Source organism: Pedobacter fastidiosus (assembly GCF_014306625.1).
Classification (GTDB): Bacteria; Bacteroidota; Bacteroidia; order Sphingobacteriales; family Sphingobacteriaceae; genus Pedobacter; species Pedobacter fastidiosus.
Window position 1 is genome coordinate 2,705 of the sequence record NZ_JACRYL010000015.1, and the last position, 57,671, is coordinate 60,375.

Consider the following 57,671-nt stretch of genomic DNA (forward strand, 5'->3'; position numbering starts at 1 on the left):
CAGGGTGAGGTTTTAAAACGAACGCTAAGAAATAAAGCAAAATGCAATATTTCTTAGCTTTTTTTTGTAAAAAATTTCGTTAACTACCAATTCTCTCGATTTATTTTTATGTGAAAATTTTGTATATTTAATTTATGAAAAGTCAGGAAAGTAAATTATTGGAAAGAATTACATTCATCCCCGGACTAATGGGCGGAAAACCCACGATTAGAGGTAATAGATTTACTGTAATCGATATTTTAGAACTATTGTCGTCAGGAATGACACATGAACAAATTTTAGAGGAACATCCCATCCTCGAAGCTGATGATATAACGGCAGCGTTAGTCTTTAGCACAAAACAACTCAGGGATGAATACATTTACGAATGATTGGGAATTTTGGCTAGATGAGAATATTTCTCCAATAATAGCAAAATGGCTGATGGATGAAATCAACATTAAATGTATTTCATTTCACTTTCTAAAATTGAACAAAACAGCTGATTTAGAGATCTACAATCTTGCTCGAAGTAAAGAAAAAGTAATAATCATATCAAAGGATTTAGACTTTCGTGAACTCGTTTCTTGGAAAGGAACACCTCCTAAATTAATTTTCCTTGAATTTGGAAACTGTTCAAATCAACTTCTTTACGAGAAATTAAAAACCAAAATTTATGATGCCATCCAGCAACTTATCTATGGAGATTTGGATATATTTGAAATAAAAAAAGATTAATATGCAATTCGGTAAAGTAGACGACCCATCAATTATAGATTTCACATTTCCTGCAGATGCTCCAGAAACCTTAGCCATATTAAAGGCCAATAAACCTAAGCAAAATTTTAAAGCTTTTGTAGGCTGTGCCAAATGGAATAAGGCAGATTTAAAAGGCTTTTATCCGAAAGGGACGAAAGACGAGTTGACTTACTATTCTACTCAATTTAACTCTATAGAATTGAACGCCACCTTTTATGGAATGCCATCAAAAGAGCAAGTAATCACCTGGACAAATAAAGCACCTGCTGATTTTAAGTTCTTCCCTAAATTAACCAATACCATCAGCCATTTTAAAAGATTAATCAACGTTAAAGAGCCTGTAGAAACTTTTTGCGATGCTGTGAGTAATTTCGAAGATAAACTGGGAATGGCTTTTCTTCAGCTACACGATAACTTTAAACCGAAAGATTTCGAGAGACTAAAAACCGTTTTAAATGAATTTCCAAAAGTAATTCCTTTAGGCGTTGAAGTTAGAAATGAAGAGTGGTTTTCAAACCCTGCTGTGGCAAATGAGTTTGCCCAACTATTTGAAAAAAATGGAATTGCAAATATTATAGTAGATACTGCGGGCCGAAGAGATATGTTGCATATGCGTTTAACTACTCCTACGGCATTTGTTAGATTTGTTGGTGCCAATGTAGATGACATTGACAAAAAACGCTTGGATGATTGGATTGAAAAAATAGTGGAATGGAAAGACCAAGGACTTGAAAACCTATACTTTTTTGTTCACCAAAATGTTGAACTTTCATCACCATTGTTTTCGGCATATTTTACAGAAAAGTTAAACAAGGCTATTGGAACTGATTTAAAGATTCCTGTTATGGCTAATGGTAATACCCCACCAACCTTATTTTAATATTATATATTCTTTGGCTAGTCGGGATTTGCAACCCCGACTAAAGACCTAAGATTTAAAATCCCTATTAAACAACTCTTTTGTAAATCGTTTCAGTAGCTTTTGTTTCCTCTCCCTCCGGCGAAATATTGTAAGCACTAAAAACAATTTCATTAGCATTTACAATTTCTAGCGTGGTTCTCCAGCCCCAAAGTTTATCTCCATATTCTGGACTTCCATAAGTACCAAGAATTGAAAATCCCTTTTCTGTTGCTTCGCCACTAGAAAGCATAATTTGAGTCCCCATGTGAAAGCTATCCATCCAACTTGCTGAGAATTTTTGATACGGAATATCGAAGCCTATAATCATCTTACCTTCAAAGGGCTTCTCCTCTAAACTTCCTTGATAATCAAAAGAAATAAAACGACTACCTAAAATAGAAGAAATTACAGCCTTAGATGGCGATTCATCTGATAAAACATCTGCTTCAAACCAAGTTTTTGTATTGCCTTCCCATTCTCCAACTAATCCTTGAAGTAGTTTATGCGATCCTTCTTCTAATGATTGTTCAAATTTGCTTTTTGCCATATTTCAAATTTATAAAAATTGTTGTATCGATGTATAGTTATAATATAAGTTGAGATGAGATGAAAATTGATTATTGCTGTTTGATTATTTAGAAAATCACTATATTGTTATATGCTAAAAAGTCTAGATTTAAGTCAGGTAATGGTTATCGATATCGAGACTGTCCCCCAATACTCATCCTTCCAGAACGTCCCTCCTAACCTTCAAGAACTTTGGGAACTTAAAACTCATTTTCAGAGATCACCAGAACAAACTGCAGAAGAATTTTATGAAAAGGCTGGGATTTTAGCTGAGTTTGGAAAGATTATCTGTATCAGCTTAGGGATTTTTAGTTATCAAGATAAAGCCTATTCGCTCAGAATCAAATCTATTTATGGAGATGATGAAAAAGAAATCTTAGAGCAGTTTTCTTCCCTCCTAGAAAAACAAGTACCCACTTTAATGTTCTGTGCGCATAACGGAAAGGAATTTGATTATCCATATCTATGCCGACGACTCTTGGTTAATGGCATAGAAATTCCTGTTCAGTTACAAATTTCGGGCAAAAAACCTTGGGAAGTTAATCACCTAGACACCATGGAACTTTGGAAATTTGGCGATTACAAACATTATACCTCATTAAATTTACTGGCTACAATTTTAAATATCCCTACACCTAAAGATGATATAGATGGAAGTCAGGTTAGGCAGGTTTATTACGAAGAACAAAATTTAGATAGAATTGTAACCTATTGCCAAAAAGATGTAATAACTACAGCGCAAGTGCTATTAAAATTCAAAGGCATGGACATAATTTCAGCAGAAAACATTACAATTGTAGTCTGATGTTAAACGTAGAAGACTTAAGTATTGATTTCTATAATCAAGATGAAAAAACTTGGTTTAAAGCTGTAAAAAAAATTAGCTTTAATGTTAAAAAAGGTACTGTTCTTGGCATTGTTGGTGAATCTGGTTCAGGCAAATCGGTTACCTCGTTTTCCATTATGCGCTTACATGATGAGCGTTCTGCCAAAATTACTGGCGACATCGATTTCGAAGATATTAGCTTGCTCAACTTAAGTTCAAACGAGATCAGACAATTTAGGGGAAATCAGATTTCGATGATTTTTCAGGAACCCATGACTTCCTTAAACCCAGTTTTTACTTGTGGTTATCAAGTTGCCGAAGCCATAATTTTGCACCAAAAAGTAAGCAAGGCTGAAGCAAAAAAGCAAACCATTGCACTTTTTAACGAAGTACAGTTACCTCGACCAGAAAAGATATTTGAAAGTTATCCGCATCAAATTTCTGGCGGACAAAAGCAAAGAGTAATGATTGCAATGGCTTTGAGCTGTAATCCGAAACTCTTAATTGCTGATGAACCCACAACAGCATTGGATGTAACCGTTCAGAAAACCATTCTTCAGTTATTGCTTAAACTCAAGGAAGAAAGAAATATGGCGATGATTTTTATTTCACACGATTTAGGTGTAGTAAATGAAATAGCCGATGAAGTAGCTGTAATGTACAAAGGCGAAATTGTAGAACAAGGATCTGCAAAATCAATTTTCGAGAATCCTCAACATCCTTATACAAAAGGATTGTTGGCTTGTCGACCTTCTCCAGCACTTCAATTAAAAAAACTGCCAGTTGTAGCCGATTTTCTTACTGGAAAAATTGATGATGCTTCTGCTCATCTTCAAGCTTCTAATCAATTAACAGAAGCGGAAATTGCGCTTAGAAGAAAACAATTATACGAACAAAAACCATTGTTGCAGATTAAAAACCTCTGTAAATGGTATCCAATAAACAATGGCTTTTTCGGTAAAACAACTGAATATGTTAAGGCGGTTGATCAGTTAAATTTTGAAGTTTTTCCCGGTGAAACTTTAGGATTGGTTGGAGAATCTGGCTGTGGAAAAACCACTTTGGGCAGAACAATTTTGCGTTTAATTGAACCCACCTCAGGAAGCATTATTTTTAACGGACAAGACATTACAAATATCGGTAAGGCCGAGCTGAGAAAACTAAGAAAAGATATTCAAATTATCTTTCAAGATCCTTATGCTTCTCTAAATCCAAAGTTAAGCATCGGTCAATCCATTTTAGAACCATTGCAAGTTCACAATCTTTTTTTTAATAACGAAGCGGGTAGAAAACAACGGGTTTTAGAATTACTTGAAAAAGTGGGCTTAAAGGAAGAGCATTTTAACCGTTATCCGCATGAGTTTAGTGGAGGTCAGCGTCAGCGTGTAGTAATTGCAAGAGCACTGGCATTAGAGCCAAAATTTATTATTTGCGATGAATCAGTTTCGGCACTGGATGTTTCTGTTCAAGCTCAAGTACTCAATTTAATTAAAGATCTTCAGCGAGAATTTGGATTAACCTATATTTTTATCTCGCATGATTTAGCCGTAGTTAAGCACATCTCCGATCGGATTTTGGTTATGAATAAGGGCAAAATTGAAGAAGAGGGTTTTTCAGAGCAAATTTTTTATGCGCCTAAAGCAGACTATACGAAAAAACTAATCGAAGCTATCCCAGGAACTTAAGCTAATTTAACAATCTATTATTAGCGCAATCTAAATGAACGGTCGTCATTCCCATGAAGATGGAAATCTTAATGCAAAATTTTATAACGCATTAAGATTTCCGCCTATGAAGAAAAGACGAAAGGAATAGCAGAAAACAAACTTATTCGCCTTTAAATTCTCTTCCATTTTCGTCATTCATCATCCATTTTCCATCTTACATTAACCATCCTTTGCATCTTTTCTGTATCTTCGATAAATTCATTTTAGCATATGGCAAAGAAAAAATCTGCAAATATAAAATTGGTTCTAAATCAATTGGTTAGTGATGTTTTTGAGAAAAACGATAATCAAGCACTTAATTATAAGCAAGTTTCTGCCAAGTTAAATCTAAATGATCAAGAATCAAGAGACACCATTCTCGAAGTTTTAAAAGACGGAAAAAGTGCTGGGGTTTATTTGGAACCAGAAAAAGGCAAATTCAAACTTAAAGATCTTCAAACATTTATTGTAGGTAGAGTTGATATGACCGCTGATGGTTCAGCCTATATTATTCCTGATGATGAATTTGAAAAAGACATTCGCGTTGCTCCTCGCAAGCTTAAAAATGCGCTTCATGGCGACAGCGTTAAAGTATATGTTTTTGCAAAAAAGAATGGCAGTAAAAGAGATGGTGAAGTTATCGAAATTATCAAGCGTGCTAAATCTGATTTCACGGGCGTAATTAAAATATCCGATCGTTTTGCCTTTGTTATTGCAGACGATAAAAAAATGATGCACGATATATTTGTGCCATTGGCCGATATTCTTGGCTCAAGAAATGGTCAGCGGGTTTTGGTTTCCTTAACAGATTGGCCAGAAGGTGCAAAAAATCCAATTGGTGTTGTTAAGCATGTTTTGGGCGATCAAGGCGAAAATAATACTGAAATGAATGCCATCTTGGCTCAGTATGGTTTTCCACTTTCCTTTCCACCTCAGGTAGAAAAAGAAGCGAATGCCATTCCAGAAGAAATTCCAGCAGAAGAGATTGCCAAACGTAAAGATTTCAGAAAAGTATTAACTTTTACAATCGATCCGGCTGACGCGAAAGATTTTGATGATGCCATTTCTTATCAAAAATTACCTAACGGAAATCACGAAATAGGTGTTCACATTGCCGATGTTTCTCATTATGTAATCCAAGGAACAGATTTAGATAAAGAAGCTTACAGCAGAGCTACATCAGTTTATTTGGTAGATAGGGTAATTCCAATGCTTCCAGAAAGATTGAGTAATGGTGTTTGTTCGCTCCGTCCACATGAAGATAAACTTTGCTTTGCAGCTGTTTTCGAATTGGATGAACAGGCAAATATCATTAATGAATGGTATGGCAGAACTGTAATTCATTCGGATAGAAGATTTAGCTATGAAGAAGCTCAAGAAGTAATCGAAAGTAAAGAGGGAGATTACGCAAAGGAAATCGAAAAACTGAACGAACTTGCGTACATTTTGCGAGATCGTAAATTTAAAAATGGTGCAATAAGTTTTGAAAGCACCGAAGTGAAATTTAAGTTAGATGAATCCGGAAAGCCCATTGGTGTTTACGTTAAAGAGCGTAAAGATGCCCATAAACTTATTGAAGATTATATGCTTTTGGCCAACAGAAAAGTGGCAGAATATATTGCTAAAAAGGTGAAGGGCGAAAAGAAACTTACATTTGTTTATCGCGTTCACGATTCTCCAAACATGGAAACCCTAAACACTTTCGCAACTTTTGCTTCTAGATTTGGGTACAAAATCAACACAAAATCTGATAAGGAAATTGCAAAGTCGCTTAACCATTTAATGGCTGATGTAGAAGGAAAAAAAGAACAGAATATTTTAACTTCATTAGCCATTCGTTCTATGGCCAAGGCAATTTACACGACTAAAAAAACCAGTCACTACGGATTAGCTTTCGAATATTACACACACTTTACCTCTCCAATTCGTCGTTATCCTGATGTGATGGCGCATCGTTTGCTCCAAACTTACCTTGATGGTGGAAAATCTGCTGATGCAGAATTTTACGAAGTTGCTTCGGTACATTCTTCAGCAATGGAAAAAAGAGCCGCTGAAGCAGAAAGAGCATCCATTAAATACAAACAGGCAGAATATCTCGAAAACAATATTGGTTCGGTTTACAAGGGTATCATTTCTGGTGTTACAGAATGGGGAATGTATGTGGAAATAGAAGAAAATAAGTGTGAGGGAATGATTCGATTGCGAGACATTTCCGATGATTTTTATGTACTCGATGAGAAAAACTACTGTATTGTTGGACAAAGAAAAAAGAAAAAATATCAACTAGGTGATGAAGTTATGATTCGAGTGAAGAAAGTTGATCTTTCCAAACGTCAGATAGATTTCACCTTAATTCCCGATTAAATATTAAAACCATTTTGTGCTGAAAGGCACAGCGTTACCGCAAACATTTTACATGCAAACAATAGAACAGCTCCAAAAACTTTTAGAAACTGCAATAAAAAATCTTAAGTTCCCAGATCAGCCAAAACAGCTTTACGATCCGATAACGTATATTATTAACCTTGGCGGAAAACGCATCCGTCCGTTATTGGTATTAATGGCCACCGAACTTTTCGGAAAAGATGCCAACGATTCCATTCATGCTGCAATGGCTGTAGAGGTTTTTCACAACTTTACCTTGGTGCATGATGACATTATGGACAATGCACCTTTACGCAGAGGCCAAGCCACAGTACACGAAAAATGGAGCACCAATACCGCCATTCTAAGTGGAGATGTAATGATGGTTGAAGCAAACAAAAACTTGGCAAAAGTTAATCCAATCTTTTTAAAGGATGTTTTGGATACATTCAATGCCACCGCACAAGGCGTTTGCGAAGGCCAACAATTGGATATGGAATTTGAAGAACGAAGCGATGTAAGTATTGAAGAATACATTAACATGATTCGTTTAAAAACTGCCGTATTATTGGGCGGCGCTTTAAAACTTGGTGCAATCATCGCTGGTGCTTCAGAAAAAGATGCCGATTTAATTTACCAATTCGGAGAAAACATTGGAATTGCTTTTCAACTTCAAGATGATATTTTAGATGTTTATGCTGACCCTGAAAAATTCGGAAAACAGGTTGGTGGCGACATTATTGCAAATAAAAAAACGTTCCTTTTACTAAAAGCATTTGAATTGGCCGATGGCGAAACCAAAAACGCACTTGAAACTTGGACAGGCTACAAAGAATTCGATAGCAAAGAAAAAGTAGAAACCGTTAGAGGTGTATATGACACCTTGGATATTCAAAATATCGCCAAAGAAAGCATGAATAATTACTTGAATAAAGCTTTAGAAGAATTTGATCAAATCAATGTTAGTAAGGAGGCTAAATCAAACCTTTTAGCGCTAACCACGCAGTTAATGGCTAGAGAATATTAAAAAAGCAGGCTCTAAATTAGAACCTGCTCAGATTTATATTGTTTTTTTGGGTTAAGCTTTTGCCAGTTTAAATTTAATCCAGAAATCTGATGATTTACTTTCACTTACACCGCTTTCTGGTGGCCGTTGTCCACCACGGCCACCTCCCATTCCTCCAGCCATTTTTCCGCCGCCCATTCCGCCACCGTGGCCGCCTCCCATACCACCTCTTCCACCAGGTTTACCACCGCCTTCTAGGCTACCTGCTCTTTTAAGATTAGATTTACCAGGGGAATTGATTTTAATGTTGTATACAAGCGGTTTTTTCATTTCAGCATCAACTTGGAGTTGTGAAAGTGGAATACTAATTTCGTATATTAAATCTCTATTCGGTTTAATGGTCATGCCAGCTTGAATGCCATAACTGTTTTCAAGAGGTAAATCACCGTCCGAAATATTTTTAAACCCAGAAACTCGGATGGTTTTATTCATTCCAGCAAAATCGTGTGGTATGTCTCCATTCTTTTCTAAAGGCATTTTGCTTAATTCATCTTTGGGCAGTTCTCCATCTTTTGGCACTGGTGGCCTTTCCATTAATGGAAAAACAAGGTTAATTCCCGTTTTCTTTTTGCCTTCCGTATTTATGTTCAGCGTAATTCCACCTCTTAAAACACTAAAAGTAGTTTGAGGATCAAGCGATTCGATAATAACATATAAATTCTTATCATCGTTAGCAAGCGCAAATGCAAGCTTCGTATCGGTATTGTATTCGTTAAGGGGCTCATTCCATTCCTTAGAGATTCCATCTGCTTTAAATGGCTTGGTCATTCGCATATTATCTTCTACTTCTTGGGCTTTTAAAGTAGATAATCCAACAAAAGAGGTAACAAAGGCAAGGCAAAGTACTTTAATATTCATCGCAGTTATTGTTTGTTTAACTGCGCTAATGTATTGCGATGCTTTGTTAAAAAGTGTTATTTAACAGATTTTAACGCTGTAAAAAATGTGGTACAAAAAAAAAGCTTTCTGAAATAAATCAGAAAGCTTTTCTATAATTTGAATACTAATTATTCTGCTGGTGCAGCTTCTTCAGTAGTTTCTTCTTTTTTAGTCGCTTTTTTCGCTGGAGCTTTTTTAGCTGGAGCTTCTTCAGCAACAACTTCTTTAGCTACAGCTTCTTTTTTAACTGCTGGTGCTTTTTTTACTGGTTCTGCAACAACTTCAGTTTCAACGTAAGGAAGAATTGAAACGTACGATTTGTTATCAGCTTTTTTTCTAAAAACTACAGTACCATCAACCAAAGCAAATAAAGTATGATCTTTACCAATACCAACACCTTTATCTGGGTGATGTTTCGTACCGCGTTGACGTACCAAAATGTTCCCTGCGATAGCTAACTGACCACCGAAAACTTTAATACCTAAACGCTTACTATGCGATTCACGTCCGTTTTTCGAACTACCGGCTCCTTTTTTGTGTGCCATGATTTTATATTTTTTTCAATCTCTAAATAGAGAATGATTGGGTTAACAATTAATTATAGAGTGATGTCAGAAATCTGAATCTTAGTGAAAAACTGGCGGTGACCGTTTTTCTTTTTGTAACCTTTTCTACGTTTTTTGTGGAAAATAATTACTTTATCACCTTTTAAATGAGATATGATAGTAGCTGAAACTTTAGCACCTTTAACTGCAGGAGCTCCTACAGTGATTGCACCACCATTATCAACCAACAATACATTATCAAATTCAATACTAGCGCCTTCATCTCCTTGCAATCTGTGTACAAAAAGGTGCTGGTCTTTAGCAACTTTGAATTGCTGTCCTGCTATATTTACTATTGCGTACATTGTTTAAATATTAGTTTTATAATTTTTATTTAACGAGGTGCAAATATAGAACAAATACTATTAACACACAAACACATATTGAAAATATTTTTAGGTTAAATTCCATCATCCTTTTTACACTTCTCCGAAGATTTCTTCAACAACAGAAAGACTTTAATAAAAGCTTGATAATTAGCATTTTATTAAAGTCTTTGAAATTTTAATAATTCGCTGAAAGTATTCAGCGTTTAAAATAAACGTAGATTATTTTCCGCTTCTTTTTTCAGCTTGATTGATGGTTTCTTCAATTACCTTTCTCATTTGAACAGCAGCATCCAATAATTTCGGGTTTCCATCAAAATCGCCATAGAGTATCACATGTTTTGATTTTTCCTTATAATTAAAAGTCATATCGTAACGCGGAACCGACATAGATTTTGCGCTCTTTTTACCAATGGTATCCGGAAAATTCCAAAGACCAATTTCGTTGGCTTTGCCGTGCATGTAAAAGATATCATCGCTTTTTAAGAAAACCTTTTTCTTAACAGTCGAATCCTTAGAATTTACGTATTGATAATCGCCATTGGCAGAATTATAATGATTTTCCAAGGTATCTTTTACGCCCCAGCTAAACTGCATAGAAACAAAATCCGCTTTGCGGAAAGGTGCGTTTTGGATAATCGGCCTGTAATAAATGTAACAGTAAATAATCATCGGAAGGATGATGGAAAGCGCTAAAAATATTTTTTTTCCTTTGTTCGACACGGAAATTAATTATTGAATGAGTAAATTATTAATTGATTGTTTTAAAGACTACAAAGCTTAAAAATTTTATTGAAGTTCTAAACATCCTAAAATCATATATTTCGAGATGTTAGTTAAATCTTAAAATCCTACTATCTTATAAATCTTAGCCTTCTTTAAGTTCGCCCTCCCACTTACTAACCACTGCAGTTGCAATACTATTACCAACCACATTTGTTGCAGAACGGCCCATATCCAAAAGTGGATCAATCCCGATTAATAAAGCCAAACCGGCTTCTGGAATATTAAAACTAGCAATTGTACCTGCAATAACTACTAATGATGCTCTTGGAACGCCAGCAATCCCCTTACTGGTCAACATTAAAATTAGCAACATAGAAATTTGCTGTTCGAAACCTAGGTGAATGCCGTAAGCTTGGGCAATAAATAATGAAGCAAATGTCATGTACATCATCGATCCATCCAAATTGAAGGAATAACCCAATGGAAGCACAAAACTTACAATTTTATCTTTACAACCGAAACGTTCTAAAAGCATCATCGTTTTAGGATACGCGGCTTCGCTACTCGCTGTACTAAAAGCCAAAATAGCAGGCTCCTTCATATCGTTTACCAAGCGGAAGACGCGTTTCTTTAGGATCAAAAATCCTAAGAAAATTAACATGGCCCAAAGAATGGCTAAGCCAAAGTAAAACTCTCCGATAAAAATTGCGTAGGTATTGAGCACATTTAAACCCTGCTTGGCCACAATAGCCGTCATAGCTCCGAAAACAGCAAGTGGTGCAAAGTTCATTACATAACCCGTCATTTTTAAGATTACGTGAGCAATCGCATCAAACGCTTTAATTACCACCTGACCTAAATCTCCGATGGCAGCTGTTGCTACACCAAAGAAAAGAGAGAAAACAACAATCTGCAGAATCTCATTTGTAGCCATAGATTCGGCTATACTTTTAGGAAAAACATGGGCAATAAAATCCTTAACACTCATTGATGCCTTTTGGATTCCTGTGTTCACTAATTGGTCTGGAAGGGTTAATTTCATGTGTTTTCCTGGTTCGAATAAATTAACCAAGATTAAACCTAAAACCAATGACATTAAAGACATGGCTAAAAACCAACCCAAAGTTTTACCACCAATCCGGCCAACAGCCTTAATATCACCAACTTTTGCAACACCTACAACAAGGGTTGTAAATACCAATGGCGCTACAATCATTTTAATCAGGCGAAGAAAAATATCACTTAAAAGTGTAAAGTATTCGAGCTTTTTTTCGCGGATTTCTTCGTTTTCTCTTTTAATTTTAGAGTTGGCCTTTTTGTCGGCTTTTAACTGCGTAAATGCTGTAGTTGTTGTATCGGTAGATTTTGCAATGCTAACTTCGATACTTTTAACTTTCGCATCGGCAGTGAGGATATTTTGATTGTAAACATCAATCGAATTAACGTTTAAAATATAGCCCAGTGCAATCCCTGCAATCAGCGCAATAAAAATAAATAGCGTGAGTTTGTTTTTCTTCATAAATAATAAAAGTTTGTGGCCCCGTTAATTTGGTAAAACTAACGATATTTAGTCCTTGGAACAAATTTTGATTTTCCACCGAGTAAAATTTAAAGGGATTCCGAAAATCTTAAATCTGAGTGAAGCGGTAATTACCTAGAAGAATAAACATATATCGCCGTGGAGAAAACTCAAAGTTTTACCTGCGAATTGAAGACGTGTTGCAAAAACCTCCCCCAGCCCCCTCCAGAGGGGATACTAAGTGGAGATAGCGATGAGGAAAAAACTCAAAGTATATATACATCTTAGATATGGCACCTGTATCCCCCGCTGGCGGGGGAATTAAAGGGGGGGGTGTTATTCTATCAAAACTCAAAGGTTTGTGTTTGCTAATTGAAGATGTGTAACAAAAACCTCCCCCTGCCCCCTCCAGAGGGGATACTAAGTGGAGATAGCGATGAGGAAAAAACTCAAAGTATATATACATCTTAGATATGGCACCTGTATCCCCCGCTGGCGGGGGAATTAAAGGGGGTGGGGTTATTCTATCAAAACTCAAAGGTTTGTGTGTGCTAATTGAAGATGTGTAACAAAAACCTCCCCCTGCCCCCTCCAGAGGGGGATACAAAGGGCAGATAGCGATGAGAAAAAAACTCAATGTATAATACATTTTGCAGGTAGGGCACCTGTATCCCCCGCTGGCGGGGAATTAAAGGGGGTGGTAGTTATTTTATCAAAACTCAAAGATTTGTGTGTGCTAATTGAAGATGTGTAACAAAAACCTCCCCCTGCCCCCTCCAGAGGGGGATACAAAGAGCAGATAGCGATGAGGAAAAAACTCAAAGTAATATACATCTTAGATATGGCACCTGTATCCCCTTGCCCCCTCCAGAGGGGGGATACAAAGAGCAGAGAGCGATGTGGAGAAAAGCCATGTATATATACATTTTGCAGGTATGGTGCCTGTATCCCCCGCTGGCGGGGGAATTAAAGGGGGTGGGGTGTAATTATTAATTAAATCCAACGCTATGTATCCCAAGAAACAAATTTTGATTTCCTACCCTGTTAAATTTATTCTATTTTTGAAATCTGCTGTAACAAACCATCCTCAGTAAAATCTAAAAAGCAACCTCAACAATTTAAATGGAACAAAAAGACAAGTTATTTAAGGAAATCTTCGATTCGAATTCCAAGAAAATATTCCATTTGTGTTATGGCTATACTGGCGATACCGATGCAGCTAACGATCTTTTACAAGAAACATTTTTAAAAGTTTGGCAGAATCTTGATAAATTCAGAAACAAATCTTTAATCTCTACTTGGATTTATAGAATTGCCGTAAATACCTGTTTAACATACTTGAGATCAGAAAAGCGACAAGCTAAGGATGAACTTACAGACAATATAATAGAAAATAAAATTGAAGAGTTTTCAGAAAAAAATGAACAGGTTGCACTTTTATACACTTGTATATCTAAACTGGAAGAAAACGACCGTTTGATTATTACCATGGTACTTGATGAATTGCCTTATCATGAAATAGCAGATATCTCTGGCATTAGCGAGGGAAATTTAAGGGTAAAAATTCATCGCATTAAACAAAAATTAACAGAACTATATAACCAGTATGCAAGCGTTTGATCAAATACAGGAGTTGTGGCAAAAGCACGAGGTAGAAGTTAAGTTTTCTGCTGATGAAATGTTGCAACAGGCTAAGAAAGAGGTTAATGGAATAAAGCTTAAATCGGCTTTAAACATTGTGGGTATGCTGGTATGTTTTATTGCCATTGCAGGCGGTTGGTTATTTTACGAGTACGAATCTTGGACCACTCATGCTGGTTTTGTGATTTTTCTTGTAGCCATTTTATCTACTACAGTAATTTTATACCGCGATTATAAATTAATTTCCAAAAACGATTTTACAGTCCATCCCAAAGAATTTTTAGAAGGTTTAAAAACTTATCAGGTAAACCGTTATCGTCTTTACAATCAAATGTATTGGTTCTATACCACAGCACTTTCCTTGGGCTTTATTCTTACATTCATCGAATTATTACCTAGACTTGGCGTTGTTCAAAAAGTAGTTGCAGTAGGCGTAACTTTCGTTTGGCTAATATTCTGTTCTACAATTTTTAGAAAAGCTGCTTTGAAAGGCGAAAAGGAAAGAATTTCATTATTGATTGAGAAGTTTGAGCGCATAACTGGACAGATTTCTACACCAGAATAATTTTAGGCACGGTTTTTTCGCTACAGAAATTACTGATGAAAAAACTGATTGTTCCCATACTTTTTTTGCTGGCTTTGCCATGTACTGCTTTTAAGCAAGAGTTTACTGAACCTGTACAATTAAATTGGGAAACTTATTTTAAGGGCAAAGCCGATTTGCGTTCTCCTTTTTTCGCCCTTACCGCAATGACTTGGAAATACAGTTATGAATCTACCACCTATCGCAATCGCGTTGTAATCAATTTAAAAAACGAGATTAGTATTGATAAAGATCGATCTTGGGTAAAATTAGATAGAATAAGGGATCCGGAAACCAGTGCCAATCTTCTTCATCATGAACAGGGACACGTAAATATTCAATATATTTTACTGCTTGAAGCGGATAGAGTTTTAAAAAATAGAAATTACTCCATTAAAAACTACAAAGCTCAAATTTCTGATCTTGCCAACCAAATCAGTAGTTTTTTTGATACCATGCAGAAAAATTATGATGAAGAAACCGAGCATGGTAGCAATCATAAAATGCAAGGCAGATGGGATGTAATTATTCAGGACAAAATGAATGAATCCAAAGCGGCGCTTGCAGATCTAAAAAAATAATTTAGGGATAAATATTATTCCACCAACTCCCAAAGCCAAAAATGCACAGACTAAAACTGCAGCGGCTGCCAAATCTTTAACAATTTTAATTTTTGGATGATAATCAGGAGAAACAACATCTGCAAGGTTCTCAATGGAAGTATTAATAATTTCTGCTACAAATACCGCGGAGATAACGGAAAGCAAAGCAATCCATTCTAAACTGGAAAGTTTTAAATATATGGAAAGACCAATTGCAACTACCGCAGCAAAAAAATGGATTCTTCCGTTATGGTCCTTTAGAAAGAAAATCTTTAACCCATTGAAAGCATATTTAAAGCTTTTAATTCGATCTACAATTGAAAATCTAGGGTTTTCCTCCTTCATTGTTATTGTTCAGGTTTTATTTCGCTAGTAGAAAAACTGTTTCCGCTTAGTTTATATTGATATGTTTTGACGATTTTCTTAGTACTATCTGCCAGATCAATTACAGGAAACGAACGGAAAAGATCTCCATTTTTGATAAAGAATTTATCATTCCCAGCATAACCCTTTTTTTGGTTTGAGCTTAAAGATGGAAAGCCAATTTTATTAAAATCGCCACCAGAATATTCAAAAACATTAAGATCAGAAACATTTTTTTTACTCAAAAGCTGTACGTAAAGCTCTGGGTTTCCATCATTATCCAAATCCATATTCCAAACATCGGTCATAATCCCCTTACGTTCAACGGAGGTAGACTTAAAGTTATTATGTACAGAGTCTGACATTAAAATCTGATAACCTCCAATAGAATCAACCCCTTTGCCCCAGCTTAATACTTCAAAATTCAATCCTGGCTTAACTTCAATATCTTTATAAAACCGAAAAGGATTTTTCTCTGCTTTAACGGTTTCTGTTTTTACTTCTTTAGGTTTCTCTTCTGTACAGGCAAAACAAAACAGCACCCCTGTTATTAACAAAAGATGCTGTAATGTATATTTCTTAGTTTTCATTTCTGCGAGACATTTTTGTTTGTCCCAAATTAAGGATTTACACCTTCAAAACAAAAGATTTTTATTTCTTTGCTTCAGCTTTAACATCGGGTGACCCATTATTAAGCAGCGTTTCAATTACCACACTTCTTCTTCCACTTGGAACCACGACAATTGTTTTCAAAATTCTTTTTTCTCCCTGCGGAACAATTACCTTAAATGGCTTGGTATATAAAAATGCATTTTCTGAAGGACGGGATTCATCTAACGAGTAGTAAATTTTTCCGCCAGCAACAGGAACTTTTAAATCTATAGTAAATTCACCACCAGTAAGTGGTTTATCGCTTTGTCCAATTGGAGTTGGAACCCAAAAGTTAATTCCGGTTTTATCCATTTTTGCCAAATGTACAGGCAAACGTTCTTCGGTAAAATTTTTCAAATCTTTACGTCCAACTGGGCTCCAGGCGATTTCAGAAAGCGCCAATAAACGAGGGAAGGCATGGTTTTCAGCTTTTTCTGGAGTTTTGATATATTCCGTCCACAAATTTGCCTGAACACCAATAACATGCTTTTTCTGCTCATCTGATAAAACTTTCGGAATGGGATCGTAAGCATATACTTTTTGATATGGATCCAAACCACCAATAGTTATGGGTTCATCTGGTGAAGTAGATTGTTTTTGATCAATATACATGCCCATAGATCCAGGCGTCATAATTACATCGTGATTTTGCTGAGCAGCCGCAATTCCACCCTCTTCACCTCTCCAACTCATAACGGTTGCGTTTGGCGCAAGTCCGCCTTCCAAAATTTCATCCCAACCAATAATCGAACGACCTTTTGCATTTAAGTGCTTTTCTATCGTTTGGATGAAATAACTCTGTAACTCATGTTCATCTTTTAAGCCCTTTTCTTTCATTAAATTCTGACAAAAAGTAGATTCTTTCCAATAGGTTTTTGGAGCTTCATCGCCTCCAATATGAATATATTTTGATGGAAAAATCGTGATTACTTCATCCAGAATATTTTCTAAGAAGGTAAATGTATTTTCTGATGGAACAAAAATATCATCAAATACGCCCCAAGTTTGTTGTACTTGTTTTCCTTTTCTGCTTCCTGCCCACGGGGTTTTATCGCTCACAAAAGTATCACGATCTGGAAAACAGCTTAATTCTGGATAAGATGCAATTGCTGCAGAAGCATGTCCAGGCAACTCAATTTCTGGAATAACGGTAATGTATCGATCTGCCGCGTATTTAACAATTTCCTTTGCTTCATCCTGAGTGTAAAAACCTTTAACTTCAGTTAAATAATTACCCTTACCAGGATAATTACCAATAATAGTACCATTTCTAGTAGAGCCAACTATAGTAAGTTTTGGGTACTTTTTAATCTCCAATCTCCAACCCTGATCATCTGTTAAATGCCAATGGAAAGTATTAATTTTATAGTAAGCCAGCTGATCGATATATTTTTTTATAAACGAAATCGGAAAAAAATGTCGACAAACATCAAGCATGGTTCCACGATATTTAAAACGTGGATAATCATTAATTTCTACAGCTGAAATCGTAATTTTATCATTCAATTTTTCTGGCAACATTTGCATTGCCGATTGAACAGCGTAAAATAAGCCAGCTCCTCTCCCGGTAAGTAAAATTTGGTTAGCTGTAACTTTAATGGTGTAACCCTCTTCTGGCAATTGATCTGCTCCAACAGATGTTAAAATAATTGCTTTCTGATTTGCTGATAAATCTTTCACTTCCCGTAACGAAAAGCCTGCTTTTGTTACAATAAACGCATTTAATAAGTCGCTCATTTTTGCACCCTCAGCACCTGTAGATTTTAAGACTACGGTTTTATCGAGCACAAAATTCCCGCTGGTTTTGGTTATAGAAACCGGTGCAGGAATAATGCCTAGATTTACATCGCTCTGCGCATAAGCGGATGTACTGATTAGGGCACAAATAAAAATCGAAAGAATTTTGTTCATGATTTAAATTTAGTTTTAGGATAATTATTTGATTATTTAACACAAGATAGAGATTAGAACAGCTTCCTTTATCTCACTTTTTCGTTACAATACAGATCAAACGTTTGACTTAATTGTTTTTGTAGCGAGATAATTTTGCTTGCTCTTCAGCTTTGACAAAGCAAATAGTGATGGAAAAAAGAGTTATCAAAACTTGAAAACAAAAAAAGAGAAACCATTTCTGATTTCTCTCTCTACATTTATAATTGAAATTAATTTTTATGCTTCTATCGGGTGTTCTTTTGCTGCTAAATATCTTTCAGCATCTAGAGCAGACATACATCCAGAACCTGCAGCTGTAACTGCTTGTCTGTAATACATATCTTGAACATCGCCACAGGCAAAAACGCCTTCAACGTTGGTTAAGGTAGAACCTGGTTTGGTTAACAGATAACCTGTTTCATCCATATCCAGCTGACCTTTAAAAATATCTGTATTTGGTTTATGGCCAATTGCTACGAAGAAACCTTCCACCTCAATATCAGATTCTACATTGGTTTTGTTGTTTAAAACTTTAACCGCTGTAACATTTTTACCGTTCCCTAAAATTTCAAGAGTTTCGGTATTGTAATGCACAATGATGTTTGGAGTAGCCAACACACGGCTAACCATCGTTTTTGAAGCTCTAAATTCATCTCTACGAACCAACAAATGTACAGTTTTACAAAGTTTAGCCAAATAAGTAGCTTCTTCTGCCGCGGTATCTCCTGCACCAACAATGGCTACATCTTGTCCTTTAAAGAAAAAACCATCGCAAACCGCACATGCCGAAACGCCAAAACCATTGTACTGCTGTTCGCTAGGTAAACCTAACCATTTAGCAGTAGCACCTGTTGCAATAATTACCGTATCAGCAGTAATCGTTTTAATTTCATCCACTACAATTTTATGTGGTGTTGAAGAAAAATCTACTGAGCTAATGTATCCAAAACGGATATCGGTACCGAAACGCTCTGCTTGTTTACGGAAATCCTCCATCATTTCTGGGCCCATAATTCCTTGCGGATAACCTGGAAAATTCTCTACATCAGTAGTTTGCGTAAGCTGTCCGCCGGCTTGCATACCCGTGTACATAATTGGTTTTAAATCAGCTCTGGCTGCATAAATTGCAGCAGTATAACCCGCAGGACCAGAACCTATAATTAAACACTGAACGTGTTCGTTTTCTTGTGACATTATATTGTGTGTTTGAAATTCATTAATGGGAATACAAATTTAAGTCTTTAAACAATTATCAGCAAGTATGCATTGTCAACATAGTTTACTTATTAACAAATCAAAAGATGATTAACAGCATAAATAGTTATTTGTAAAAACTTTCTGTAATGTAGAAAATAGTATCGATGAAATAAATAATTCCATCGTTTGAGAGAACGTTTTCATCATGTAAGTCTTCGAAAATAATTCCTAATTCTTGATTGATATAATCGTGATTTCTAATATTATCAAAACCATTAAACGATAGAAATTTCTTTACAGTTGTTAAGTCTGTAATTTCATTTGCTATTATAAACTCTTGCTTTACCACTGCAAAAAGCTGCATGTTTACAAATTTAAATCCTAAAAAACTGTAAGATGTAGATTGAAAAAAATAATTATGAATTAACAGACTATTGAAATAATCAAGCCAATATTCATAAAAAACGGAATCATTTAATTTAATAACATTAAAGTCATCATATCGATAAACTCGCTGCTCAGCACCTGCACTAATAAATTCTTCCTCTAATATTTCTCCTTGATAAAAAAGATTTTCTTGCTCGGCAAAAGCAAGTAAACTTATTTCTTCTTTATTTTTGAAATACTTTTGTTTTTCAATTCTGAAGCCTGTTTCCTCATTTCTTCTAAGGAAATTTTGTGTTTTTTTGAGTTTGCTTGCTTGGCCAATTGATCCATCGCTGATAATGATATCTCGTAATTCATCTTTGATATTCTTCATTAAAAAATTATGCTTAAAGATACAAATTAATTTACGATGAAAAAATCGTGAATCATATCATATTACCTTCCCTTGTTTTCTTTTATCAATCGAACTACATTGCCACCAAGTATTTTCTTGATGTCCGTTTCCGAATAACCATTTTTTAACAACTCTTCTGTAATTTTGGGATAATCTGCAACACTATTCATTCCCAATGGAAAAGATTCGGCGCCATCAAAATCTGCGCCTAATCCAACATGATTTATTCCTGCCAATTTTACGATATAATTGATGTGTTTAACCAGCAAAGAAATAGGCGGTCTTATTGCATCGGCATCTGCCTGATGATGGGCAATTAAAGTATCAATTGCCGATCCCCTATCCAGTTTTTCAGTTAAAGATTTTAACTCAGTATCATATTTGGAGAAGAAAGCTTTTTGTTTTGAACTATAAGTAGAATCAAGGAAACCGCTGTAAAAATTAACACATATAACTCCTCGGTTTTTTGCTACCGCTTTAATTTGATTATCCTTTAAATTCCTTGGAACTGGATTTAACCCATAAGCACAGCTGTGAGAAACAATTATGGGTTTGGTTGTTGTAGCAATTGCATCGTAAAATGTTTTTTCGCCTACGTGAGAAAGATCAACCAAAACGCCCAGCTTATTTAAGCGCTTAACAACTTGTTTTCCAAAATCGTTCAAACCTGCATTTTCGGGTTTTACTTTGCCTGAAGTTTCTTCGGCAGCAGAACTTGCCCAAGGTGTACTGTTGTTCCAAGTGAGCATTAAATAAGCCATGCCTCTTTTTGCCAAGCTATCAATATAATCTAATCGGTTTTCGATCATATGCCCACCTTCAACACCAATCATTGCCGCCAATTTATGCTGTTCCACAGCATTTTCCAAGTCCGCTCCATTTTGCACCAACGCAATTCGTGTGGGATCTCGTTTGATCAAACTATAAAGTGAATCAATTTCTCTATTGGCTAAGGCATATCCTCCAGTTTCATCGCACCAGATGGAAAAAAATTGAACATCCAAACCGCCTTGCTTTGCCCTAACCAAATCGAAATTGCCTTTTGGCTGTAACTTACCTATATCAATTCCAGATTTAATTTGATTGAAAAGAATGTCGCCATGCGTATCAATTACAATGGCATTCTGGTGAATACTTTTTGCAGTTTGGGCAGATGATGAAAAATTGAATATTAAAATCGAAAATAAAATAACGGGAAATCTCATAACCTAAAGATAGCATTAAAATTATTTTTGTATTGATGCGAAGAGACTGTCAAAATCGTAAATAAATTGTATTATTAACACCGAAGTTGTGAATTAAAAATCCATTGAACTACAGGACGAGATTACAAATCTCGACCAACGATTTAATTTGATCCACGATTTAATTTTTAGGTCTGAATCATCCCTACATTAAACTTTTTGGCAATAGGCGATTGATTCGCTGCTTCAATTCCCATAGAAATTACTTTTCGGGTTTCCAATGGATCAATAATTCCATCTACCCAAAGTCGTGATGCTGCGTAATATGGTGTAGTTTGACTATCGTATCTATCTGTAATTTCTTTTAGTAGTTCTGCTTCTTTTTCGGGCGTAATTACCTCTCCTTTTGCTTTTAGCGAGGCTTCTTGAATTTGCAACAATGTTTTAGCCGCTTGCGAGCCACCCATAACCGCAATTTTTGCAGATGGCCAAGCGTAAATTAATCTTGGATCGTAAGCCTTTCCACACATGGCGTAATTTCCTGCGCCATAAGAATTTCCAATTACAATGGTAAATTTAGGCACCACAGAGTTTGCAACAGCATTAACCATTTTAGCGCCGTCTTTAATAATCCCGCCATGTTCCGATCGGCTTCCAACCATAAATCCCGTAACATCTTGAAGAAAAACCAATGGGATCTTCTTTTGGTTACAGTTCATAATAAAACGAGCAGCTTTATCGGCGCTATCAGAATAAATTACCCCGCCAAACTGCATCTCTCCTTTTTTTGATTTAACCACTTTACGTTGGTTCGCAACTATGCCAACAGCCCAACCATCAATTCTGCCTAAACCACAGATTATACTTTGACCGTATCCTTTTTTATATTCTTCAAATTCCGAATGATCTACCAAACGGTTAATTATATCCATCATTTCGTAGGGTTTCTCTCTATTTTCTGGAAATAGACCGTACAATTCCTCTTCCTTTTCTTTTGGTTTTGCAGGTTTAATGCGATCAAAACCTGCGTTTTGTGGCGAACCCAACATGCTCATGATGTTTCGAATGCTGTCCAAACAAGCTTCATCGTTTGGATGCTTATAATCGGTAACGCCAGAAATTTCGCAGTGAGTTGTTGCACCGCCTAAAGTTTCATTATCTACTTCTTCGCCAATAGCCGATTTCACCAGATAAGAGCCTGCCAAAAATACCGAGCCTGTTCCTTCTACAATCATCGCTTCATCGCTCATAATCGGCAGATATGCCCCTCCAGCAACACATGCCCCCATAATTGCAGAAATTTGCACAATTCCTTCTGAAGACATTAAAGCATTATTCCGAAACATTCTTCCGAAGTGTTCTTTATCTGGAAAAATCTCATCCTGCATGGGTAAATAAACTCCAGCGCTATCTACCAGATAAATTACGGGCAAACGGTTTTCCATGGCAATTTCCTGCGCTCGAAGATTCTTTTTCGCAGTCATTGGAAACCAGGCTCCAGCTTTCACTGTAGCATCGTTGGCAACAATCATACATTGTCTCCCACTCACATATCCTATTCCACATACCACTCCTGCCGATGGGCAACCACCTTGCTCAGCATACATTCCATCAGCCGTGAAAGCACCCACTTCTAAAAATTCAGAATCTTTATCAATAAGATACGCAACGCGTTCTCTGGCTAGAAGCTTACCTTTTGCCTTTTGTTTAGCCGCGTTTTTCTCGCCACCACCTAAATATATTTTCTTCAGCTTAGTTCTTAGTTCATAAACTAGCTGTTTATTAATGTCTTCGTTTTTGTTGAATTCGATATTCATGGTGGCAATTTAAATTTATTTTTAGAAAAAATGTTGCGACCAAATTGGTTTCTGGTCTAACTTGGATTTAAACCGCAAAGAACGCATAGGAAATATCGCAAAGAAATAAAAGAAAGTTTAACCACCGAGCACACAGAGAAAAAAATCACAGAGAGAACTGAGAAAATATTTACCCAACTCTGTATTTCTTAGTGTGCTCTGTGGTTATATGAACACCTAGAGCCACCCAGCTTTGCGTTCTTTGCGAAATAACTTAGCGCCCTTTGCTATTAATCCATTTAAAATAATAATTTTGAATAAACCAAGAAAATGGAGCTCACCATAAATATTCCTGCATTATTATTTCCGGCCATCAGTTTAATTATGTTGGCTTATACCAACAGATTTTTGGCATTGGCTACCTTAGTGCGGAGTTTAAAAGCGAAATATGAAGATGGAGAGAAAAATGCGGGATTGCATAAGCAAATTAAAAATTTAAGATATCGCTTAAAGCTGATCAAAAATATGCAAGCATTCGGTGTACTTAGCTTTGCGAGTTGTTTGTTTTGTATGTTTTTTATCTACTTGGAATGGAATACCGTTGCTGAAATTCTTTTTGCTTTAAGTTTATCATTTTTCATGATTTCACTCATCATTTCGTTAATAGAAATTCAAATCAGCACCAAAGCGCTCGAGCTTGAATTAAGCACTTTAGAGGATTTGGAAGATCCATCACTTAGTGGCTACATCAAAAAGAAATTTAAAAAGGAATAAACATGAAATCTACCGCAAAAACACCTGATGAGTATCTAAATGATTTGCCAGATGAGCGCAAACCAATTATGAATAAACTTCGAGCTACTGTTTTGGATAACTTACCATTTGGCTTTGAAGAATGTATTGCTTATGGAATGTTGGGCTACGTTGTTCCACATTCTATTTATCCTCCCGGCTACCATTGCGACCCCAAGTTACCATTGATGTTTATGAGTATCGCCTCTCAGAAAAATGCGATTTCTTTTCACCATTTAGGAATCTACAGTGATCCAAAACTTTTAGATTGGTTTACTACAGAATATCCTAAACATTGCAAAACTAAATTGGACATGGGTAAGGGCTGTATCCGTTTTAAAAAACTAGATGATATCCCTTTTGATTTAATTGCTGAACTAGTGAGAAAAATTAACCCACAACAATGGATTGCTCAATATGAAAGTGTATTTAAAAAATAACTGGATTTTTGCTAGGAAATAAAGTGATATAAAAACACCACCTCACCAACGAAGGCAGGTTTCTTTTGATTTTCTATTTCCATTTCTATAGCCATGTGCACTTTGGTTACGCCACGAAGATTAATAATGGAAGCCAATTTCGCTTTTAATCTTACATTACTATTTACGGTTACGGCTTGTGCAAATCTCAAACTTTCAATTCCGTAGTTTATCTCCATTTTAAGGTTTTGGATATCAACAATTTCTTTCCATAGATAAGGAATTAAGGAAAGTGTTAAATAACCGTGGGCAATTGTTGCACCAAACGGACCTTCGTTCTTCGCTCGCTCTTCATCAACATGAATCCACTGGTGATCTAAGGTAGCATCAGCAAACTTATTGATCTGCTCTTGAGTAATGGTATGCCAAGATGAAACGCCTAATTCCTTGCCAAGATGTTGTTCAAATTCTGCGTGACTGGTAATAATTTGCATTTTTATAAATTATTTTTATTGCTAAATTGTTGTATTGTTCAATATGTTTACAAAACTGTTAATGGCTAATTAGCTCAAATTTCTATCTCTAAACCAAACTTCATCTGGCACTGCCGAGAAACTGTCCATTTTTTCGATGAGTACTTCTGCATCGGCTTCATTAAAAACAAGGTCTCTATTGGCAGGTTTTAAGAAACGACTTTGCACCATCATTTCCATTTGCGCAAATAAAGGGTCGTAAAAACCATTTACGTTTAAAACACCGATTGGTTTATTGTGCAAACCTAATTGCAACCAGGTAAGCACTTCAAAAAACTCTTCCAATGTTCCGAAACCACCGGGCAAAATAATAAAACCGTCACTCAAATCAGCCATTTTTTGTTTCCGTTGATGCATGTTTTCGGTAACAATCATTTCGGTTACCCCTTTATGGCCAACTTCCTTATCCATTAAAAACTGAGGAATTACACCAGTTACCAAGCCGTTTAATGTAAGAACATCATCGGCAAGAACGCCCATAACGCCTACACTTCCACCACCGTAAACCAATCTTATTTCCTGTTTAACCAGTGTTTCGGCTAATTGTTTGATCGCACTGCGCAATTGTAAATCGCCGTTAAAGTTTGAGCCACAATACACACAAACCGACTTAAGCTTATTCATTTAGACAAAAATTTATCGAAGTTAAGATTTTATCCTTTCCCAACAATTTAAAATTCTGCACAAAACTGTTACAGTTTGCTTTTTTATGGTTTCCAAAACAATAACAGTAGTTTATTTTAATATTTGTTTTTCAATCAGTGCATGTCCTCAACTCAAAGATTGGCTTTGAGTAATTAAACCTCGTAGGTTTCCAAAACCTGCGAGGTTTGAAAATCCGCTTAACGAACTGCCTGCTAACTTTAAACCTGCTTGAAGCGGTATCCCCCGATTTTTTCTATCGAGGATTTAGCGAAAAACAGGACTGCAATTCCCTAAGAATTAAAGAACCGCTCATTTCCAAATCAAAAAAGTGGTTTCATTTTAATGAGGGTGCATCTTTTATCTATACAAATCCTCGCTCTGGAACTGGCTTTGGGTTAAACCTCTTAGGTTTCGAAAACCTGCGAGGTTGGTATGGAATAAAACAAAAAGCGCCAAATAAATTCGACGCCTTTTAACCAAATATAAGAGAGAAAAAAGATTATAATTTAAAAAAAGAATCTTAAAGTTGCGCCATAAGTTCTTGGATCGCCAAGCACGCCTGCGTATAAGCCTGAGTTACCCGCTGCTGCCTGCAATTGTTCGTAATAGTTTTTATTGCCAATGTTTCTGCTCCAAATAAATGCTGAGAATTTTTCAGATCTAAACCCTAATCGAGCATTAAATAGCGAGTAACCTGCAACATTTAACACACTTGATGGCGTTGCGTTTGAAGAATAATCAGAACGGTAACTTGCATCGCCGGCAATAAAATATCTACCTGGTTTTGTGGCCAAGTTACCCGGTGTGCTAAATTCTGCACCACCCGATACATTCCATTTAGAAATTCCTGGCAATCTTCCTCCTGATGCGTCTTTAAATGCAACTTGGGTAGCAACATTGTTTACAAGTTCGGTATGCCCTGTTTCTTCTAAAGGAAGTGGCGCATTTGTAAAGGTTACATACTTACCATCTAGATAAGCTAATGCGGCATTTAAAGTTAAAAACCTCTCTAATTGGTAAGTTCCATCAATCTCAAGACCTTTTACCTTAACTTTTTCTGCATTGGCCAAATAACCTCTATTAACACCTAACTGTGGCGATTGAACATTCGTTTGATAATCCTTAATATCGGTATTGAAAGCTGTTATGTTTAAGATTCCGCCTTTAAATGGTTTTGTCTTCAAGCCTAATTCATAGTGCTCTACATATTCCGGTTTTACTACAGCTAAGGATAAATCTGCAGCGCCTGTAGAAGTTGTTGGTAAACCACCAACATTTACACCAACTGGCTTATAGGCCGTTGAAAAAGTAGCATAAGCATTAATCTTAGGCGTTGGACGATAAGAAACCGTAATATTTCCTGATAAATTGTTGTTATCTACACTTGTTGTAAATTGTTGGTTGGCATAAACGGCAGCTTTAAGCGCAAGCAATGCCGCGTCTGAAGTTTGCAAACCACCATATGTGTTTCTGTTATAATCTACGTCCTTTTTATCATAAGTAAATCTTAAACCCGGTAAAACGTGCAGGTGCTCTATAACTTCCCAGTCAACTTGTCCAAATACAGCTGCACTTAAAGATTTTATAGTCGAGTTGGTTTTAATTCCGTAACCATCTAATAAACCTGGTGTTGCATATCCAGCTTGAGCACCTGTAGCACTTGTTTGTACAAATCTCCATTGATCTTTACCTACCTCTTCTGTTTGATCTAATCCTTGGAGATTCTGACCAAGAACAAACACACCAACAACACCGCTTAATTTTTCGGTTATGTTACCTGCATATCTAATTTCTTGCGAATACTGATCGTGACGAGAGTTTCCCTGAGATTTGGTAAGTGCAGATAATTCAGAAAAATCTCTATCATTTGTAGGATCCCAATTCCAAAATCTCCAAGCGGTTGTAGAAGTAAGCGTTCCGTTCCCGATTTTATAATCAACGTTTAAGGAGATGCCACCGATAGATTGGTTGTGTCTCCATGGCGTGTTTGTGTTGATCTCTCTAGAAAAGGGATCAATTTTTGGTTGTTGATAGCCTAGATCAGAAACAATTTTCGCATACTGACGGTAAGCGCTTCTTTCTGTAGTGGTTACACCTGCAATTACCAACGGATAACCTGCCGGATGCTGAACGCTAACATCTCCACTTAGTAAGATTTTTAATCTATCGGAAGGTGTATAGTACAATTGACCTTTGAAACCCAAGTTGTTCTGTCCGCTATATTTGCGTTCTTCTCTGGTGTTCCAAATGGTACCATCGCGTTGAGTTCCCGATAAGGAAATTTTTGCCGCCAAATTTTTTGCCAATCCTCCGGAAACGGATGCTTTCGCTTGAAGAAAATTATAATTCCCGACACTCATTTCTACTTTTGCTGTTGGAGTTTGGGTAGGTTTGGTCGTTGTAATATTAAACGCACCAGCTGTAGTGTTTTTACCGAAAAGTGTTCCCTGCGGACCTCGGATAACTTCTATTTGTTCTATATCAAGAAAATCTGTAGAGGTAGCTGCCGGACGAGCATGATAAACCCCATCTACATAAAAACCTACTCCGGGATCAATCCCATCGTTGGTTAAGCCGAATGTAGATCCTAAACCTCTTATGTTAAGTGTTGTGTTTCTGGCATTTGAAGCATACAATTGTACCGATGGGACTAATTCTTTTAAACGGTTAACGTTAAATGCTCCAGCATTTTCTGCTGCCTGCCCACCGATAACGGTGATTGGAATCGGCACATCTTGCAGTACTTCCGAGCGTCTTCTTGAAGTTACCACGATTTCATCAAGCTGTGTGTCCTCTACCAAAACCAGCTCTATCGGCGTATCCTGAAGTTTCAAAATCTGGAAATCTTGAGGTTTATATCCAACATAACTAATTCGGATATAAAATGGCGGTTGTTGTTTAGCATCAATAGCAAAAGCACCTTTTGCATCTGTAACGGTTGCAATGTTAGTTCCCCTTACCGTAATGGTTGCACCGGGGATGGTAATGTTATTAGCACCTTTCACTATACCAGTTACTGTATTTTGAGCGAATACGGAACCTGCTGAAAGAATAAGTGAAAAGAAAATGAGTAAACTTTGTTTCATAATTATTTTAATGTATTTGGGTTTAGATTTTTTGTTGATTATTGTGCTGTTTGAAATTGTTCTTGTTTAGTATCTATACATCTACTAGAACAATTTAATAAGCCTTCGATACTCTGCTTCATTTTAATTATATTAAATCTATAGATTTAGTCGACAAATATATTAAAAAAAAGTATTTGCCAAATTTTATTTTGTATAATTTATTTTTTTGGGGATTGTTTAGTGATTTTTTGATACGGCATATTAATGCTTGCTTAAGCTCATGGTCATGCTGAATTAATTTCAGAATCTAGTAGATGTAAAGACAATAAATAAATTCAGAGTGACAGCAACATAAAAAAGCGAGATTATCATTTCCGAGGCCCTGCTCCTATTTTTTGCATCAAGATTGCTTCGTTCCTCCCAATGACGAGTCTCCTAAGTTTATCTTTTATAATTTGTTGCTTTTTAGTATTGTAATATTTATCCTATCGGGGGGTGTCCCCACCGACCGAAAACTAGATTAATTATTTTCTCGCCAAATTGACGACATAAAAAAGCAGGACTATCGTTTCAGATGCCCTACTCCTAATCTTTTGCATTAAGATTGCTTCGTTCCTCGCAATGACGAGTTTCCGAAGTTTACCTAGTATAATTTGGTGCTTCTTTGGTAATTGTAATATCGTGTGGGTGACTTTCACGCATACCGGCTGCAGTAATTTGAACAAATTGTGCTTCTTGTAAAGCTTCAATGTTTGCAGCTCCACAATAACCCATACTTGCACGTAAACCACCAATATATTGGTACATTACCTCAGCCAAAGTACCTTTAAATGGCACACGACCAACAATTCCTTCTGGAACTAATTTTTTAATATCATCTTCTACATCTTGGAAATAACGGTCTTTAGAACCTTGCTCCATAGCTTCGATAGAACCCATTCCGCGGTACGATTTAAATTTACGTCCTTCGTAAATAATGGTTTCACCTGGTGATTCTTCAACACCTGCAAACAATGAACCAGCCATTACCGTGCTTGCGCCCGATGCAATTGCTTTTGCAATATCGCCTGTATGTTTAATTCCACCATCTGCAATAACCGGAACACCAGTTCCTTTTAAAGCTTTGGCACATTCATAAACGGCATATAATTGAGGTACACCAACACCAGCAATAATTCTGGTGGTACAAATAGAGCCTGGACCAATACCAACTTTAACCGCATCTGCACCTGCATCGGCCAAAAATTTAGCAGCAGCGCCTGTTGCAATGTTACCAACAATCACCTGTAAATCAGGATATTTTGCTTTAACTTCTTTTAACTTCTCTACAACACCTCTCGAGTGACCATGAGCCGTATCGATTGTAATTACATCAACCCCAGCATGTACAAGAGCATCAACACGTTGAATGGTATCGGCAGTTACACCAACCGCAGCACCAACACGTAAACGGCCACGTTCATCTTTGCAGGCAGCAGGATAGTTTTTAACTTTTTGGATATCTTTAAAAGTAATTAAACCACTTAAATAACCATCAGCGCTAACCACTGGAAGTTTTTCAATTTTATAGTTTTGTAAAATTTCTTCTGCTTGAATCAGCGTTGTCCCTTCAGGAGCGATAATCAAATTTTCTTTGGTCATTACCTCTGCAATTGGTCTGCTCATATTCTTTTGGAAGCGTAAATCGCGATTGGTAATAATTCCAACTAGTTTGTTGTCGCTACTTACTACGGGGATACCACCAATTTTGTGTTCTTTCATTATTTTGAAAGCATCGGCAACAACCGCATTTTCTAGCAAGGTAACAGGATCTTGGATCATGCCACTTTCAGAACGCTTAACTTTACGAACTTCTTCGGCTTGTCTTTCAATCGTCATGTTTTTGTGTAACATCCCAATACCACCATTTTGCGCAATGGCAATGGCAAGTTCAGCCTCTGTTACAGTATCCATCGCAGCAGAAATTAATGGAACGTTGAGTTTTATTTTTTTTGTTAAAAATGAGGATGTATTTACTTCACGAGGTAAAATTTCAGAATATGCAGGCACTAAAAGTACGTCGTCGTAAGTTAAACCTGTGGCAATAAATTTTGTGGAATCGAGTTGCATAGCAAATAAATTAGGATTTATTATTTGCCGGACAAAGATAAGAAAACTTAGTTAACTTTTAAAATAGATTGTGATCTTGATGTAAGAATAAATAGGCTAGGAATTAAAAAATATTATAATTTGTTCTATTTCTTTCCTTTTTGTTTCTATTATTGTATTAACCAAGAAACAATTTAAATGTGTAGAACCGCTCTCAAATTTCTGGTTCTGATGCTGTGCATCGGAACAGGGTATTCATTTGCCCAAACCAAACAAACTGTTAAAAGAGAATTTAAGTTTGGTAAAGTTTTACCAGCAGAATTCGAAACCAAAGCAACAGGTGTCGATTCGTCTGCCTCTGCAATAAAGCTTTTCGATGTAGGCGAATGCTATTTCGAAATAAGCCCTGTTACAAAAGATTTTGTTTATGTTTTCGAAAGACATATCCGCTATAAAATCTTAAATAAAAACGGTTATGATCTTGCAAACTATACCATCAACCTTTACAAAGGTAGTGGCTCTGAAAAAGAAGATTTAAATTACATGGACGCATCAACTTATAATCTTGTTGATGGAAAAATAGTAATTAGCAAGCTTAACAAAGACGCAAAGTTTAGTGAAGCTTTTAACAAAAATTATACGGTTAAAAAGTTTGCACTACCTAATGTTAAAGAAGGATCTATAATCGAGTTTAAGTATAAAATAAAATCTGATTTCATTTTCAATTTACGAGGATGGAGATTCCAATCAGACATACCAACATTATGGTCGGAATATAATGTCAGAATTCCAGAGTACTTAAAATACAAAAACAATTTTAGTGGTTATTATCAAGTTGAACATCCGCTCCATGAAACGGTTAGTGCTACTTACGTTTCCGGACTAAATTCAAATGCAATATATGATAAGTATACTGCCGCAAATGTACCTGCACTTAAGGATGAGCCATTTGTTACAACGATGGATGATTACATACCAAAAATTGAATTCGAACTTAAAGCAACTCAGTTCCCAAACGATGTGTATAGAGATTTTAATAGTTCTTGGCCAAAAATCATTACTAGTTTAGCTGAACGTGAAGATTTCGGACTTTTCATTAACAGAAACGGTTACGCAAAATCGGTTTTACCAGGAATTTTAAAAGGAGAAAAAGATACCTTGGCCTGCTTAAAGCTTATTTACGATTATGTTAAGAGCAACATAAAATGGAATAAAGAGCATGAAAAATATGCCACAGGAACCAATCCTAAAACTGTATTTGAAAAGAAAACGGGAACAACTGCAGATATTAACTTATCATTACTTAGTTTATTAAAAGAGGCCAAAATCGAAGCCTATCCAGTTTTGATTAGTACAAGATCAAATGGAGAACATCCGGGATACCCAATTATATCAGCATTTAACAATGTTATTTTAGTAGCGAAGGTTGGGAAAGATTTTCATTTTTTGGATGCGACAGATAAAGATTTACCGTTGGATTTAATTAGTGATGAAAATTTAAGTCATCAAGGTTTTTACGTTGATTTGAAAAATGCTACGGGAAATTGGATTTCTACCGAAACTCTAATTCCAAGCGAAAAAATATTTTCTTACAACTTAGCGCTTAACAAGGAAAACAAACTAATTGGGAAAATTAATCAGTATTCTAGAGGTTACTCGGCACTTGCTTTAAGAGACAATTATAGAAATACAAATAACGAAACGGAGTTTATAAAAAAATTCAAAAAAGACAAAACCGGGTTAGAGCTTACTAATTACAAAATTGATAATTTGGATAATCTGGATGAACTTTTAACAGAATCTATGGATGTGGTAATTGAGGACAACGTAGAAGAAGCTGGCAATTTGGTGTATTTTACTCCACTCCTTTTTGAACGTACGAAAGAAAATCTTTTCAAACTCGAAGAGCGCAAATTTCCTGTTGATTTTGCCTTCCCATTTAAAGAAAGTTACCGCATTACGTTAAGCTTTCCAGAAGAGTACGAAATTGATAAATTACCTAAAGGCGGAATATACAAACTTCCTGATGATAAGGGAACATTCTCTATCAATTACATTTCAGAAGGAAAAGCATTGATGGTTAAAAGTTCGATCAGCATAAATAAATCATTATATACCTCAGAGGAATATTTTGATTTAAAGGAACTTTTCAAGGCAATTGTTGAGAAACAGGCAGAACAGGTAGTATTTAAAAAGAAAGTATAATGAAATACATTTTAACCATACTTGTAACTGTTTTTGCTTATTGTAGCATTTCTGCGCAAGGCATTTACGATGTTGCTAAAATACCCGAGGCACTTACAAAAGATGCAGTGGCCGTAATCAGAAACGAAGAGCAATTTTTCGACATAAAAGGTTTAGGATCTGCTCAATACGATTATAAAATTGCAATTACAATTTTGAGCAAAGCTGGAGAAGATTGGGGGGACATGGAAGAAGTTTACGATAAATTTTCGACCATTAACAATATAAAAGCAACCCTGTATGATGCAACTGGAAAAAAAGTGAAAGATTATAAATCATCTGATATTAAAGATCAAAGTTTATCAGATGGCTTTTCATTGCTTCAGGATAATCGAGTAAAACTTTTAAAATTCACAAGCAATACCTATCCATATACAGTAGAATATAGCTTTAGTCAAGATTTTAAAGGACTTTTATATTTTCCATCTTGGCGAGACTTAAAAGGTTTTGGAATCTCGACGGAAAAATCATCGTATGCAATCCAAAAATACAAGGGTTATAGCATGCGCTATCTCACCAGTAAAAATCTAAAAACTGATTCGGTAATTATCGGAAATAAGATTCAATACAAATGGAAAAGTGCTGATATCCCTGCAATTGTAAGCGAACCTCTAAATGCTGGAATAGATAATATTTCTGCTTGGATTAAGGTAGCTCCAAATCAATTTGAATATGATGGCACAACAGGTAATTTTGATAATTGGAAAGATTTCGGATTATGGATGTACAATTTAAACGTTGATGGCAATAGACTTCCTGATGCAACTAAGCTGATGGTCCAAAACCTAATTAAAGATGCTAAAACGCCTAAACAGAAAATGCAGATACTTTACAGTCATCTTCAGCAGAATACTAGATATGTTAGTGTACAATTAGGAATTGGCGGTTTTAGGCCTATTCTTGCAGAAAAGGTAGCTCAAGTAAACTATGGAGATTGCAAAGCATTATCCAATTACATGAAAGCATTACTGAATGAAGCTGGAATCCCATCTAACCTAATTGTTATCGGAAATGGAATGCAAAGCATGAATGCAAATTACTCAAGCATGGGGCAAGCCAACCATATGATTTTATGTGTTCCCTTAGAAAAAGATACTACATTTTTAGAGTGTACTAGTCAATATAAACCGATGGGATTTATAGGCTACGATAATGCGGATAGAAATGTTTTATTGGTAACTGATGGCGGTGGAAAAATTATTCACACCCCTATTTATGGAGTTAAAGACAATTATCAGATTAGAAAAACCAACATCAAGTTTAATGATGAAGGAACTGCGGAAATTGGAATAAAATCGGCTTATGGCAATGCTCAATTTGAAAATGTGTTTGGGATTACCTTGCAAGAACCTTCTGAACAGAGAAAGATTATTATTAGAAATAGTGATATTCCAGGAGTTGAACTTTTAACTTATAAATATGAACAAAAGGACAAAACACTTCCAGTTATCAATGAAGAAATCAACTTTAAAACCACACAACTTTTAACGAAAGGTGGCGATAAGGCTTTTCTTACCTTAAACCAAACCAACCGCAAAGAAAGCGTGCCTTTGAAGGTCGAAAATAGAAAAACATACTTCGCCGTTCCATTTAGTTATAACGATGAAGATGAAATAATTTACACTTTACCAAAAGGATATAGTGTAGAATTTATCCCAAAAGACATTAACATTACTTCCGAATTTGGAACTTATACCGCGAAATTTGCCACCAAAGATAATACCATTACTTATGTGCGTACCCAAACCATGAGCAACAAAAAGTATCCACCAGAAAAGTACAACGAGTACGTAGAGTTTAATAAAAAAATCTATCAAGCAGATAAACAAAAAGCTGTTCTTGCAAAAGCTTTATAATAAAAACCTTTATATATGATTACAGAAAACCAATATTTCGATGGCAATGTAAAATCCCTAGGTTATGAAACAATCGAAGGAAAATCTACAGTTGGCGTAATAAATCCTGGAGAATATGAATTTGGCACAGCAAACAAAGAGATTATGCATGTTGTAGAAGGGGAACTTATCGTACTGCTAAAAGGCGAAACAGATTGGCAAATTATAAAAGCAGGAAGTTCTTTCGAAGTACCTTCAAGCTCATCATTCAAGGTAAAAGCTGATGTGCAAACGGCTTATTTATGCCAATATAGATAAAAAAATCCCGCAGGTTATGAGAAACATTACCTGCGGGATTATAACTTTTAAAGTTTTTATTTCTTACCAATTACAACTTCTGTAAAATCATCAGTTGATAAATATTTATTTGCCAAGGCTTTTATCTCTTCAGAAGTGATGGTTTTAACTGTATGAATGTATTTTTCATAATAATCATAACCTAAACCTGAAAAATGGATGTTTTTGAATTTATCTGCATGCGAGAAAACATTTTCAAGACTACCAAGCATAGAGCCAAGCATGTAATTTCTTACCAAGCCCAGTTCTTCCTCGCTAACCAATTCATTTTTCAAAAGCTCAATTTCTTTATAAATTTCGCTTAGTGCACTTGTGCAAACATCTGCTCCAACTTCTGTAGCGATAAAGAAATAGCCAGCATCTTGCAACGCAGAAATTCCAGATCCAATTCCATAAGTATAACCTTTTTCTTCTCTAATGTTGGTCATTAACCTCGAGCCAAAGTAACCACCCAGTACGCAGTTTAAAATTTGGAGTCCTGCAAAATCTTCATGTTTACGGTTTATTGCAATCTTGCCCAATCTAATGGCAGACTGTAATGCATCGGGTTTTTCTTTATAGATGAATTGTTGTGGAGTAGCCGAAAAGTTAAAATGATTTTTAACCGCGTTGCTTTTCTCCCAATCTTTTCCAAATTGGTTGTTCAGCAGGCTTAAGCTTTCTTCATCAAACTTGCCAGAAACCATAATTGTACAATTATTCGGAGCATATGCTGCTTTAAAATAATCAACCAAATCGTCGCGTTTTATGGCGTCATAATGCTCTGCCTTAATATCTACACCATATGCCGTATTACCGAAAAGGGCCTTAGCAAATTCTTTACGCGAAAGAATGTCATTCTTCTTTAGGCTTACCTGTAATTTTTGCTTCTGATTTTGAATGTAAATATCCAGTTCCTTTTGTGGAAACTGACTCTCAGAAAGTACATCCTTTACAATTGGTAAAACTGAGGCAAGATGCTTGTTTAAAGTATAAAGCGTTACAGAAGATTGATCTTGAACATATTCAGTTTGAAAAAATGCTCCATAGAAATCAATTTGTTCAGCTATTTCCTTTGATGAAAGTTTTTTAGTTCCATTATTCAGCATTGTGCTCACTGCAATTGCTTGTAATGGCTTTTCTACATCGTAATTAACATTATTAAATATAAACTCGATCCGAACCAAATCCTGCTCACCAGAATAAACGGTGTAAACCGGAATATCATTATCTAGTTTATTTTCTGTAGGATGAATAAAATTTATTGTAGATACCTGCTTAAAATCAGGCGCTTGTTGTCTGTTAAGCATTTTCGTCAGTTAGATAATATAATGTTGATGATGACTTGTGATCAAAAGTGTTGTTAGAAATTCTTTTGATGTCTTCTGCAGTTACTTTCAAAAATTCTTCCGTTTCTTGGTTGAGCAAATCAGCATTACCCAATAATTCGTAGTAAGCCAAATTCATTGCTTTATCCAATAAGCTCATTTCTGAAAACACCAAAACAGATTCTACTTTGTTTTTAACTTTAGTTAATTCTGTTGGAGAAACCAGCTCGGTTTTTAATTTATCAAGCTCTGCCAAAATTGCTTTTTCGGCTACTTCCATAGAAACGCCTTCAATCAATTTACCTTCTACAATAAAAAGTCCTGGATCTAAACTACTGGAAATGTAAGCGTTAATATCGCTAAAAAGCTGTTGCTCTTTTAATAAGCTGTTATACAAACGCGAAGATTGCCCACGAGATAAAATATCAGAAAGGAGATCAAAGGCATAATAATCACCATCTAATCTTCCTGGCATTTTAAAAGCAATATAAATTGCATTTAGCGGAACATTTGCCTTAATGGTTTCTGTTCTAGCTTCTGTTTGTGGATCTTCCTGAACTAAATTTCTATTGTATTTATCGCCAGCAGGAATTGGTTCGAACCATTTTTCGGCAAGTTTTTTAACATCCTCTGTTTTAACATTTCCGCCAACCACCAAAATTGCATTTTGTGGGGTGTAATGTTTTTTAAAAAATGCTTTTACGTCTTCTATTTTTGCGTTTTCGATGTGAGATAGCTCTTTACCTATTGTAGCCCAACGATACGAATGTTTTTTATAAGCCAACGGACGAAGCTTTAACCATACATCGCCATAAGGCTGATTTAGATAGCGTTGTTTAAATTCTTCGCTCACTACATTTCGTTGAGTTTCTAAACTCTTATCAGAAAAAGCAAGACTTAACATCCTATCACTTTCTAGCCAAAAGGCTGTTTCTATGTTTTCTGAGGGTAATGTGATGTAGTAATTGGTGATGTCATTACTTGTAAAAGCATTATTCTCTCCACCAACACGCTGTAAAGGTTCATCATAATTGGGAATATTAACCGATCCACCGAACATTAAATGTTCAAATAAGTGTGCAAATCCAGTTTGTTCAGGGTTCTCATCGCGAGCACCAACATCATATAAAATATTTAAAACAGCCATCGGCGTTGTAGCATCTTCATGCACCAAAACTTTCAAACCATTAGCAAGCGTAAAACGATTAAAATCTACCATATTAATTTTTAGAGTTGTAAAGATATTAAAAATGATTTCACAGATTAGAATGATTTCAATGATTCTGACCTTTTAGTAATTCTAAGCATTTTTTTGACAAACCTTAAACCATACACCTTCAACCTTCACGCTCTTTTCATTATCTTTGTACTATGAATACAGCCGATTTACTGCAACGGGCATTACATTTCGAATTTTTGAGTCAAGAAGAAGGTGTTTACTTATATCATAATGCGGATACTGCATCGTTGATGTTTGTGGCGAACGAATTGCGAAAAATTCAAGTTCCGAGCGGTAAGGTAACTTGGCAAATAGATCGGAATGTAAACACGACGAATGTTTGTATTGCGAACTGTAAATTCTGTAATTTCTTCCGTAGACCTGGTCACGATGAAAGTTATATTACTGATATTGAAACTTATAAAGTTAAAATTGAAGAAACTTTTCGTTTAGGTGGCGATCAATTATTATTACAGGGTGGGCATCATCCAGATCTTGGCCTTGCCTTTTATGCTGATCTTTTTAGAAAATTAAAGGAATTATATCCAGATTTAAAACTTCACGCTTTAGGTCCGCCAGAAATTGCACACGTTGCAAAACTGGAAGGCATTAGCCATACAGAAGTTTTAAGAGCCTTAAAAGAAGCCGGAATGGATTCTTTACCTGGTGCTGGAGCCGAAATTTTAAATGATCGAGTTAGGCGTTTAATTAGCAAGGGTAAATGTGGCGGACAAGAATGGCTTGATGTAATGAGAGCTTGTCATCAATTGGATATTACAACTTCGGCAACGATGATGTTCGGCCATGTTGAAACCATTGAAGAACGTTTTGAGCATTTGGTTTGGATTAGACAGGTACAGAGTGAAAAACCTGCAGATGCAAATGGATTCCTAGCATTTATTCCTTGGCCTTTTCAAGATGATGGAACTTTGTTAAAAAGACTCCGCGGAATTAGCAACAATGTAACCGCTGATGAATATATTAGAATGATTGCCTTGAGCAGAATTATGTTACCGAACGTAAAGAATATTCAAGCAAGTTGGTTAACCGTTGGTAAAGCAACTGCCCAACTGTGTTTACATGCAGGTGCAAATGATTTTGGATCGATTATGATTGAAGAAAATGTAGTTTCTGCAGCTGGTGCACCACACCGTTTTACGGCAAATGGCATCCAACAATCTATAAAAGCTGCGGGTTTTGAACCTCAACTCCGCGGACAAAAATATAACTATCGTGATTTACCAGAGCATTTGGAAGAACAGGTAATTACGTATTAACCAACTTCACTCCTATTTAACTTCATCCCATTTAATTACTACCCATTGGGTATCTAACTTTATTGGGCATGAAAAAATATATAAAGCGGATCTTAATCTGCTTTTCATTAGGGATAATCTTCATTTCTGTTTGTTTTTATTGGGGATATAAAATACCTCAACAGGATAAACACAAAGATTGGCCTGAATTTCCAAATCATACAAATAAGGAATTGGTAATTAAAAAAGATGGAAAATCTATCTCTAAATTTACAACCATTCCAAATTCAGATTTATTACTTATAAGTTATAAAAACCCTGACTCAACATATTTTACTTATGCTATGATGAGCAGAACGGGAAATATTGTTCAAGATTTTGGCTATTCAAACAATGGAATACTTATCGATCTAATTCACAATCGTTTGTTGGTTTCTCATTTTATTAATAACGATACTACAACTTACGAGGCTTATGATGCCAAAACTTTCAAACCATTGCCAGTAAAATATTTTAAAACAGGGATTGCACAAAGTTTTGATGATTATTTAATGCAGGAACGAGGCGCTGAAAAACCAGATTACAAAGGTGGAACACAAAAGTATATCGAGTATAAATCTGGCGAAAATGAAAAACTATTTAAAGAAAAATATAGAAGGAAAAATATAAAATTCGCTAAATTTTTAAACAATTTGACCGAGCTATACCGGTTTGATGAGCATGGTGATGGTTATAAAAACGCCTCATACATAAAATGTGCTAAAGATGGCTCGATTTATAACTTCACATACGATGACCAAGAAAGCATTGAGATTCTTAGTAAAGGGTTTTTCGATGATAAATATAGGAATGGCGACAATTTACGCTTTAAAAATGAGCATCTATCATCTGCAGATAGCAGTATGAATGTAGGCAATGAGTTTAATTCACACTTTAGATTAGATTTAACTGGCACACCAACAGGAAGTAGTGGAGTAAATAGCATGGATCCAGAATTCAACCAGATTTACATTAATTATTACCAGTTACGTTTAAAAAGTATGAGCACTGTTTTCAAAACTGATGAAAGAAAAAAAATAATATTTTATGTTGGCTATTACGAAGAATTAAATAATCCAAAAAGCGATAATGACACCTTGAGTTTCTTATCATACGGAGATTTGTATTTATTATATCGCAAAAAGAAATTGAACTAACATTCAAACTTGGTTAAACCCTTGAGGCTTTATTTTTTTGTAATATTTCTACTTTTTTAAATGCTTTGATCTCGAAAATCCTTAAACCCATAAAATCCTGCTCAAAAAAAAGGGAAACAAAACCTAAGTTCTGCTTCCCTACCTTAAACTAAACATTACCTAATTAATAATGTAAATGCTTTATACTATGTTAATTTTTTGCCTGTTTTGATAAATAAGTTAGCAATAGTTTTCACAGCTGCTCCAGTTAAGAATTCATCAAAACATTCTGCCGCTTGAGATTGTGAAACAGTAGTTCCATTAATTCCAGTAATTTGAATACCGGCTTGTGTAGTATTTTGCTCACCTGCATAAACTGCATCAACTGCTGCAATACCGGTATCATTTCCGTTTGCTGAATACGCAATCCATGGTTTTAAACCACTTGCACCAGTTACATTAGCAGCAACCATTTGGCGTAAGTGTGAAGCATGACGAGCCTCTACTGAGTGAATTTGAAGTGCTGTAGTTAATACTGCATTACCTTTCAAAATTGGCGCCTGACCTTTATAAGCTCTAACACCAGTATCTTCGAAAGCTAAAGCAACTTTTAAGAATGTTTGATAGTTGGAATCCACATCTGCAAAGCCACCACTTGCTGTAAAATCGAAATCAGCATAAACGTAACCATCTGCTCCTGTAATACCTAAAGCACCTTTTAACAAATCTACGTGTGCACGTTCGTGGTTACGAATTGTGGTAATTGCAGCTCTCGGTGCTCCATCAGGGATATAGGTAGTATTAGCTAATGTTAGGGCATGGTTGTAATAGTTCCACTCTAAATATTCTAATGCTAAAGCAAATCCTAAAACATCATTAACAGTACTTGGATTGGTTTGACCATAAGCTTTTTGGAACATTGATCCCATTGCTAATGGCAATGCTGCCAAAGAAATTTTCTTACCAATGTTGTAAAAATCTTTCATTGCATTACGTCGTGGACTTAATCTTTCATAGATCTCACCATCAACTTTTTCTATTTCTTCTAATATATTTACGATATTCATGATTGTAGATTTTAAAGGTTAATTACGTTAATTTTTGTTTTTACATATTTTCCAGCGATGGCTAAAACTTTATCTGGAGTAAGTGCACCGTCGAGTCCGCTAGCATTAACTGCACCAAGTGGCGCTAAACTTGCTAAATCTGCAAATGTTCCGTTAGATATAATATCGCGGATATAAGCTGCGTGACGAGCTTCTACAGATACAATTTTACCTGCTAAAACTAAATAATCAGTGCTTTTGATTCTCACACCTGCGCCATTGTAAGCGGCAACACCTAAATCTTCGAAAGCCATTGCAGCTCCTAAAACACTGGTAGCACTTGTAAAATCAATTGAAGAGAAATCAACCTCTAAACTTCCAATTGCAGCGGTTCCTAAAGCATTTTTAAAAAATTCTCTGTGTGCAACTTCATGGAATTGAATATCTTGGAAATATGCTTTTTGTGCAGTAGTAAAAGTTGAAGGTGGTGCAGAAGCAACTTTCACGTAAAATGCAGCCTCTAATTGCTCAAGAGCATAAGCATAATTTAATACACCAAAGTCATCTTTGAAATCTAAAGTTGCACCGGTGCTGGTATCACCATAGTTGCGATCTTTTCTACATCCTGCAGCCATCAAAGCGATACCCGCAGCGCTAGCTCCGGCAAACTGAAGAAATGATCTTCTGCCTAAGCTGCTGTTAAATAAACGTTCTTCTTGAAGTTCATCTTGTGTTATAAGTTCATTGTTTTTCATAATCCTTTATGTTTTAGGGTTTTGATTTCGTTTGGTGATATATACGTGACATTTGAATGAGCGGTTTTTTTCTTTTGCATTTTTTTTTACAAGGCGTTTTTAATACATTCACAAACCTATTGCTATGACTATACTAAAAGCTATTATTGTTGATGATGAAGAGTTTGCACGTTCATCACTTTTTTTCTTATTGCAACAAAACTGCCCTGATGTAGAAATTACTGGCATAGCCCGTTCTGTGTCCGAAGCAAAAGATATTTTAGCCCATCATCCAATCAACCTTATCTTCTTGGATATTGCTATGCCCGGTGGAAATGGATTCGAATTAATTCCCGATGCTCAAAAACATAATGCTGCCGTTATTTTTACAACTGCTTATGATCAGTACGCTTTAAAGGCAATAAAGGCCAATGCTTTGGATTATTTATTGAAACCCATTGATATTGACGAACTGAAAATTGCTGTAGAAAAAGTTACCGAACATATTAAACGGTATCAAAACCAAAGTGTAAGCGATGAAAGAATTACGAATTTAGCCTCTAGCTTAAGCAGTAGAAATGAAATAAGAAAACTAACCTTACCATATGGACAAGGTTTTAAAATGATTGATGTTGATGATATTATTTACATCGAAGCTGATAGTAATTATTCCGTTGTTCACCTAAGTAATGAAGATAAAATTACGGTTTCGAAGGTATTGAGAGAGTTTGAAGAACTATTACCTACGGATCAGTTTGTTAGAATTCATAAATCGAGTATCATAAATCTGAACCATTTAAAAGAATATAATTCTAAAAATGGATTGCAGGTTTTTTTGAAGAACGGAGAGAGCATTAATATTTCTAGAAGAAGAGCCAGCGATTTCTTTGAGAAAATAAAATTATTTACAAAAGCACACAGTGACCATTAACATCAAACACAAATTTCAGTTTCGTTTGGCTATTGCGATGAGAATTGCGCTGGTTTCATTTGTGCTTTTGATAAGTTTACCGTCCAAACTTTTTTCACAAACTACCTATCTCCCGCATTATACTTCTAAAAATGGCTTAGCAAGCAACAACTGCTATTATATTCTACAGGATAAAAAAGGTTTCATCTGGATTTCGACAGACAATGGCGTTAGTCGTTTTGATGGAACAAATTTCCAAAACTTTACAATTGAGGATGGTTTACCAGATACTCAAATTCTTAAAATGACGGAAGACAGTGAAGGAAGGATTTGGTTTTTCTCACTAAACGGTCAATTGAGCTATTTAAAAGATGGTAAATTCTATAATCAGGATAATAATGATTTATTAAAAAAATTAAATTTTAATACCGTAATTGTCTCATTTCTTCAAGATAAAGCGGGTCGGATTTGGCTGGGTACAAATTCGAATTTAATTGTTTGTTGGGATGGAAAATCCGTAAAAAAATACGTTTCGCCACATGCCAACAACCAGTTTATAAATGCTTTTATCCACCAAGATGAGCAAGGAAACATTTATGCTTATAGTGATTTAAGTGTTCAAAAATTTAATGGAAAACATTTTAGCTTAACTGATTCTAAAGTTGATCCAATTTCTTACATGACGGCATTTAATCAGAATGATAAATCGCTTGTTTACTTGGATAAATCTGGCTTAAAAGAATTTAAGAATGGAAATTTAAATACTCTAATTTCCATCCCCAAAAATCTGATTAAAAATATGTCTGGCTATTTTTATTATGATAATTCTTCAAAAGAAGTCTGGTTGGCCAATGCAAATGGTGCATTTGCACTCAATAAAAATGGTAAAACTGTTCAATACCTTCAAGATATTTCTGTAAATCAAGTTATTAAGGATGCCAACCAAAATATGTGGTTCGCCACAACGCAAGGCATTTATATGCTACCAAATATCAATTCACGGCTTTCTATAATTGATGCAGAATCTGGCTTGAGTAGCAATGTAATAAAGAGCATTACAAAAGATAATAAAAACAGGCTTTGGCTTGGAACTGATGATGCTGTTATCGATGTGCTCAGCATCAATAATTATCAGGTAAATGAAGTTGGATTAGACGATTTTAAAAAGTACAAAACGATTAAACAAATCACTTACGACCCTAAAAATCAATCTGTTTACTTTGCATCCGATTATGGCATGGGCGTTTTTAAAAATATTTACAAAAGCACTTCCGAAGTTAAATATCTTAAAGAGGTAAATAACTCCATGTTCGTTATCAAGCATTTTAGCTTGAGTGAAAATAACAATCATTTGGCTTTGGCGCTTTCATCAGGTGTGGTATTTTTATCTGATCGGATTAATCAATTCGAATTCAACTCCCTTAAATACAGAGAAAAAGAAGATTTTTTTAAAGACCGCTCCTACCATGTTTTTTATGATAAAGCTGGGAACTTGTGGTTCTCTAACATCAATGGATTATCCCAATTTTCTAATGGAAAATTAATTAAGCACTTTGAAAAAAACCCTTTACTAACAAAAAGAATCAATGATATTCAGCAATTGCCAGATGGTACCTTAATTTTAGGTACCGATGGATATGGCTTGATCTTCTACAAAGACAATAAAATAACCAGACAGATTACTCAGAAAGATGGGCTAACGAATAACATCTGTACCAAAATTTTCATCAAGAATAATGAGATTTGGGTTTTAACCAACAAGGGTGTAAATAAAATTACCAATTACCCAGAAAACCCAAGTGTAGCCAATTTCGACTACGGAAAAGATTTGCTCAGTGATGATATTAATAGTTTGTTTATAGATGACAGCACCGCGTATTTCGGCACAAACCGAGGTTTAATCCTGTTTAAGTATAACAATAAAAATATCAGCAGAAACCTTCCAAAAGTGTATGTTACCTCAATTATAAGAGATAACGAACGGTTACCTATCGACAAAGACAACTTTACTTTTGAAACCGGCAACAACATTATCCTATTTACTTTTAGCGCGGTAGATTTTACAACGAGCGATATTACTTACCGTTATCGATTAAACGAAAACGCTGCTTGGATAGAAACCAGAACCAGAAGATTAGATTTTTCTTCCTTGCAAACTGGAGATTATGTTTTTGAGGTGAGCGCCAAAAGCCAGAACGGAAACTGGGGTCCATCTGCAAAGATTTCGTTTACCATTAAAAAACACTTTTGGCAAAGCTTATGGTTTTTATCAATTCTAATTCTACTTGTCGCTTACATTTTCTATAAAGTTGCTGTTTACATCACCAGAAAGCAGAAAGATAAAGAACAAGAACAATTGTTGGTTAAAAATAAAGTATTAATGCTCGAACAGCAGGCATTACAAGCCATGATGAATCCTCACTTTGTATTCAATGTAATGAACTCCATTCAACATTACATAAATACACAGAATACGGCATCAGCAAATAAAGTTTTAACTGGCTTTGCAAGGTTAATCCGCAAGAATTTAGAGATTTGTACCAAGAGCTATATCTCTTTGGAAGAAGAATTAGAATACCTTAATCTCTACCTAAAGCTAGAAAAAAATCGCTTCGGCGAAAAACTCAAATATTTTTTCTATGTTGATGAAGACATTGATAAAGAGGAAACCTTTATCCCATCTATGCTGTTGCAACCTTATGTAGAAAATGCAATTTGGCATGGAATTATGCCAAAGGAAACTGGCGGAGAAATTCACATCAACATTAAGTTACAAGATGAATTTTATCTAAATATAGAAATTATAGATGATGGAATTGGGATTGAGAATTCTTTAAGAGATAAAAAAGAGACACATATTAGTAAGGGAATGCAATTAACTAAGGAAAGATTGAATCTTTTAGGTCAGATTGGAGCAAAACCTATACACTTAGATGTTCGTCAAAACAGCACAAATAGTACAACTGTATCTATTTCTATCCCTTTAAAATAGAAAATTTACCGTTTACTCAATTATTAATACCACTCACTAAATAGAACTTACAAGCAATGTGCTTTAGCCTTAAACTTGTGTTAGAAATAAACGATAGTGTTTATCAAAACGTTCTTATAGAATTGATATAGATATTTAATAACCTAACCTAAAGCTATATCTTAATTCAGGTTTCATTTGTGTGTTAAGAAGCGGTCTTGTTTTTAAAAGCGAGACCGCTTTTTTTTGCCCAAAATTTTTATTTTTGTATATGCCCCAAACCCGTATCAACAAACACATCGAAGCCCTAATCTTCTCTTCTGTTCAGAGCATTAGTGTGCAGGAAATTATTTTGGCCTTGAATGCTGTTTTTGGAGAAGAGGTAATAGAAAATCAGGTATTTGAAAGTATAGATTACATCAAAGAAAAATTTAATTCTGAAAATTCTGCAATAGAATTGGTAAATCTGAATAACGGCTATCAGTTTCTGACCAAAAAAGAATACCATGAAACGGTAAACCAGCTTCAATTACACCGTTCTAAGAAAAAATTGAGTCAAGCCGCGATAGAAACCTTGGCCATTATCGCTTACCGCCAACCCATTACAAAACTCGAAATTGAGCAGATAAGAGGCGTTAATTCTGATTATTCGGTCCAGCGTTTATTGGAGAAAGAACTCATCAGCATAGAAGGGAAAGCCGAAACGCCTGGTCGACCGATTTTATACCGTACAAGTTCTTTATTTATGGATTATTTTGGACTGAATAATCTAACACAGTTGCCACAACTTAAAGATATTGCCAAAGAAGAGAATACGGTGGGCGAAAATGCAGAATAATTTAATTTTAATTAATTTGGTACCAGCTTGTTATTAAAAAAAGATTTTTTGTATTTTTAAACTATAAAAGCAATTTTTATTTTTGTGTAATGAAAGCGCCAAAGAAAATCCCAGCAAAACCAACTACCAAAAAAGAGGTAGAGGATAATGATGAATTTGATGATGAGGACACGATTCCAAGTACTGCAAAAAAAACTGTTGAAGATGACGACGATGATTTTGACTTGCCTTTGGATGACCTCGATAATTTTGACAATTTCGATGACGACGAAGACGATTATTAATCTTTAAATAATATATATTTGAAAAGCATCCGCCCAGCTGGGTAGGATGCTTTTTAATTTTAAAAATGCCCATGCAAATTATACAGGTAAGCACCTCAGCCTTAAAAAAAGACTTTTTAAAAACACCAAAAATTCTTTATAAAAATGATCAAAATTGGATCTGTCCTTTAGATAGCGAAATAGAAAACGTTTTCGACCCAAAGAAAAACAACTTCTTTAACCACGGCAGATGCACTAGATGGGTTTTAAAGGATGACAAAGGCAAACTTATTGGCCGTATTGCTGCCTTTATAAATGAAAAGAAAGCTTTCTATTATGAGTATCCAACAGGTGGAATTGGCTTTTTTGAATGCATTGATGTTGAAAAAGCTGCGTATTTACTTTTTGATACAGCAAAAAAATGGCTACAAGAAAAAGGCATGAGAGCCATGGAGGGACCAATAAATTTTGGAGAGAATGATTCATTCTGGGGTTTATTGGTTGAAGGTTTCACTCCTCCATCTTACGGTATGAATTACAATTTCCCTTACTACAAGAAATTTTTCCAAACCTATGGTTTTGTAACGGAGTACGAACAGCTTACAAACCACATTAACTTAACCATTCCGTTTCCAGAACGTTTTACAAAAATTGCAAATTGGGTAAGAAATAAACCCGGTTACACTTTCGAATATTTCGATAAAAAAAATCCAGACAAATATATAAATGACCTAATGGAAATTTATAATGATGGATGGCAGGATTTCGAAAACTTTGTTCCCATTAAAAAAGAAACGCTTAAAGAAAGCTTTAAAAGCATGGAACCCATAATGGATGAGCACTTAATTCAGTTTGCTTATTTTAATGGAGAACCTGCATCATTTGTAGTTTTAATTCCTGATGCCAACCAAATGATTAAAGGTTTTAATGGGAAATTAGGACCAATAGAAAAACTAAAATTTGCTTATCGCCGTTGGGTGGGTGTTACACGAATGCGTGCAATTGTAATGGGCACAAAAACTAAATTCCAAAAACACGGGCTGGAATCTGTACTATTTATTAGTTTGGGGGAATATGTTCTACCAAAAAACCAATACAAAGAGCTCGAGTTAAGTTGGGTAGGTGATTTTAATGAACAAATGATTGCCATTCATAAAGCTACAGGTGCAACTTTTGGAAAAAGGCATGTAACAATGAGAAAGGTTTTTTAAGTAAAAAGTCTTAAGTACTGTTATTCTGAGCACAGCGAAGAACGCCCAGCCAAAATGCTTTAGACCTAAATTAAGCAACGATGGTAATTCGATATGTTTCCTTCATTGAATTAAAAGAGAGGTTACTTCGTTCCTCGCAATGACGAAAAAGTTACATCCCCATCTTATCATAAAGATCAATAACCTTTTTTCGAAGTTTATTGATCTCTTCTTCTTTTTCAAGAAGTTCTTTTTTCAGTGAAATAATTTCATCAGACGAACTCAGTTCAGGTAAATTTCCAGAAAGTAACTGAGCCACAGGAATCTTAAAAGCTTTAGAAATCTGAAGTAATCGAGAAATATTCAGATCGGTTTGATTGGTTTCTATCTTACAGAAAGCAGGCGTAGAAATTTTAAGCATTTTGGCAGCTTCTGCTTGACTCAAACCTAAGGCCACCCTACTTTGCTTAATACTATCGCCAATGCTTTTCATGTTTTAGATTAGATTTGAAATGATAGATTTGAGAAGCGGGTTTCTCTCCAATCTATCATCTATTTTTCTAATGAGGATGCCAATTCCGGCAAATTAAATCCAGCGTAATTGCCAGAACTCATCATTAACAAATTGGTATTTTTATAATTCAAACTGAGTAGATAAGCTTTCAACTTAGCAGCATCATTAAAGAACTTTAGCTCAGGGTTTGAAAAAGCTTGTTGAACATCGTCTTCACTAAAAGGCTCCATTCTTTTCTGCTCAAAAGATTTTATATCGATAAATACAATTGCATCATCTGCCTTATCCATCGCTCCTGCATATTCTTTAAGAAAATCTTTATTTAAACTGCTAAAAGTATGAAGCTCAATGCAGGCAACCAATTTACGATCTGTAAATTGAGTTTTAACAGCATCAATTGTTGCTTTTAATTTCGATGGAGAATGCGCAAAATCTTTATAAACATTGGTTGATTCATCGGTAGAAATAACCTCTAATCTTTTAGCTGCGCCTGTAAAAGACGAAATGGCTTTATCAAACTCTGGTTCAGCAATATTAAGTTCCTTACATACCAGTTTGGCTGCATTAAGATTCATCAAGTTGTGATCACCAAAAATTTTTAGCTCTGTATGCTCCGGAAGCAAATATGTAATGCCGTTTTTAATTTCATGATCTGGAATTGCGTAACCAATCTTTGATACTTTAGCATTTGAATTGGCCACAATTTCATTTAAATCGGCGTCGGCTTTACAGTAAATTAGGGTTCCGCCCTCCTCTATTGTGTCGATAAATTTATCAAATTGAGAAGTGTAATCGGCATATGTTGGAAACACATTAATATGATCCCAAGCAATTCCGCTGATTACGGCAACATTTGCTTTGTAAAGATGAAATTTTGGTCTTCTATCGATTGGCGACGATAAATATTCATCTCCTTCAATAATCATTACGGGTGCTTCATGAGTTACTTTCACCATAGTTTCGAAACCGGCAAGCTGTGCGCCTACGAGATAATCAAAATCATGATTGTAAAAATTGAGCACATGCAAAATCATGCTGGTAATGGTTGTTTTACCATGACTGCCACCAATTACTACCCGAACTTTATCTTTGCTTTGCTCGTAAATATACTCGGGATACGAATAAATTTTAACCCCCAATTCTTGCGCCTTTAACAATTCTGGATTATCAATTCTAGCATGCATACCTAAAATTATAGCATCCAAATCTGCTGATATTCGGTTTTCATTCCAACCCATTTCGGTTGGCAACAAACCATACTTGTCCAATCTAGATTTTGCTGGTTCAAAAATCACATCATCAGATCCAGTAATCTGATATCCTTTTTTATGTAGGGCAATGGCTAAATTGTGCATTGCACTTCCGCCAATTGCAATAAAATGTATGCGCATGCTTTTAATGATTGAATTTTGATTGATTAGTATTTTTCAAACTGAGCAGCAACCCAATCTCCATTTTGTTTATGGTCGATATAACGGAGTTCATACTTTGCACATTCCGCTGTAATCATACTTAAATCGGGTTCCAAATAGAAACCACTAAAGAAAATTTTTCCTTCAGATTTTAAAACTTCAGCATAACGGCCAATCTGATCTAACAGAATATTACGATTAATATTCGCAAAAATCACATCGTATTCTTCGTTTGGAATTACTTCCTTACTGCCGCAAAGCGCCGTTAAGTTTTCGACATTATTAAGTGCAGCATTTTCAAGTGTACTTAGATAACAAATATCATCGTAATCGATTGCAACTAGATTTTTTGCCCCAAGTTTTCCAGCAAGAATTGCCAAAATCCCAGTGCCACAACCCATATCTAGGATGTTTTTATCCTTTAAATCTGCAGCCAAAATATACTGCATAACCATTGTGGTGGTTTGGTGGTGACCGGTACCGAAAGCCATTTTCGGATCGATTACAATCTCATAAGGATAAGAAGGTTGTGGTTCGTGAAATGTTGCTCGAACATAACAAACGTCATCAATAATTAACGGACTAAAGTTCTTTTCCCATTCCGAGTTCCAGTTTTCATCAGCAACATCCTCTAAAGAATATTCCGTTTTAAATTCTTCCGAATGCTCATTTAATAGGTTTATCAACGCTTGTTCATTAAAGTTTTCTTTAATTACAAAAGCTGTAAATCCATTCTCACTATCTTCAAAAGTATCGAAGCCCAAATCTGCAAGATCCGCAATAAGCAAATCCTGTTGATAATCTTCGATACTTTTAAATTTAAATATTGCCTTTATATATTGCATTTAGCTGTTTAATGCTTTAATAATATCTGTAAAATCACGGGATTTTAATGATGCACCGCCAATTAAGCCACCATCAATATCCTTTTGCGCAAACAAACTTGCTGCATTGGTTGGGTTACAACTTCCACCATATAATATTGTGGTATCATCGGCAACGTTGAAACCATAATTCGCTTCAATTTCACTGCGGATAAATGCATGAATATCTTGTGCTTGCTCTGGGCTAGCAGTTAAACCTGTTCCGATTGCCCAAACTGGCTCATAAGCAATAACAATTTGTCTAAAATCTTCTTCAGTTAAACTGAAAATACCGTGAACCAATTGTTTCTTTAAAACTTCAAAATAACTTCCGTTGTTGCGCTCATCTAAAGTTTCGCCGATGCAGAAAATTGGTTTTAAATCATTTGCCAAAGCAATTTTAGTTTTCGAAGCTAAAAGCTCATCACTTTCTGCCTGATATTGCCTGCGCTCTGAATGACCTAAAATAACATACTCTACACCTACCGATTTTACCATTTTGGCAGAAATTTCGCCTGTGTAAGCACCGCTTTCTTTATCGTGAATATTTTGAGCTCCGATAGCTACATCAGTACCACCAAGTTTTGCTAGGCTATTTAAATGAATAAATGGAGCACAAATTACAGCCAGTTGATCGCCTTTACGTTCATCCTTAACCATATTTACAATTTCACTGAACAATGAAACGCCTTCATTGTAATCTAAATTCATTTTCCAGTTACCTGCAACAATTTTTTTTCTCATTATATTTTAGTTTTATTATTGTAATTTATTAAGTCCAAATCTTGCTTGATTCTTGATACTCAATCCTAAAAATGTCTATGCTCCTGAGTCAGCTCAAAAACTTTATTTAAAATTTCTTTCTCTATATCATCAAAAGCTAAATCTCTTCTGCTATATACTTTTTCTGCGGTTTCAAACATCTTTTTTAAGCTGTAAACTTCGAAGCCTTGGGCACCTCCCCATGCAAAATCTGGAATAAAATTTCTAGGAAAGCCAGGACCGAAAATATTTGCGCTCACCCCTGCAACTGTGCCCGTATTAAACATAGTATTGATGCCACATTTAGCATGATCTGCCATAATTAAACCGCAGAACTGCAACCCAGTTTTACGGAAACTTTGTTGTTCATAATCCCAAAGTCTTACTTCGGCGTAGTTATTTTTTAAGTTGGAGTTATTGCTATCTGCGCCAATATTACACCATTGCCCCATAACGGCATTGCCCAAATAACCCTCATGCCCTTTTGATGAATAACCCCAAATTACAGCATTATTAATCTCACCGCCAACGCGGCTGTGTGGCCCAATGGTTGTATTCGGATAAATCTTTGCACCCATTTTAACAGAGGAATCCTCACCCAAAGCGAAGCTTCCTCTAATAATACTTCCCTCCCATACCTGGGAATTTTTCCCCAGATAAATTGGACCTTGCAAACTATTAAATATGGAGCATTCTGCTGTAGCACCTTCCTCTACAAAAACATTATCACCCAAAAAAGTATTGGTAGAACTAAGTTGAGCTGATGTTTTACCTTTAGTCAATAACTCAAAATCCTTTTTTAATTCTACGCCGTTATGCGTAAAAATATCATTGGGATAAATAATCTGAATAAAATTGTCAGAGTATTCAATCGGTTTTAAAGATTTTGCCAATTCAAAGTTATGAATGGAAGAATTATCGGAAATGTATGCTACAACCAATCCATCTTTAAGCAGAACTTCTCCAGCTTTTAAGGCAGAAACAGAATTCAAAAGAGCTTCATCTGGACAAATAGATCCATTGATAAAAATCTGGGTATTTGGCTTAGATGGATATTTTTTTGAAAGATATTCTTGGGTTTCGAAACCGAAATCGGCATTCAAATATTTCGCCCATTTCTCTGCAATTGTTAAAATACCAATGCGTAGATCGGCTACAGGCCTTGTAAAAGTAAGTGGACGTAATGATTCCCAACTAGAATCATCAAAAAGATTGATTGTCATAAGCAACAAAAATAAAAAAAGTCCCGATGCTTTTGGCAAAGGGACTTCAAAAAATGCTTTTTTGTTGCTAAATTATTTCTTAGCGTAACGGTTTTTGAATTTATCGATACGTCCTGCTGTATCAACCAATTTCATTTTACCAGTATAAAAAGGGTGTGAGGTGTGAGAAATCTCTAATTTGTATAGAGGATATTCGTTACCATCTTCCCATTTAATAGTTTCTTTAGTATCTACGCAAGATTTTGTTAAGAAAGCATATTCGTTAGACATGTCTTTGAAAACAACTGGTCTGTAGCTTGTAGGGTGCAAATCTTTTTTCATTTGAATATTATTTTAGTTATTTGTGTGAAAGCATCAAGAACATTGGTTGCAATTTGCCTGGCAACAACGCTTATGATATTTTCTATTAGTCTTTCTAATTCTTTTTAAGAGGTGCAAATATCTTAATTTTATTTCTGAAATACAAGCGTAAAAAACAATTTTAAATTGTAAGATTTTTAAAACCTTTTAAAGAAGAAGCTTTTTTAAAACTATATTTATTTCTCCAAGCATCATAACTTCCCAATGAATAGAAGAAATTTTATAAAAAGCACTTCCACAGTAGGTTTAATTACCACTTTGGGCATTCCTGCAGGCGCAACAATAATCGGCAAAAGCGACGAAGAAAGCGCAATAGATTTTGCTGACAACTTTCAGTTAAATGAGTTAACCATTAGCGAATTACAAGATCTAATGAAAAAAGGTAAGCTCTCCAGCAAATCTTTAACCAAAATGTACCTTGATAGAATTGAGAAAGTAGATAAGAATGGACCAAAATTAAACGCTGTAATCGAAATCAATCCTGATGCTTTGGAAATTGCATCAAAATTGGATGAAGAAAGAAAAGCTGGAAAAATAAGAGGCTTAATGCATGGCATTCCCATTTTAATAAAAGACAACATCAACACGGCAGATAAAATGCAAACCACAGCAGGTTCTTTAGCGCTACTCGGAAATATTGCTTCAGAAGATGCTTTCATTGTTAAAAAACTTCGTGAAGCTGGCGCTGTAATTCTTGGCAAAACCAATTTAAGTGAATGGGCAAATTTCCGCTCTAGCCGGCCATGTAGTGGCTGGAGCAGCCGTGGCGGACAAACCAAGAATCCTTTTATTTTAGATCGAAGTCCGAGCGGATCGAGTTCTGGTTCTGGCTCTGCAGTTTCTGCAAACCTCTGTGCTATTGCTATTGGAACAGAAACAAATGGCTCCGTAACAGCACCATCATCATCTAACGGAATTGTTGGTTTAAAACCCACAGTTGGTTTGCTTGGTCGTAGTGGAATTATACCAATTTCTAAAACGCAAGATACCGCTGGCCCAATGGGAAGAAATGTTACTGATGTAGCAACACTACTTTCTGTTTTAACAGGCGTAGATTTAAATGATGAGGTAACCAAAAATAGCGAAGGAAAAACACAGAAAGATTACACGCAATTCCTAAAGAAAGATGCGTTAAAGGGAAAACGGATTGGGATTGAAAAGTCGTTTTTAACTGGTCATGAAGGCGTTGTTGCCTTATATAAAAAGGCGATCGAAAAGTTTAAGGAACTGGGTGCAGAAGTTATTGAGATCGAACTTTTAAAGGAAATGCGAATAATCGGATCTGCAAGTTTTACGGTATTACAATGTGAATTTAAAGACGGCGTAAATGCGTACTTAGCTAAGGCAAATGCCAAGGTTAAAAACTTAACAGAAGTAATCGCTTTTAATAAAGCTAACGAAAGTACGGCAATGCCTTATTTTAAACAAGAAACCCTAGAAAGCAGTGATAAGGCGCTAGATTTAGAAAGTGTAGCCTATAAAGAAGCTGTTTTAAAAGTAACATCTTCAAGAAAAATTATTACGGATTTAATGACGAAAAACCAGCTCGATGCAATAGCGGGAACTACTTACGGCATCCCTTCTCCTATCGATTTATTTAACGGCGATGCAGGTAATGGTTTTTATTTCTGTTCTCCCCCAGCAATGGCCGGTTTTCCGCACATTACTTTGCCAATGGGAAAAATTTACGAACTACCGGTAGGATTATCAATTATGGCTGGCGCTTATGAAGAACCAAAAGTTTTAGCTTTTGCATATGCATACGAGCAAGCTACTAAACATCGAAGCGCTCCGAAATTTATAAAGTCTTCTAATTTTTCGAGTGGGATTTAAAGGATTTCTGAGTTATATTTGTTTACCAAAACAAAACAAGTTATGAAACATTTAAAACTACTAATGAGCCTTTTATGCCTGTTTGCTATGTTAAGCACGGCGAATGCTCAGGGCCAATCGGCCACTAAAATTGCAGAATGGGAAAGAGCTAAAGCTTACACCAAAGAATACTTGGATGCCATGCCAGAATCTGGTTATGCATTAAAGCCAACTCCGGAAATGCGTTCTTTTGCAGAACAGATGTTGCACCTTACTGATGCTAATTATGGGTTTACGGCTACAGCCACTGGAGAAAAAAGTCCTTATGGAATGGGTGAAGTGGAAAAAATCCAAGATAAATCTAAAGCCAACGTAACCAAGATTGTAATGGCTGGTTATGATTACGTAATTGATGCTTTGAAAAAATTATCGCCACAACAATTAGATGAAAAAGTTAAGTTTATGAACCGTTTCGAAATGACGAAAGACATGGTTTTTACTAAAGATTTTGAACATCAAACACATCACCGTGGTCAGGCTACTGTGTATTTACGTTTGGCTGGAGTGAAACCACCTCAAGAAAAATTATTTTAACATTTACCATCCCCACAGCAATTTAGAGTTAGGTTGTTGTGAGGATGATTATTTTATTTTCCAGAATACTTCTTCCACGTTTCTATTTTAGCCAATTGCCTTGTAATATAAGTATCGGCAATTATTTCTGCAGAACTTCGTCCTTCAGTGGTTTCTAAAAGTTCTTTTAGCTTATATTGGTCAACATCTGCTTTATATAAAATCTGAATCAGCTTTGGAAAATCGTTATCCACCAAATACGCAAAAGCATCTATCATGGTTTGCCTTAAGCGTTCTTCTGAAAGATTATCTTCGATATCGAAATCTTTGCTGATTATTTTAATTAAGGATTGGGTGTCATTCATTTATATTCTTGAGCAGGATTTTTAGGATTAATGGATTTTCAAGATCATACGCATTAAACTTATTTGGTATTTTTATGCGGTTTAATTTGAGCCAAGAACCACAATACAAAGTTAAATAAACCTGATGGGAATGGCATGCCGATTTTTTCATCGGCATATAATGGACAGCAGGACTACAGAAACAATGGAATACAGAACCGTTCGTTTTCAAAAACTGAAGAAACACCCCGCCTTTCAGGCACCCCTCTAAAAGAGGGGAATAAAACCCAGCGACTTACTAAATCCACTTAATTTCTTGGCAAATTTCGATTAAAACGCCATTTGTATCCTTTGGATGCACGAAACAAACCATTTTATTATCGGCTCCTTTTTTTGGCGAATCGCTAAGTAAAGTAAACCCCTCGCTGTGTAAACGCTCCATTTCTACCAAAATATCATCGACAAGAAAAGCAACGTGATGAATCCCCTCTCCTTTTTTCTCAATAAATTTGGCAATTGCGCTATCGGCTGAAGTTGCCTCCAATAATTCTACCTTATTATCGCCAGTTTTGAAAAACGCCGTATTAACGAATTCAGATGTAACCTGCTCTGTTTTATAGCAATCGGTATTGAGCAGTTTTTGATAAAGATCTATCGATGCATTAAGGTCTTTTACGGCGATGCCGATGTGTTCTATCTTATTCATAGATTATAAGGTTATGTGAATGTAAAAATGCAGGTTTTAACTATAACCTCATAGCTATTAATTATAATTGTTAAATAAGTTTTTTTGTATCTTTGTACTGCAAATAACAGAACTGAAATGAAACAGCCGATATATTTAGATAATAATGCAACTACACCACTTGATCCAAGAGTGTTAGAAGCAATGCTACCATACTTTACCGAGAAATTTGGAAACGCCGCAAGCCGTAATCACGCTTTTGGTTGGGTGGCTGAAGAGGGAGTGGATTATGCTCGTGAACAGGTAGCCAAATTAATCGGCTGTACTGAAAAAGAAATTATTTTTACATCTGGCGCAACTGAGGCTGATAACCTTGGTATTAAAGGCGTTTTTGAGATGTACAAAGAAAAAGGTAATCACATTATTACTGCGGTTACTGAACATAAAGCGGTATTAGATACTTGTAAACACCTTGAAAAAAATGGTGCTAGGGTAACTTATTTAGGCGTAAAGGAAGATGGTTTAATTGATTTAGCTGAGTTAGAAGCTGCAATGACTGAGGAAACAATTTTGGTTTCTATTATGTACGGCAACAACGAAATTGGCGTGATCCAACCGGTAAAAGAAATTGCTGCCATTGCGCACAAATTTGGTGCTTTATTTATGACTGATGCTACGCAAGCAGTTGGTAAAATACCTGTTGATGTGATTGCTGATGGAATTGACCTAATGGCTTTTACAGCACATAAAATGTATGGCCCGAAAGGCGTTGGTGCACTTTACGTTCGTAGAAAAAACCCAAGAGTTAAGGTAACTTCACAAATGGATGGCGGTGGCCACGAACGCGGAATGCGCTCTGGTACCTTGAACGTTCCAGGTATTGTTGGTTTAGGTAAAGCTTGTGAACTTTGTCGTTTGGAAATGGAAAGCGAAGCAATTCGTTTATCTGGTTTACGCGATAAGCTGGAATCGACTTTAAGCAAAATGGAAGAAAGTTATGTTAATGGTAATACACAACATCGTTTACCACACGTAGCTAATATCTCTTTCAAATATGTTGAGGGTGAGGGCTTAATGATGGCAATGAGCGATTTAGCTGTATCTTCCGGATCGGCTTGTACTTCAGCATCTTTAGAACCATCTTACGTTTTGAAAAGCTTAGGTTTATCTGATGATTTGGCACACTCTTCTATCCGTTATGGTTTAGGAAGGTTTACTACTGAAGAAGAAATTGATCAAGCCATTGCAGTTACAGAAAAAGCGGTTAATCACTTAAGAGA

Annotated in this window: 54 protein-coding genes (1 of these 54 cut by a window edge); 25 read left to right on the forward strand and 29 right to left on the reverse strand. The window is 35.6% G+C overall.

Annotated elements, in window-relative coordinates:
• The first annotated feature begins 134 nt into the window (after positions 1 to 134).
• The 3 genes from H7U22_RS16180 to H7U22_RS16190 are packed head-to-tail and all read left to right on the forward strand — an operon-like array spanning position 135 to position 1,618.
• Complete coding sequence (locus tag H7U22_RS16180) at positions 135 to 371, forward strand: DUF433 domain-containing protein (RefSeq protein WP_187072384.1); 237 nt, start codon at positions 135 to 137, stop codon at positions 369 to 371.
• A complete protein-coding gene (locus tag H7U22_RS16185; RefSeq protein ID WP_187072385.1) occupies positions 352 to 717 on the forward strand; it encodes a DUF5615 family PIN-like protein in 366 nt (121 codons plus the stop codon). The genes H7U22_RS16180 and H7U22_RS16185 overlap by 20 nt, the downstream gene beginning before the upstream one ends.
• 1 nt (position 718) lies before the next feature.
• A complete protein-coding gene (locus H7U22_RS16190; RefSeq protein ID WP_187072386.1) occupies positions 719 to 1,618 on the forward strand; it encodes a DUF72 domain-containing protein in 900 nt (299 codons plus the stop codon).
• A 67-nt stretch (positions 1,619 to 1,685) separates the two neighbouring features.
• Here H7U22_RS16190 and H7U22_RS16195 read toward each other — a convergent pair whose 3' ends face one another.
• Positions 1,686 to 2,186: a DUF1579 domain-containing protein gene (locus H7U22_RS16195; RefSeq protein ID WP_187072387.1), complete on the reverse strand. Its 501-nt coding sequence runs from the start codon at positions 2,184 to 2,186 to the stop codon at positions 1,686 to 1,688.
• Between the two features lie 111 nt (positions 2,187 to 2,297).
• Between H7U22_RS16195 and H7U22_RS16200 the strand changes: the two genes are divergently transcribed.
• From H7U22_RS16200 to H7U22_RS16215, 4 genes are all read left to right on the forward strand, one after another.
• Complete coding sequence (locus H7U22_RS16200) at positions 2,298 to 3,011, forward strand: 3'-5' exonuclease (protein WP_187072388.1); 714 nt, start codon at positions 2,298 to 2,300, stop codon at positions 3,009 to 3,011.
• Positions 3,011 to 4,717, forward strand: coding sequence for an ABC transporter ATP-binding protein (locus H7U22_RS16205; protein WP_187072389.1), 1,707 nt, complete (start codon positions 3,011 to 3,013; stop codon positions 4,715 to 4,717). Before H7U22_RS16200 ends, H7U22_RS16205 begins: the two co-directional genes overlap by 1 nt.
• A gap of 252 nt (positions 4,718 to 4,969) precedes the next feature.
• Positions 4,970 to 7,102, forward strand: coding sequence for a ribonuclease R (rnr, locus tag H7U22_RS16210; protein WP_187072390.1), 2,133 nt, complete (start codon positions 4,970 to 4,972; stop codon positions 7,100 to 7,102).
• Positions 7,103 to 7,154: 52 nt separating this feature from the next.
• The gene (locus H7U22_RS16215; RefSeq protein ID WP_187072391.1) at positions 7,155 to 8,129 is read left to right on the forward strand and encodes a polyprenyl synthetase family protein; all 975 of its coding nucleotides are present in this window, start codon (positions 7,155 to 7,157) and stop codon (positions 8,127 to 8,129) included.
• Between the two features lie 51 nt (positions 8,130 to 8,180).
• Here H7U22_RS16215 and H7U22_RS16220 read toward each other — a convergent pair whose 3' ends face one another.
• From H7U22_RS16220 to H7U22_RS16240, 5 genes are all read right to left on the reverse strand, one after another.
• Positions 8,181 to 9,026 (reverse strand): hypothetical protein, encoded by an 846-nt coding sequence (locus H7U22_RS16220; protein ID WP_187072392.1) that lies wholly within the window; start codon positions 9,024 to 9,026, stop codon positions 8,181 to 8,183.
• A gap of 149 nt (positions 9,027 to 9,175) precedes the next feature.
• Positions 9,176 to 9,592, reverse strand: a complete 417-nt coding sequence (gene rpmA, locus H7U22_RS16225; RefSeq protein ID WP_187072393.1) for a 50S ribosomal protein L27 — start codon at positions 9,590 to 9,592, stop codon at positions 9,176 to 9,178.
• 53 nt (positions 9,593 to 9,645) lie between these two features.
• Entirely contained in the window at positions 9,646 to 9,957 is a 312-nt protein-coding gene (rplU, locus tag H7U22_RS16230) for a 50S ribosomal protein L21 (protein WP_187072394.1), read from the reverse strand.
• A 243-nt stretch (positions 9,958 to 10,200) separates the two neighbouring features.
• Complete coding sequence (locus tag H7U22_RS16235; protein ID WP_187072395.1) at positions 10,201 to 10,701, reverse strand: hypothetical protein; 501 nt, start codon at positions 10,699 to 10,701, stop codon at positions 10,201 to 10,203.
• A 145-nt stretch (positions 10,702 to 10,846) separates the two neighbouring features.
• Positions 10,847 to 12,223 (reverse strand): dicarboxylate/amino acid:cation symporter, encoded by a 1,377-nt coding sequence (locus H7U22_RS16240; RefSeq protein ID WP_187072396.1) that lies wholly within the window; start codon positions 12,221 to 12,223, stop codon positions 10,847 to 10,849.
• A gap of 1,122 nt (positions 12,224 to 13,345) precedes the next feature.
• Here H7U22_RS16240 and H7U22_RS16245 point away from each other — a divergent pair.
• Genes H7U22_RS16245 through H7U22_RS16255 form a run of 3 tightly spaced genes read left to right on the forward strand, consistent with a single transcriptional unit; the run spans position 13,346 to position 15,028 of the window.
• Complete coding sequence (locus H7U22_RS16245) at positions 13,346 to 13,843, forward strand: RNA polymerase sigma factor (RefSeq protein WP_109924789.1); 498 nt, start codon at positions 13,346 to 13,348, stop codon at positions 13,841 to 13,843.
• Positions 13,830 to 14,429: a hypothetical protein gene (locus H7U22_RS16250; protein WP_187072397.1), complete on the forward strand. Its 600-nt coding sequence runs from the start codon at positions 13,830 to 13,832 to the stop codon at positions 14,427 to 14,429. Before H7U22_RS16245 ends, H7U22_RS16250 begins: the two co-directional genes overlap by 14 nt.
• 35 nt (positions 14,430 to 14,464) lie before the next feature.
• Positions 14,465 to 15,028 carry a DUF922 domain-containing protein gene (locus tag H7U22_RS16255; protein WP_187072398.1) on the forward strand — a complete coding sequence of 188 codons (564 nt, stop codon included), beginning with the start codon at positions 14,465 to 14,467 and terminating at the stop codon, positions 15,026 to 15,028.
• Here the strand turns inward: H7U22_RS16255 and H7U22_RS16260 are convergent.
• From H7U22_RS16260 to H7U22_RS16290, 7 genes are all read right to left on the reverse strand, one after another.
• Positions 15,017 to 15,394 carry a diacylglycerol kinase family protein gene (locus H7U22_RS16260; RefSeq protein WP_187072399.1) on the reverse strand — a complete coding sequence of 126 codons (378 nt, stop codon included), beginning with the start codon at positions 15,392 to 15,394 and terminating at the stop codon, positions 15,017 to 15,019. The two genes, H7U22_RS16255 and H7U22_RS16260, sit on opposite strands and share 12 nt — an antisense overlap.
• A gap of 2 nt (positions 15,395 to 15,396) precedes the next feature.
• Positions 15,397 to 16,002 (reverse strand): hypothetical protein, encoded by a 606-nt coding sequence (locus tag H7U22_RS16265; protein ID WP_187072400.1) that lies wholly within the window; start codon positions 16,000 to 16,002, stop codon positions 15,397 to 15,399.
• A 61-nt stretch (positions 16,003 to 16,063) separates the two neighbouring features.
• Positions 16,064 to 17,974 (reverse strand): family 20 glycosylhydrolase, encoded by a 1,911-nt coding sequence (locus H7U22_RS16270; RefSeq protein WP_187072401.1) that lies wholly within the window; start codon positions 17,972 to 17,974, stop codon positions 16,064 to 16,066.
• A gap of 258 nt (positions 17,975 to 18,232) precedes the next feature.
• Positions 18,233 to 19,189, reverse strand: a complete 957-nt coding sequence (gene trxB, locus H7U22_RS16275; RefSeq protein ID WP_187072402.1) for a thioredoxin-disulfide reductase — start codon at positions 19,187 to 19,189, stop codon at positions 18,233 to 18,235.
• Between the two features lie 127 nt (positions 19,190 to 19,316).
• Complete coding sequence (locus H7U22_RS16280; protein WP_187072403.1) at positions 19,317 to 19,952, reverse strand: putative polyvalent protein kinase domain-containing protein; 636 nt, start codon at positions 19,950 to 19,952, stop codon at positions 19,317 to 19,319.
• Between the two features lie 62 nt (positions 19,953 to 20,014).
• Complete coding sequence (locus H7U22_RS16285; RefSeq protein WP_187072404.1) at positions 20,015 to 21,178, reverse strand: dipeptidase; 1,164 nt, start codon at positions 21,176 to 21,178, stop codon at positions 20,015 to 20,017.
• Positions 21,179 to 21,345: 167 nt separating this feature from the next.
• Positions 21,346 to 22,974 carry an acyl-CoA carboxylase subunit beta gene (locus tag H7U22_RS16290; RefSeq protein ID WP_187072405.1) on the reverse strand — a complete coding sequence of 543 codons (1,629 nt, stop codon included), beginning with the start codon at positions 22,972 to 22,974 and terminating at the stop codon, positions 21,346 to 21,348.
• A 309-nt stretch (positions 22,975 to 23,283) separates the two neighbouring features.
• On the opposite strand from H7U22_RS16290, the gene H7U22_RS16295 reads away from it, so the two are divergent.
• Together H7U22_RS16295 and H7U22_RS16300 are read left to right on the forward strand one after the other, a co-directional pair.
• Positions 23,284 to 23,727: a DUF2721 domain-containing protein gene (locus H7U22_RS16295; RefSeq protein ID WP_187072406.1), complete on the forward strand. Its 444-nt coding sequence runs from the start codon at positions 23,284 to 23,286 to the stop codon at positions 23,725 to 23,727.
• Positions 23,728 to 23,729: 2 nt separating this feature from the next.
• Positions 23,730 to 24,185: a DUF1801 domain-containing protein gene (locus tag H7U22_RS16300; protein ID WP_187072407.1), complete on the forward strand. Its 456-nt coding sequence runs from the start codon at positions 23,730 to 23,732 to the stop codon at positions 24,183 to 24,185.
• An 11-nt stretch (positions 24,186 to 24,196) separates the two neighbouring features.
• On the opposite strand, the gene H7U22_RS16305 is transcribed toward H7U22_RS16300, so the two are convergent.
• The 4 genes from H7U22_RS16305 to guaB all read right to left on the reverse strand — a co-directional run bounded on the left by H7U22_RS16305 (position 24,197) and on the right by guaB (position 30,519).
• A complete protein-coding gene (locus tag H7U22_RS16305; RefSeq protein ID WP_187072408.1) occupies positions 24,197 to 24,658 on the reverse strand; it encodes a MaoC family dehydratase in 462 nt (153 codons plus the stop codon).
• 69 nt (positions 24,659 to 24,727) lie between these two features.
• Positions 24,728 to 25,321, reverse strand: coding sequence for an LOG family protein (locus H7U22_RS16310; RefSeq protein ID WP_187072409.1), 594 nt, complete (start codon positions 25,319 to 25,321; stop codon positions 24,728 to 24,730).
• Positions 25,322 to 25,848: 527 nt separating this feature from the next.
• Complete coding sequence (locus H7U22_RS16315; RefSeq protein WP_187072410.1) at positions 25,849 to 28,428, reverse strand: TonB-dependent receptor; 2,580 nt, start codon at positions 28,426 to 28,428, stop codon at positions 25,849 to 25,851.
• Between the two features lie 621 nt (positions 28,429 to 29,049).
• Positions 29,050 to 30,519, reverse strand: coding sequence for an IMP dehydrogenase (guaB, locus tag H7U22_RS16320; protein ID WP_187072411.1), 1,470 nt, complete (start codon positions 30,517 to 30,519; stop codon positions 29,050 to 29,052).
• A gap of 177 nt (positions 30,520 to 30,696) precedes the next feature.
• Here guaB and H7U22_RS16325 point away from each other — a divergent pair, with 177 nt between their 5' ends.
• Genes H7U22_RS16325 through ppnP form a run of 3 tightly spaced genes read left to right on the forward strand, consistent with a single transcriptional unit; the run spans position 30,697 to position 34,895 of the window.
• Positions 30,697 to 32,703, forward strand: coding sequence for a DUF3857 domain-containing protein (locus H7U22_RS16325; RefSeq protein WP_187072412.1), 2,007 nt, complete (start codon positions 30,697 to 30,699; stop codon positions 32,701 to 32,703).
• On the forward strand, positions 32,703 to 34,598 hold the full coding sequence (locus H7U22_RS16330) for a DUF3857 domain-containing protein (protein WP_187072413.1): 1,896 nt from the start codon (positions 32,703 to 32,705) through the stop codon (positions 34,596 to 34,598). The genes H7U22_RS16325 and H7U22_RS16330 overlap by 1 nt, the downstream gene beginning before the upstream one ends.
• Positions 34,599 to 34,613: 15 nt before the next feature.
• Positions 34,614 to 34,895, forward strand: a complete 282-nt coding sequence (gene ppnP / locus H7U22_RS16335) for a pyrimidine/purine nucleoside phosphorylase (protein ID WP_187072414.1) — start codon at positions 34,614 to 34,616, stop codon at positions 34,893 to 34,895.
• A gap of 56 nt (positions 34,896 to 34,951) precedes the next feature.
• Here the strand turns inward: ppnP and H7U22_RS16340 are convergent, their stop codons facing one another.
• Together H7U22_RS16340 and H7U22_RS16345 are read right to left on the reverse strand one after the other, a co-directional pair.
• A complete protein-coding gene (locus H7U22_RS16340) occupies positions 34,952 to 36,223 on the reverse strand; it encodes a M16 family metallopeptidase (protein ID WP_187072415.1) in 1,272 nt (423 codons plus the stop codon).
• Positions 36,216 to 37,460 (reverse strand): M16 family metallopeptidase, encoded by a 1,245-nt coding sequence (locus H7U22_RS16345; protein ID WP_187072416.1) that lies wholly within the window; start codon positions 37,458 to 37,460, stop codon positions 36,216 to 36,218. The genes H7U22_RS16340 and H7U22_RS16345 overlap by 8 nt, the downstream gene beginning before the upstream one ends.
• A 152-nt stretch (positions 37,461 to 37,612) precedes the next feature.
• On the opposite strand from H7U22_RS16345, the gene H7U22_RS16350 reads away from it, so the two are divergent.
• Together H7U22_RS16350 and H7U22_RS16355 are read left to right on the forward strand one after the other, a co-directional pair.
• A complete protein-coding gene (locus tag H7U22_RS16350; protein ID WP_187072417.1) occupies positions 37,613 to 38,737 on the forward strand; it encodes a CofH family radical SAM protein in 1,125 nt (374 codons plus the stop codon).
• 68 nt (positions 38,738 to 38,805) lie between these two features.
• On the forward strand, positions 38,806 to 39,912 hold the full coding sequence (locus tag H7U22_RS16355; protein ID WP_187072418.1) for a hypothetical protein: 1,107 nt from the start codon (positions 38,806 to 38,808) through the stop codon (positions 39,910 to 39,912).
• A 185-nt stretch (positions 39,913 to 40,097) separates the two neighbouring features.
• Here H7U22_RS16355 and H7U22_RS16360 read toward each other — a convergent pair whose 3' ends face one another.
• Together H7U22_RS16360 and H7U22_RS16365 are read right to left on the reverse strand one after the other, a co-directional pair.
• The gene (locus H7U22_RS16360; protein WP_187072419.1) at positions 40,098 to 40,958 is read right to left on the reverse strand and encodes a ferritin-like domain-containing protein; all 861 of its coding nucleotides are present in this window, start codon (positions 40,956 to 40,958) and stop codon (positions 40,098 to 40,100) included.
• Positions 40,959 to 40,969: 11 nt separating this feature from the next.
• Positions 40,970 to 41,692 (reverse strand): ferritin-like domain-containing protein, encoded by a 723-nt coding sequence (locus tag H7U22_RS16365; protein ID WP_187072420.1) that lies wholly within the window; start codon positions 41,690 to 41,692, stop codon positions 40,970 to 40,972.
• Between the two features lie 124 nt (positions 41,693 to 41,816).
• On the opposite strand from H7U22_RS16365, the gene H7U22_RS16370 reads away from it, so the two are divergent.
• The 5 genes from H7U22_RS16370 to H7U22_RS16390 all read left to right on the forward strand — a co-directional run bounded on the left by H7U22_RS16370 (position 41,817) and on the right by H7U22_RS16390 (position 47,864).
• Complete coding sequence (locus tag H7U22_RS16370) at positions 41,817 to 42,602, forward strand: LytR/AlgR family response regulator transcription factor (protein ID WP_187072421.1); 786 nt, start codon at positions 41,817 to 41,819, stop codon at positions 42,600 to 42,602.
• Entirely contained in the window at positions 42,592 to 45,573 is a 2,982-nt protein-coding gene (locus H7U22_RS16375) for a ligand-binding sensor domain-containing protein (RefSeq protein ID WP_317172994.1), read from the forward strand. Before H7U22_RS16370 ends, H7U22_RS16375 begins: the two co-directional genes overlap by 11 nt.
• Before the next feature lie 250 nt (positions 45,574 to 45,823).
• Complete coding sequence (gene scpB / locus H7U22_RS16380; protein ID WP_187072422.1) at positions 45,824 to 46,390, forward strand: SMC-Scp complex subunit ScpB; 567 nt, start codon at positions 45,824 to 45,826, stop codon at positions 46,388 to 46,390.
• Between the two features lie 89 nt (positions 46,391 to 46,479).
• Positions 46,480 to 46,674: a hypothetical protein gene (locus H7U22_RS16385; protein WP_187072423.1), complete on the forward strand. Its 195-nt coding sequence runs from the start codon at positions 46,480 to 46,482 to the stop codon at positions 46,672 to 46,674.
• Between the two features lie 71 nt (positions 46,675 to 46,745).
• Entirely contained in the window at positions 46,746 to 47,864 is a 1,119-nt protein-coding gene (locus H7U22_RS16390) for a GNAT family N-acetyltransferase (RefSeq protein WP_187072424.1), read from the forward strand.
• Positions 47,865 to 48,015: 151 nt separating this feature from the next.
• Here the strand turns inward: H7U22_RS16390 and H7U22_RS16395 are convergent, their stop codons facing one another.
• From H7U22_RS16395 to H7U22_RS16420, 6 genes are all read right to left on the reverse strand, one after another.
• Positions 48,016 to 48,336, reverse strand: coding sequence for a helix-turn-helix domain-containing protein (locus H7U22_RS16395; protein WP_187072425.1), 321 nt, complete (start codon positions 48,334 to 48,336; stop codon positions 48,016 to 48,018).
• Positions 48,337 to 48,395: 59 nt separating this feature from the next.
• A complete protein-coding gene (locus H7U22_RS16400; RefSeq protein ID WP_187072426.1) occupies positions 48,396 to 49,748 on the reverse strand; it encodes a UDP-N-acetylmuramate--L-alanine ligase in 1,353 nt (450 codons plus the stop codon).
• Positions 49,749 to 49,774: 26 nt separating this feature from the next.
• Positions 49,775 to 50,614, reverse strand: coding sequence for a 50S ribosomal protein L11 methyltransferase (gene prmA / locus H7U22_RS16405; protein ID WP_187072427.1), 840 nt, complete (start codon positions 50,612 to 50,614; stop codon positions 49,775 to 49,777).
• Positions 50,615 to 51,376, reverse strand: coding sequence for a triose-phosphate isomerase (gene tpiA, locus H7U22_RS16410; protein WP_187072428.1), 762 nt, complete (start codon positions 51,374 to 51,376; stop codon positions 50,615 to 50,617).
• Positions 51,377 to 51,441: 65 nt separating this feature from the next.
• Positions 51,442 to 52,617 carry a putative sugar nucleotidyl transferase gene (locus H7U22_RS16415; RefSeq protein WP_187072429.1) on the reverse strand — a complete coding sequence of 392 codons (1,176 nt, stop codon included), beginning with the start codon at positions 52,615 to 52,617 and terminating at the stop codon, positions 51,442 to 51,444.
• A gap of 72 nt (positions 52,618 to 52,689) precedes the next feature.
• Positions 52,690 to 52,938, reverse strand: a complete 249-nt coding sequence (locus H7U22_RS16420; RefSeq protein ID WP_025142617.1) for a type B 50S ribosomal protein L31 — start codon at positions 52,936 to 52,938, stop codon at positions 52,690 to 52,692.
• Positions 52,939 to 53,181: 243 nt separating this feature from the next.
• On the opposite strand from H7U22_RS16420, the gene H7U22_RS16425 reads away from it, so the two are divergent.
• Positions 53,182 to 54,810, forward strand: coding sequence for an amidase (locus tag H7U22_RS16425; protein ID WP_187072430.1), 1,629 nt, complete (start codon positions 53,182 to 53,184; stop codon positions 54,808 to 54,810).
• Between the two features lie 42 nt (positions 54,811 to 54,852).
• Positions 54,853 to 55,383, forward strand: a complete 531-nt coding sequence (locus H7U22_RS16430) for a DinB family protein (RefSeq protein ID WP_187072431.1) — start codon at positions 54,853 to 54,855, stop codon at positions 55,381 to 55,383.
• Between the two features lie 53 nt (positions 55,384 to 55,436).
• Here H7U22_RS16430 and H7U22_RS16435 read toward each other — a convergent pair whose 3' ends face one another.
• A complete protein-coding gene (locus H7U22_RS16435; RefSeq protein WP_187072432.1) occupies positions 55,437 to 55,727 on the reverse strand; it encodes a hypothetical protein in 291 nt (96 codons plus the stop codon).
• Between the two features lie 277 nt (positions 55,728 to 56,004).
• A complete protein-coding gene (mce, locus tag H7U22_RS16440) occupies positions 56,005 to 56,412 on the reverse strand; it encodes a methylmalonyl-CoA epimerase (protein WP_187072433.1) in 408 nt (135 codons plus the stop codon).
• A 117-nt stretch (positions 56,413 to 56,529) separates the two neighbouring features.
• On the opposite strand from mce, the gene H7U22_RS16445 reads away from it, so the two are divergent.
• Positions 56,530 to 57,671: the 5' portion of an IscS subfamily cysteine desulfurase gene (locus H7U22_RS16445; protein WP_187072434.1), read on the forward strand. 70 nt of this gene lie beyond the right edge of the window; 1,142 of the gene's 1,212 nt are visible here — the first part of the coding sequence; it begins with the start codon at positions 56,530 to 56,532; its stop codon lies off the right edge, out of view.

Coding starts and splice junctions, on each gene's coding strand:
- H7U22_RS16180 (WP_187072384.1), top strand. CDS start 135: ATGAAAAGTCAGGAAAGTAAATTATTGGAAAGAATTACATTCATCCCC.
- H7U22_RS16185 (WP_187072385.1), top strand. CDS start 352: ATGAATACATTTACGAATGATTGGGAATTTTGGCTAGATGAGAATATT.
- H7U22_RS16190 (WP_187072386.1), top strand. CDS start 719: ATGCAATTCGGTAAAGTAGACGACCCATCAATTATAGATTTCACATTT.
- H7U22_RS16195 (WP_187072387.1), bottom strand. CDS start 2,186: ATGGCAAAAAGCAAATTTGAACAATCATTAGAAGAAGGATCGCATAAA.
- H7U22_RS16200 (WP_187072388.1), top strand. CDS start 2,298: ATGCTAAAAAGTCTAGATTTAAGTCAGGTAATGGTTATCGATATCGAG.
- H7U22_RS16205 (WP_187072389.1), top strand. CDS start 3,011: ATGTTAAACGTAGAAGACTTAAGTATTGATTTCTATAATCAAGATGAA.
- rnr (WP_187072390.1), top strand. CDS start 4,970: ATGGCAAAGAAAAAATCTGCAAATATAAAATTGGTTCTAAATCAATTG.
- H7U22_RS16215 (WP_187072391.1), top strand. CDS start 7,155: ATGCAAACAATAGAACAGCTCCAAAAACTTTTAGAAACTGCAATAAAA.
- H7U22_RS16220 (WP_187072392.1), bottom strand. CDS start 9,026: ATGAATATTAAAGTACTTTGCCTTGCCTTTGTTACCTCTTTTGTTGGA.
- rpmA (WP_187072393.1), bottom strand. CDS start 9,592: ATGGCACACAAAAAAGGAGCCGGTAGTTCGAAAAACGGACGTGAATCG.
- rplU (WP_187072394.1), bottom strand. CDS start 9,957: ATGTACGCAATAGTAAATATAGCAGGACAGCAATTCAAAGTTGCTAAA.
- H7U22_RS16240 (WP_187072396.1), bottom strand. CDS start 12,223: ATGAAGAAAAACAAACTCACGCTATTTATTTTTATTGCGCTGATTGCA.
- H7U22_RS16245 (WP_109924789.1), top strand. CDS start 13,346: ATGGAACAAAAAGACAAGTTATTTAAGGAAATCTTCGATTCGAATTCC.
- H7U22_RS16250 (WP_187072397.1), top strand. CDS start 13,830: ATGCAAGCGTTTGATCAAATACAGGAGTTGTGGCAAAAGCACGAGGTA.
- H7U22_RS16255 (WP_187072398.1), top strand. CDS start 14,465: ATGAAAAAACTGATTGTTCCCATACTTTTTTTGCTGGCTTTGCCATGT.
- H7U22_RS16260 (WP_187072399.1), bottom strand. CDS start 15,394: ATGAAGGAGGAAAACCCTAGATTTTCAATTGTAGATCGAATTAAAAGC.
- H7U22_RS16265 (WP_187072400.1), bottom strand. CDS start 16,002: ATGAAAACTAAGAAATATACATTACAGCATCTTTTGTTAATAACAGGG.
- H7U22_RS16270 (WP_187072401.1), bottom strand. CDS start 17,974: ATGAACAAAATTCTTTCGATTTTTATTTGTGCCCTAATCAGTACATCC.
- trxB (WP_187072402.1), bottom strand. CDS start 19,189: ATGTCACAAGAAAACGAACACGTTCAGTGTTTAATTATAGGTTCTGGT.
- H7U22_RS16280 (WP_187072403.1), bottom strand. CDS start 19,952: ATGAAGAATATCAAAGATGAATTACGAGATATCATTATCAGCGATGGA.
- H7U22_RS16285 (WP_187072404.1), bottom strand. CDS start 21,178: ATGAGATTTCCCGTTATTTTATTTTCGATTTTAATATTCAATTTTTCA.
- H7U22_RS16290 (WP_187072405.1), bottom strand. CDS start 22,974: ATGAATATCGAATTCAACAAAAACGAAGACATTAATAAACAGCTAGTT.
- H7U22_RS16295 (WP_187072406.1), top strand. CDS start 23,284: ATGGAGCTCACCATAAATATTCCTGCATTATTATTTCCGGCCATCAGT.
- H7U22_RS16300 (WP_187072407.1), top strand. CDS start 23,730: ATGAAATCTACCGCAAAAACACCTGATGAGTATCTAAATGATTTGCCA.
- H7U22_RS16305 (WP_187072408.1), bottom strand. CDS start 24,658: ATGCAAATTATTACCAGTCACGCAGAATTTGAACAACATCTTGGCAAG.
- H7U22_RS16310 (WP_187072409.1), bottom strand. CDS start 25,321: ATGAATAAGCTTAAGTCGGTTTGTGTGTATTGTGGCTCAAACTTTAAC.
- H7U22_RS16315 (WP_187072410.1), bottom strand. CDS start 28,428: ATGAAACAAAGTTTACTCATTTTCTTTTCACTTATTCTTTCAGCAGGT.
- guaB (WP_187072411.1), bottom strand. CDS start 30,519: ATGCAACTCGATTCCACAAAATTTATTGCCACAGGTTTAACTTACGAC.
- H7U22_RS16325 (WP_187072412.1), top strand. CDS start 30,697: ATGTGTAGAACCGCTCTCAAATTTCTGGTTCTGATGCTGTGCATCGGA.
- H7U22_RS16330 (WP_187072413.1), top strand. CDS start 32,703: ATGAAATACATTTTAACCATACTTGTAACTGTTTTTGCTTATTGTAGC.
- ppnP (WP_187072414.1), top strand. CDS start 34,614: ATGATTACAGAAAACCAATATTTCGATGGCAATGTAAAATCCCTAGGT.
- H7U22_RS16340 (WP_187072415.1), bottom strand. CDS start 36,223: ATGCTTAACAGACAACAAGCGCCTGATTTTAAGCAGGTATCTACAATA.
- H7U22_RS16345 (WP_187072416.1), bottom strand. CDS start 37,460: ATGGTAGATTTTAATCGTTTTACGCTTGCTAATGGTTTGAAAGTTTTG.
- H7U22_RS16350 (WP_187072417.1), top strand. CDS start 37,613: ATGAATACAGCCGATTTACTGCAACGGGCATTACATTTCGAATTTTTG.
- H7U22_RS16355 (WP_187072418.1), top strand. CDS start 38,806: ATGAAAAAATATATAAAGCGGATCTTAATCTGCTTTTCATTAGGGATA.
- H7U22_RS16360 (WP_187072419.1), bottom strand. CDS start 40,958: ATGAATATCGTAAATATATTAGAAGAAATAGAAAAAGTTGATGGTGAG.
- H7U22_RS16365 (WP_187072420.1), bottom strand. CDS start 41,692: ATGAAAAACAATGAACTTATAACACAAGATGAACTTCAAGAAGAACGT.
- H7U22_RS16370 (WP_187072421.1), top strand. CDS start 41,817: ATGACTATACTAAAAGCTATTATTGTTGATGATGAAGAGTTTGCACGT.
- scpB (WP_187072422.1), top strand. CDS start 45,824: ATGCCCCAAACCCGTATCAACAAACACATCGAAGCCCTAATCTTCTCT.
- H7U22_RS16385 (WP_187072423.1), top strand. CDS start 46,480: ATGAAAGCGCCAAAGAAAATCCCAGCAAAACCAACTACCAAAAAAGAG.
- H7U22_RS16390 (WP_187072424.1), top strand. CDS start 46,746: ATGCAAATTATACAGGTAAGCACCTCAGCCTTAAAAAAAGACTTTTTA.
- H7U22_RS16395 (WP_187072425.1), bottom strand. CDS start 48,336: ATGAAAAGCATTGGCGATAGTATTAAGCAAAGTAGGGTGGCCTTAGGT.
- H7U22_RS16400 (WP_187072426.1), bottom strand. CDS start 49,748: ATGCGCATACATTTTATTGCAATTGGCGGAAGTGCAATGCACAATTTA.
- prmA (WP_187072427.1), bottom strand. CDS start 50,614: ATGCAATATATAAAGGCAATATTTAAATTTAAAAGTATCGAAGATTAT.
- tpiA (WP_187072428.1), bottom strand. CDS start 51,376: ATGAGAAAAAAAATTGTTGCAGGTAACTGGAAAATGAATTTAGATTAC.
- H7U22_RS16415 (WP_187072429.1), bottom strand. CDS start 52,617: ATGACAATCAATCTTTTTGATGATTCTAGTTGGGAATCATTACGTCCA.
- H7U22_RS16420 (WP_025142617.1), bottom strand. CDS start 52,938: ATGAAAAAAGATTTGCACCCTACAAGCTACAGACCAGTTGTTTTCAAA.
- H7U22_RS16425 (WP_187072430.1), top strand. CDS start 53,182: ATGAATAGAAGAAATTTTATAAAAAGCACTTCCACAGTAGGTTTAATT.
- H7U22_RS16430 (WP_187072431.1), top strand. CDS start 54,853: ATGAAACATTTAAAACTACTAATGAGCCTTTTATGCCTGTTTGCTATG.
- H7U22_RS16435 (WP_187072432.1), bottom strand. CDS start 55,727: ATGAATGACACCCAATCCTTAATTAAAATAATCAGCAAAGATTTCGAT.
- mce (WP_187072433.1), bottom strand. CDS start 56,412: ATGAATAAGATAGAACACATCGGCATCGCCGTAAAAGACCTTAATGCA.